This is a genomic window from Pseudomonas sp. SJZ078, assembly GCF_007828255.1.
In the GTDB taxonomy this organism is placed as follows: Bacteria; Pseudomonadota; Gammaproteobacteria; order Pseudomonadales; family Pseudomonadaceae; genus Aquipseudomonas.
This window is the reverse complement of sequence record NZ_VIUG01000012.1, coordinates 56,399-114,069: the sequence shown is the minus strand read 5'-3', so window position 1 is coordinate 114,069 and position 57,671 is coordinate 56,399. Positions and strand designations below refer to the sequence as shown.

The following is a 57,671-nucleotide window of genomic DNA, read 5'->3' as shown; positions in this document are numbered from 1 at the left end:
AATCTCAACACCTCTTGTCAGCAACACCCTCTGTACGAAAGGCCTCGGGTATACTGCCGCGTTTTGTGATGCCCTGCGATGCCCCAGCGGTTCGAAACGCGCACTTACGATTTACCCGGTGCAGCATGTTCGGTTCTGAACCAGCCTTGCAGGGATGTTTCGGTGATTTTTGGAGTTTCTATGCTCGAACAGGCTCAACGCGTCCTCAAGGACATCTTCGGCTACGACAGTTTTCGTGGCCGTCAGGGTGCCATTATTGAGCGCGTGGCCAGCGGTGGCGATGCCCTGGTGTTGATGCCCACCGGCGGCGGCAAGTCCTTGTGCTTCCAGGTCCCGGCGTTGTTGCGCAATGGCCTGGCAGTGGTGGTTTCGCCGCTGATCGCCTTGATGGACGACCAGGTCGCGACGCTCGAGGAACTGGGCATTGCCGCCGCTTCACTGAACTCCACCCTCAGTGCCGAGCAGCAGCGCGACCTGGCGGCGCGGATCCGGCGTGGTGAGCTGAAAATGCTCTACCTGGCTCCGGAAAGGCTGGTGCAGCCGCGCATGCTGGCCTTCCTGCAAAGCCTGGAAATCGCCCTGTTCGCCATCGACGAGGCCCACTGTGTGTCCCAGTGGGGCCACGACTTCCGTCGCGAATACCTGCAACTGGGGCAGCTGGCGGAGCTGTTCCCCGATGTACCGCGCATCGCCCTGACCGCCACCGCCGACAAACGGACCCGGGAAGAAATCGTCGAGCGTCTGCATTTGCAAGACGCCGAGCGGTTCCTTTCCAGCTTTGACCGCCCCAATATCTTCTACCGCATCGTGCCCAAGGAGCAGCCCCGCAAACAGTTGCTGGCGTTCCTCGCCGAGCGGCGCAGCGATGCGGGCATCGTCTATTGCCTGTCACGAAAAAAAGTCGATGAAGTCTCGGCGTTCCTCTGCGACCAGGGGTTTCCGGCGTTGCCCTATCACGCCGGGTTGCCCAACGAGTTGCGGGCCTACCACCAGAAGCGCTTTCTCAATGAAGAAGGCTTGATCATGGTGGCCACCGTGGCGTTCGGCATGGGCATCGACAAGCCCAACGTGCGTTTCGTGGCGCACCTGGACCTGCCCAAATCCCTCGAGGCCTATTACCAGGAAACCGGTCGTGCCGGCCGGGATGGCTTGCCGGCCGATGCCTGGATGGCCTATGGCCTTCAGGACGTGGTGATGCTCAAGCAGATGTTGCAGAACTCCGAAGGTGACGAACGCCACAAGCGCCTGGAGCAGCACAAGCTCGATGCCATGCTCTCGCTGTGTGAAGAAACCCGTTGCCGCCGTCAGACCTTGCTGGCCTATTTCGACGAAGACATGCCCCAGCCGTGCGGGCACTGCGACAACTGTGTCGACGGCGTGGAGACCTGGGACGCCACCGAACCGGCGCGTCAGGCGTTGTCGACCATTTTCCGCACCGGCCAGCGCTATGGCGTGGGGCATCTGGTGGACGTCCTGCTGGGCAAGGACAACGAAAAGGTCCGCAGTTTCGGCCATCAGCACCTGTCGGTGTACGGTGTCGGCAAGGCCCGCTCCGAGAGTGAATGGCGTTCGCTGTTCCGCCAGCTCGTGGCCCGCGGCCTGGTGGACATCGACCTGGAAGGCTATGGCGGCCTGCGCCTGAGTGAGACCTGCCGGCCGCTGCTCAAGGGCGAGGTGAGCCTGGAACTGCGCCGTGATCTCAAGCCGGCGACCGCGGTCAAGAGCAGCAAGAGCCAGGCCAGCCAACTGGTCCGTGGCGAAGAGCGCGATCAGTGGGAAGCCTTGCGTGCCTTGCGACGCAAGTTGGCCGAGGAACACGCCGTGCCGCCGTACGTCATCTTCCCCGACTCGACGCTGTTGGAGATGCTGCGCAGCCAACCCACTTCCCTGGCGGAGATGGCCCGGGTCAGCGGCGTTGGCGCGCGCAAGCTGGAGCGCTATGGCGAGGCCTTCCTCCAGGTGCTGGGCGGCGAGGCCGAGGCGCCGAAGGCGGTGGCCGATGTACGTCATGAGCTGATCACCCTGGCCCGGGCCGGCATGACCCCGTTGCAGATCGCCGGACAGCTCCAGTGCTCGGAGAAAAACGTCTACACGATGCTGGCCGAAGCCATAGGCCAGCAGCAATTGTCGCTGGAGCAGGCCCTGGACCTGCCCGAAGACCTGATGGGCGAGGTGCAGGATGCGTTCCTGGATGGGGAAGGCGAGTTGCCAACGGTGGCGGAAGTGGCGGCGCTGTTCGTCGGCCGGGTACCGGAAGGGGTCCTGTATTGCGTGAGGGCTGCGTTGCAATCGGAATTCGAAGTCTGATCAGTAAGTTGCACGCCTTTAACGATTCAGTGCGGGGCGGGCCTTGCTTGAATCCAATGTGCATGCTTAGCTGACTAATAATTAGTATTTCTCCTATTTCAGATCTAATGAGTTTTCTATGTCGTTAACCGATCAACACCGTTTTGGCATGCAACTGGCGCAGATGTCCCGGGGCTGGCGTGCCGAACTGGACCGCCGCCTGGCCGGACTGGGCCTGTCTCAGGCACGCTGGCTGGTGCTGCTGCATCTGGCCCGCTTCGAACACGCGCCGACCCAGCGCGAACTGGCCCAGAGCGTTGCCGTCGAAGGGCCGACCCTGGCTCGTTTGCTCGACAGCCTGGAAACCCAGGGGCTGGTGCAGCGCCAGGCCGTGGCCGAGGACCGCAGGGCCAAGAAGATCGTGCTCTGCGCCCCGGCCCGGCCGTTGATCGAGCAAATTGAAACCATTGCCACGCAACTGCGTCGGGAGCTGTTCGAAGGCATCGACGAAGAGGACATGCGGGTGTGCATGCGGGTTCACGGCAGGATCCTGGCCAATCTGGAAAAATCCTGAGGCATATCGGCGGTATCCCGACTTTTGAGATTCAGCGATTAGCGAACTATAACCAGTACTAAGCAATCGTATTGGAAGCGTTCGAATCGAAAGGGATACCCATGCTTGAAAGTTTGCAGTCCACGTTGCGCAGTTGGGTCAACGTGTCAGTTGTCTTGGGTGCATTGGGGTATCCGGCTTTGGCCTCTGCGCTGGGGCTGGGAGAGATCACGCTCCATTCCGCCTTGAACCAGCCGTTGCGCGCCGATATCGCCCTGGTCGATGCGGACGGGCTCAGCGAGGCCGATCTGTCAGCCAGCCTGGCCAGCCCGGACGACTTCAAGCGTGCCGGCGTGGAGCGGGTGTTCTTTCTCAGTAACCTGCGCTTTACCCCGGTAATACGTGGCGAGCGCAGTTTCATCCGGGTCACTTCCAACAAACCGGTGGAAGAACCGTTCCTCAATTTCCTGGTGCAGCTCAATCAGCCCAACGGTCGGCTCTTGCATGAATACACCGTGCTGATCGACCCACCGGGTACGCCAGGTATCGTGCCCGCTTCCGACGAACCTGCCGCTGCTCCCCGGTCCCCGTCGGCGCCAGCCATCAAGCCGCCCCCGGCGACCCAGGGCAAGCGTTACACCGTCGTGCAGGGCGACAACCCCTGGCTCATCGCCAAACGTCTGCACGATGCCGGCAGCGGCGCTTCGATACATGAACTGATGCAAGGGATCCAGGCCCTGAACCCGGGCAGCGAGCGACTTTCCATCGGCCAGCGCCTGCTGCTGCCCGATTCGGCGGTGTTGCCGTCCCCGGCAGAAACGGCAGCCACACCAGCCGCTGTCGCTGCGGACGAGCAACTGGCCGCCAGCGCGCTGCAGAACCAGCAACAACAGAAAACCATCGACGAGTTACAGGCCCGACTGCAGGCCCAGGACGAAGAAATTGCTGGTCAGCGCAAGCAGATCAGTGAGTTGCAGGCGAAACTGGCCGAGGTCCCACCGGTCCCGGCTACATCTGCTGCGCCACCCTCTGTGCCTCCGGCAACTGAGGTGGCGAAGGACGCACCAGTGGTTGAGTCGCAGTCAGTGACGCCGTCACAACCTGTGGCAGAGCAGCCCGAGCCCGAGGGTGTCAATTGGCTATGGGTGGCGGGGCTGGTGGCTCTTCTGGGGTTGCTTGCGTTGCTGCTGTTCATCCGTCGTCGACAGGAGCAGGCCGACGTACAGCCGATGCCGGAACGTCCCGAACCGATGCTCGAAGACAACGCTGAAACCTACGCATCGGCGGCCGATACGCAGCAGCCTGAGGTCGCTTCGTCGTTCAACAACGGTGATGCGCCGTTGGGGGACGTGCTGGAGGGTGTCGGGATCTACCTGACCTATGGCCGCTTCATCGAAGCCGCGGGGTTGTTGCGGGCGGCATTGCTGGCAGAGCCGGAGCGCACCGACCTGGGCCTCAAGTTGCTGGAGGTACTGGGTAAGCAGGGCGATGCCATCGGCTTTCAGGCCCAGGAACATCACTTGTCGGCGCAGGGCGTCGATGCCAGGACGCTGGAAGATATTCGTGGGCGTTACCCGAAGGTCGCGATGGTTGCCGCACCCGTGGTGACACCGTCAGCGCCTCAAGCCCCTGAAGCCCTCGCTCCTGTGTCGGCGCCGGTGCACGTGCCCGACGACGAATTCGAGTTGGATCTGGATGCACTGTCCATGGACAGCAATTGGGATCTGACCAATGAACAGGACAACATCGAGGAAAAAAACGCCGGCGCGACGCCTGCCGTTGACGTCTCCCAAGAGTTGTCACTTTCGGGGTTCGACGAGCCGGAGCTGCAATGGAGTGCACCACTGGAAACCGAGTCGCTGGACGACGCCTTTCTCGACGGGTTTGCCAATGAAGAGCAGTCGCTGGAGCTGGAAGCGCTGCCCTTCGAGCCTGAGTCTGAGGCTCTGTCCCTGGAGTCCATGTCCCTTGAACCCGAAGCGCCGGAACACGCTGAAAAACTGGAGCAGGCGCAGAACTGCATCGATGATGGCGACTTGAAGACGGCGATCACCCTGCTTGAAGAATTGCTCCAGGAAGGCGATGAACCCCTCAAAGAGACCGCCCGGGTGCTGCTGGCCGGGATTCGCTGACAGCTGAAATTGATGGGGCCTCAACTGGCCTCTTCGCGAGCAAGCCCGCTCCCACACCAGTTCTGTGGACGCTCAGGAATGTGGGCTTGCTCGCGAAGGCGGCCTGTCAGATAACCAATATTCCTTTGGAAACTGCACAGCCGATCAGAACGTCTGCCCCAGGTTCAGATATACCGCCTGCTCATCATCGTCGTTAAAGCCGTAACTGAAACTCAGCGGCCCCAACGGCGTGTCGAACCCGAGGAAAATACTGGCGGCATTGATATAGCCGCTGTCGAATTCGTTGTCGTTGTTCCAGGCCCGGCCGCGCTCCAGGGAGCCGCCGAGGTACAGCGGAAAGTCCAGGGGCAGGTAGGCTCGCGGCGTCAGTCGACGGTAATACACGGCGCGCATCAGGCTCATGTTCTGCCCGGAAATCCCGTCTTCGCGAAAACCCGACAACTGCCGCGCGCCGCCAAGCACGAAGCTCGACGTCACGATTTGCGCGGTGTCGAGCGTGCGGCCATAGCGTCCACCCAGAATGAAGGTGTCCGGCCCGCTGCTCAGGGCTTTGTCCAGTTTGAACTCCCATTGGCGGTAACGCTGGTCGGACCCCAGCCCGGGTTCGTACTGGCGCCAGGTCAGGCCGATGTCTTCGCCTTCGTGGGGGAAGTACACGTTGTCGAGAGAGTCGAACGAATATTTCAGTTCGTAGAAACCTTCATTGAAATCCTCGCTGGGCTGGCTGTGATCGCCGATCCGCACATCCGCCTTGCCCCAGGCCTGGCCGACGCCGAAACGGATCTCACCGCTGTTGCCGATCTGCCGACCCAGGTTGAGGCCCAGGCCATAGCGTTCAACGCGGTATTGGGCGATCGGATCGTTGTCCAGGATCGCCTCGACGTTGCGGGATTCGAATTGCCCATAGGGCGCGATGAAGTAGCGCGAGCCCACGTCCAGCGGTTGGTAGAACTCGCTGTACAGTTCCTGCCTGTCGCCGATCTGCGCCCGGGTCAGCCACTCTGCGCCGAGGCGGTTGATACCGTTGACCCGATAGCTGGCGCCGAGGTTGAAGGCGCTGTCGCCACGCATGTCGTCCGACAGGCTCAGCCCCAGCCGCAGGTAGTCGGTGCCGGTACGTTTGCCTCGGGCACTGATCACCAGCGTGTTATCCGGGCCCTTGTGCACCACGCGGTATTGCACCTGTTCGAAGTAATCCAGGCCATACAGCGTGCCCATGTCGGTTTGCAGGCGTCCCAGGTCCAGTGGTTCGCCAATGCGCTGGCGAACGTAATAGCGAATCACGTCGTCGCCCACTTTCGAGTCGTTCTCCACGCGAATGGCGGTGATGACCGGCGTACGCTGGCTGGGAGTACGTGCCGCCATGAGTTCGACATCGGTCGGTTCGGCAGGGCGAAGCAGTGCCAGGCGGGCCTTGAGGATCTGTGTGGCACGGTAGCCGGCATCGATCATGTCCCGGGCCCGGCCAAAATCGGTTGGACCGAAGCTCGCCAGGGCCGGCTGGATCAGTACGTCACCTTTGTTCAGCGTTGCCAGTTGTTCTTCGGAGTTGCGTCGGGTCATCAACGTGGTCGACTGGTTCAGGACATCGACCACCGTGACCAGTTGCTTGCGATTGCGCAACGGGGTGCCAATGTCGACCACGATGGCCATGTCCACGCCCATTTCCCGCGCCACGTCCAACGGAATGTTGTCGCTCATGCCTCCATCGACCAGCAACCGACCGTCCAGCTCCACCGGGGCGAACACCGCCGGGATCGACATGCTGGCGCGAATCACCTTGGGCAGGTGGCCTTTGCGAAACACGACCTTTTCACCGCTGGCGATGTCAGTGGCGACGGCGCGGAAAGGAATCGGCAGTTTATCGAAGTCGCGGGTGTCACTGGTGTGGGCCAGCAGGCTCTCGAGCAGCAGGGCCAGGTTCTGTCCCTGGATGACGCCCAGCGGCAGGCCGAGGCTGCCGTCATCGCGAAAGCTCAGTTTCTGTTTGACCAGGAAGTCCCGGTCGTCCTGTTTGCGCCGGAACGGCACGTCCTTGCGAGGCGGGGCGTCGGACAGGGCTTGTTGCCAGTCGATGCCCAGGGCGAGTTTTTCCAGTTCGTCGATCTTGTACCCCGAAGCGTACAACCCGCCGATCACGGCGCCCATGCTGGTGCCGGCAATGGCATCGATCTTGATGCCTTGCTCTTCCAGGGCCTTGAGCACGCCGATGTGGGCCAGGCCTCGCGCCGCGCCGCCGGACAGTACCAGGCCGATCTTCGGCCGCGAGGTTTCGCCGGCGGGCTCGCTGGTATGGCCGAACAAGGGCAATAGCAACAGGAACAGGCAAGGCAGCAGGCGGCGCATCGTCAGTCTCGGGCGGACGGTCAAAGGCGAGTATTATAGCGGCGCCTTCGAAGCCACGAGTCGACCCGCAATGACCGAGCAAAAACCGGAAATCATCATTACCTATTGCACCCAGTGCCAATGGTTGCTGCGCGCTGCCTGGCTGGCCCAGGAACTGCTCAGCACCTTCGGTGACGATCTGGGCAAGGTGTCCCTGGTGCCGGGCACCGGCGGGGTGTTCCACATCGGTTGCGATGGCGAGCAGATCTGGGAGCGCAAGGCTGACGGCGGTTTCCCCGAGGCCAAGGTGCTCAAGCAGCGGGTCCGTGACCGGATCGACCCGGAGCGGGACCTGGGGCACAACGACCGGGTTCAGTGAGAGGGCGCTTCACTGCCAGCCATCGGTTTTTTCGCGCCGCTTAGCTGGCTCGACATCACGATGGCGGCGATGATCAGCGCGCCGCCTGACAGCATGCGCAACGTCGGGGTCTCACCGAACAGCAGCCAGGCCATGCTGATGCCGTAGACCGGCTCCATGGCGAATACCACCGCCGCCGTGCGGGCCTTGATCACCTCCAGGCTGGCGACGAACAGGCTGTGGGCCAGGCCGGTGCAGAACACGCCGAGCAGGCCGATCCACAGCCAGTCGAGGGCACGCACCGCGCTCAGTTGTGGCGCGGCCAGCGGCAACAGGCATACCCCCACCACCAGGTTTTGACACAGGGCCGCCTGCACGGGCGGCACGAAGCCTGCGCCGGCACGGTTGGTCAGCGACAGCAGGGAAAACAGCAGTCCTGATGCCACTGCCCATAGCAGGCCGGTGGTGGTGCCGCTGGCCAGGTCGAAGTCCGGCGTGACCAGCACCAGGCCGATGCTCACCAACACCACCAGCAGGATTTCATTGGCCCGAATCCGTTCACGAAACACCAATCCTTCCAGCAGCACCGTGAAGGCCGGGAAACTGGCAAACCCCAGCGTGGCGATCGCCACCCCGGCGACTTTCACCGCGATGAAAAAACTCACCCAATGCCCAGTCAACAGCAGTCCGCTGAGCAGTAGCCGCCAGCCGTCCCGCGGCCGGAGTTTCTGCCATGGGGAATGGCTGGCGAAGCGGGCGAACACCGTCAGGGCCAGCACGGCAAAAACGGCGCGGCCAAAGACGATGATCGTCGGCGAGGCGGCGGCGAGTTTGCCGAACACACCGGTCAGGCCAAACATCAGTGCGCCGATATGCAGGGCGCCCAGGGCGGTACGGGGAGTCATTGCAGTCCTTAGAGCAGATAAACCAAAGCTGACGGAGGTGAAGAACTGATGTCCCTCGGTTGACACAGTTCCCTTGTGGGAGCGGGCTTGCTCGCGAATGCGGTGTGTCAGCCGCTGCTATGTTGACGGATACACCGCGTTCGCGAGCGAGCCCGCTCCCACAGGTGAATATTTAAACCTTTGAAGAGGTGCGAGTCTGTCGCGATCCTGGCGTTTTTTAGCGCCAGGCTAGCGCCAGCGCCGCAGTTTGCCCGGCGAGGTGCCGAATTCGCGCAGTATCGCCGCGGCGAAGGCGCTCTGGGAGCTGTAGCCGACCCGGTTGGCGATCTCGCCGATGGGCAGGTCCGAGTCGCGCAGCAGCGCTACAGCCTTGTGCAAGCGGCGGCTGCGGATGTAGTCCATCGGCGTCTGCCCGCATTCGGCGACGAAACGGGCATGCAGGCGAGCAGCGGAAAGTCCCGCGATCCGGGCCAGGTCCGCCACTTGCAGGGGATAGGCGGCGTATTGGTCGATGTGCGCGTCGAGGGCTGCGTAGGGCAGGCGCCGCCGACCGGTCGGTTCCTGGTGAGTACCATTCAGGCTGGCCAGCAGCAGTACCGCTCCTTGCTGGGCGATCAGCGGATCGTTGACCGGGCTTCCCGCGAGCCAGCTGACCAACTGGCTTTGTCCAGCATCCAGGGGCCGGCGGGCGGTGCTGTCCAGCAAGCGCCGGCTGGCGTCGGCGTGATCCCCCAGGCACTGAGCGACCCACTCAGCGTCCGGGACGTCCAACACCAGGCACCGGCTGCCGCGCGGGCTGCCGCAAGCATGATGAGCGCCGGCCGGCACCACCACGAAGCTCTGCTGCACCACCTGGCTGCCACGACCCTCCACCTCGAAATCCAGCGCGCCCGACAAGCCGAAGACCAGTTGGGAGTGGTCGTGGCTGTGGACAATCAGGTCATGGCTGTAGTGGCGCAGCGTGAGGATCGGTCTCATCGCGGTCTCCCGGGCAGGCCGCCAGCATAACCGAAGGTGTGTCGCGTTGCCTTGTCATGTAATCGACATGTGCCTGTCACGGACCATTAACCGCTGCTGTGCACAGTGGTGAAAACGATCAGAGGGGGTGCTCATGACCAGCGCCGAGCTCGCCAGACCCAGCCGCAAGCAACGTGTCCGCACCCTGTGGATTTCCGATGTGCACCTCGGTACCCGGGATTGCCAGGCCGAACATTTGTCGCAATTCCTCAAGGGCTATCACGCCGACAAGATCTATCTGGTCGGTGACATCATCGATGGCTGGAAACTGCGCGGCGGCATGTACTGGCCCCAGGCCCACACCAACGTCATCCGCCGTTTGCTGACCATGAGCAAGCGTGGCACCGAGGTGATCTACGTCACCGGCAATCACGACGAATTCCTGCGCCGCTATTCGAAGCTGATCCTGGGCAATATCCAATTGGTAGACGAGGCGGTGCACGTCACCGCCGATGGCCGGCACCTGCTGGTGATTCACGGCGACCAGTTCGATGTCATTACCCGCTATCACCGTTGGTTGGCGTTTCTCGGGGATTGGGCCTACGAATTCACCCTTACGCTCAACCGCTGGCTCAACCATTGGCGGGCTCGCTATGGCTACGGCTACTGGTCGTTATCGGCGTACCTCAAGCACAAGGTCAAGACCGCCGTCAGCTTCATCAGCGACTTCGAAGAAGCCATCGCCCATGAGTGCGTGAAGCGCGAATTGCATGGCGTGGTCTGCGGGCACATTCACCACGCCGAGATCCGCCAGGTGGGGGAGGTCGAATACCTCAACTGCGGCGACTGGGTCGAATCCTGTACGGCGTTGATCGAACACTGGGACGGCTCGATCGAGTTGTACCGGCTGGCCGATGCCCAGGCGCGCGAAGCCCGGCTCAAGGCCCTCAAACTCGCCGAACCGGCCTGAGCCCTGCCACAGGGAATGGCTCTTTCCTAAAACGGAACCTTGCCCCGTAGCATGTCGCGGTACATGACGAAATCGCCCAACAGGCTGTAGAGCGGGTGCTTGAAGGTGGCTGGCCGGTTCTTTTCGAAGAAGAAGTGCCCGACCCAGGCAAAGCCGTAGCCGGCCACCGGCAAGGCGATCAACCACCACCAGGCCGTTGCGACAACGGCCAGGATGAGAATCAGAATGACCAGCGAGGTGCCGATGAAGTGCAGCCGTCGGCAGGTGCTGTTGCTGTGCTCGCCCAGGTAGTACGGATAGAAGTCGGCAAAACTCTTGAATTCTCTGATGTTTTCCAAGACTGCTGGCTCTTTGGTGAGGGTTCTGTTTTCAAGTCTAGAGCGATCATCTGCAACGGCCAGTGACAATGAGCGCCACTTTAGTATCCTTCGCAAATCCGGCCGTACTCTGCGGCTTGTCAGGCAAGCGATACGTCATGAGCGAACGAACGACTTCTTCAAGCTGGGCGATGGGGATTGTCAAGGCGCTGGAAATGGACGGCCTGGATTGTCGTGTGCTGTTCAATCAATTGGGGCTGGACTTTGACGCGTTGGAAGATCCGGACGCGCGTTTCCCCCAGGATTCGATGACGCGGCTCTGGCAACGGGCGGTGGAGCTGTCGGGCAACCCGGCCATTGGCCTGAACATGGGCAAGGTGGTACGCCCGGCGTCGTTCCATGTGGTCGGTTACGCCCTGATGTCAAGCCGGACGCTGATCGAAGGTTTCCAGAGACTGGTGCGTTACCAGCGGATCATTGCCGAAAGTGCCGATGTGAGCATCCGCCAGATGGAAGGCAACTACGCGCTGATTCTGACGGTGCACGGCGATCATCTCCCCACCACCCGGCAAAGTACCGAGGCGTCTCTGGCCTGTGCGCTGAGCCTGTGCAACTGGTTGACCGGACGTACCCTGCATCCGGTCAAGGTGCTGTTCCAGGGGGCCGAACCGGTCGACCGGACACCTTATCAACAGGTGTTCTGCGCGCCGCTGGTGTTCGGTGCGCCCTTTGATGCGCTGGTCTTCAAGCAGGCCGACATGGAGGCACCGTTGCCCACGGCCAACGAGGCCATGGCGCAGCTCCACGACCGGTTTGCCGGTGAGTACCTGGCGCGCTTCTCGGAAAGCCGGGTGACCCACAAGGCGCGCCAGGTGTTGTGTCGGTTGTTGCCCCAGGGCGAACCCAAGCGCGACGTGGTGGCGCAGGCGCTGCATTTGTCCCAGCGCACCCTGCAACGGCGCTTGCAGGAGGAGGGCACCAGTTTCCAGGCCCTGCTCGACGATACCCGTCGCGAACTGGCCGAGCAGTACCTAGCGCAGCCGGCCATGACCTTGCTGCAGATCGCCTATCTGTTGGGGTTTGCCGACCCGAGCAATTTCTTTCGCGCCTTCCGCCGCTGGTTCGATGCCACGCCCGGCGAATACCGGGCGGCGAGATTCGCCAAAGCGGTCAGTGACGCCAGAACGCCGGGATGCACAACACGAACACCGTGATGATTTCCAGTCTGCCCAGCAGCATGCCACCGGACAGAATCCACTTGGCGGCGTCCGGTAACGGTGCGAAGTTGCCGGCCGGGCCAATGGTCTCCCCCAACCCGGGGCCGACACCGGACACGGTGCTGGCCGCGCCGGTCAGCGCCGTCATCCACTCCACCCCCAGCAGCGACAGCAGCAGGGCGATCACGCAGATGGTGATGGCGAAAAAGAACGAAAACGTCAGGATCGAACGCACGATTTCTTCGTCGAGGCGGTGACCGTTGTATTTCTGCTTGATCACCGCACGGGGGTGAATCAGTTGCATGAGGTTGGCCCGCAGCAGTATGTAGGCGACCTGGAAGCGGAAGATCTTGATCCCGCCGGCCGTCGACCCCGAACAGCCGCCGACGAACCCCAGGTAGAAGAACAGCATCAGCGAGAAATTGCCCCAGAGGCTGTAGTCCCCCAAGGCGAAACCAGTGGTGGTGATAATCGATGTCACGTTCAGAGCCACGTGCCGTAGCGCGTCCAGCCAATGCAGGTCGGTGGTGGCCCAGTACCAGGTGCCGAGCACCAGCCAGGTCACCAGCAGCACGCCGATCAGGCCCTGGACCTGCTGGTCCTTGATCAGCGCCCGGCGATGGCCGCGCAGCATCGAAACGTACAGGGCGAACGGCAGGCTGCCGAGGATCATGATAACGATGGCGACCCAGTGCACCGCCGGCTCGGTCCATTTGGCCAGGGACAGGTCCGAGGTGGAGAAGCCGCCGGTCGAGATCGCCGACATCGAATGGTTGACGGCATCGAATGGGCTCATCCCGGCCCACCAGAGTGCCAGGGTGCCGAGAATGGTAATGCCGACGTAGGACGCCACGATCAGCCGCGCCACCATGTGGGAGCGGGGCATGACTTTTTCCGAACGGTCCGAGGATTCGGTCTGGAACAGGCGCATGCCACCGATGCGCAACAGCGGCAGGATCGCCACCGCCATGCCGATGAAGCCGATCCCGCCGAGCCAGTGCAGCAGCGAGCGCCACATCAGAATACCCGGGGACATGGTGTCGAGGCCGCTCAGGACTGTGGCGCCGGTGGCGGTGATCCCCGACATGCTTTCAAAGAACGAGTCCGTGTAGCTGATGTGCTGGGTCAGCAGGAATGGCAGCGCGGCAAAGATGCACACCACCAGCCAGCTGCTGACCGTCAGCAGGTACATGTCCCGCGGGCGCAGGTGCACATGCTCGGGGCGTCCGGGAAGCACCAGGGCCAGGCCGGCGACGAAGGTGATCATGCTGGACCAGAGGAACGATGGCAGGTCGCCGGTGCGCTCGAAAATCAACAGGGTGGCCATGGGCACGACCATGAAGATCGCCAGGGTGATCAGGAATATGCCGATGATGAAGCCAATGATCCGCAGGGTCGGCAACGCCATGAAGTCCGCTCGGGTGAAAGGAGAGGGCGCCATTCTACCCACGCTAAGCGGCATGTAAACCGCACCCGGCGCGACTGGCGTGTGCGTCGACGGCCAATTTGCGCTAACGGACTCGCCGTACAGGACACTAGAATAGCCAAACATTTTTTCAGGGAGATGGCCGATGCAGGCTCTCGATGCTTTGCTCAACCGTGTTTCCGTTCCACGCCTGGTGGAACCGGCACCCACGCCTGAACAGCGGGAGATCATGTTCGCCGCAGCGATGCGCGCTCCCGATCATGGCCAGTTGCGGCCATGGCGTTTCCTGACGGTCGAAGGGCAGGCGCGCTATCGCATGGGCGAACTGTTGGCCGACGCAGCGCGATTCAATGATCCGCTGGTCTCCGAGGCGGTTGTGGAAAAAGCCCTCAATGGCCCGCTGCGGGCACCGTTGGTCGTGGTGGTGATCGCTCGTTTGCAGGACCATTTCAAAGTCCCGAAATCCGAGCAATTGCTGGCCGCCGGCTGTGCTGCCCACGGGATCCTGCTGGCAGCCTATGCCCAAGGCGTTGGGGGCGTGTGGCGTACGGGCGAACTGGCCTACTCGCCGCACGTGGCCAAGGGGCTGGGTCTTGATGTGGGGGAAGAGGTGATTGGCTTCCTTTACCTGGGCACACCGCAGAAAGAAGCGCGGACGGCGCCGAAGGAAGATACCGCGGAGTTCGTCAGCGAGTGGACTGGGTTGCAGTGATGGAATGACTAGCTTTTGTGGTGAGGGGATAAATCCCCTCGCCACAGATAAAAATCCCCCCGCCACAGATAAAGCCTTTCCCCACAGGGTTGGGCAGGTACAGCAGTTACTTGCAAACGTCCGCAATCGCCTCGGCCAGCCGGTCCAGGCGCGTCGCATCGATACCGGCCACGTTTGCCCGGCCCGTGCCAACCATGTACACGCTGTGGCGCTCGCGTAGTTGCTTGACCTGCTCGGGCGACAGGCCGGTGTAGGAAAACATTCCGCGTTGCACGCCGATATGGGCGAAGCGCTCCCGCAGGCCGTAGGGTTCGAGGGCGTCCAGCAGGCCACTGCGTAGCTGGGCGATGCGCAAGCGCATGGCTTGCACTTCGTCGGCCCACAGCCGCTTGAGTTCCGGGTTGCCCAGGATTGTCGCCACCACCGCGGCGCCATGATCCGGCGGTGTCGACCACAGGTTGCGGGCGATGTTGGCCAGCTGGCTGCGGATGTCCACCAGCTTGTCGGCATCGCGGGCGCAGACGATCAACGCACCGGTGCGGTCGCAGTACAAGCCGAAGTTCTTCGAGCAGGAACTGGTGATCAACACCTCGGGCAACGCCTGGGCGAACAACCGGACTGCCCAGGCATCCTGTTCCAGTCCGTCGCCGAAGCCCTGATAGGCGAAGTCGATCAGCGGCAACAGCTCACGGCTGCGCACCACCTCCAGCACCTGGCGCCATTGATCCTGGGACAGGTCGAAACCGGTGGGGTTGTGGCAGCACGCGTGCAGCAGGACCACGTCACCCTTCGGTGCCTGGCTGAGGGTCGCCAGCATCGCCTCGAAATCCAGGCGATTGTCGCTGCCCACGTAGGGATAGTGGCTCGCCTTGACGCCAGCGGTGGCGAAGATGGTTTCGTGGATCGGCCAGGTCGGGTTGCTCAGCCATACGCCACGGCCCGGCAGGCATTGGGCGATGAAGTCGGCGCTCAGGCGCAGGGCACCGGTACCCCCCGGGGTCTGGGTGGCGCCGGCGCGTTTTTCGGCGATCTGCGAGGCGTCGGCACCCAGGACGAGCGCAGTGATCATCTGGCCGAAAGCAGCGTCGCCATGACCGCCGATGTAAGTCTTGGTGGTCTGCTGATCCACCAGCCGTCGCTCGGCCTGTTTCACCGATTCGAGAATCGGCGTCAGGCCCTGGGCGTCTTTATAGACGCCCACGCCCAGGTCGAACTTGTTCGGGTTGTTGTCCGCGCTGTAGGCCTCCATCAGGCCGAGGATCGGGTCGCCGGGCACCCGGCCGATGGCGTCGAAATGCATTACTTGCGGCCCTCGGCGGTCTTGGCCACGTCATCGGTGCGCGCGGCCATGATGAAGTCATTGCGGTGCAGGCCCTTGATCGAGTGGCTCCACCAGGTCACGGTGACTTTGCCCCACTCGGTGAGCAGGCCCGGGTGATGACCTTCGGCTTCGGAAATTTCACCGACGGCGTTGGTAAATGCCAGGGCGTGCTTGAAATTCTTGAACAGGAAAACCTTTTCCAGCTGCATCACGCCGTCGCGAACTTCGATGTTCCAGTCCGGGATCTGCTTGATCAGTACCGGCAGTTCTTCGTCGCTGACCTGTGGGGCGTCGGCACGGCAGGCTTCGCAATGGGCTTGGTTCAGAGTGTTCATGGTGTGTTCCTGGATCGAATTGGAAAGAACGTCGATGCACCCACGCTAAAGCAAAGCTGCGCAGTGCAACAGACTCACTTGGAATCAAAAAACGCCATTCAGGCGGCTTTCGGCGGAAATTTCGGTGCATGCAGGCCCAGTTCCCGACCGCGCTTGACCATGCCCATGATGTCTTCATGAGCCAGGTCGAACAGACGCTTGAGCTCTGGCAAGACGAAATACACCGGTTGCAGGATGTCGATGCGATACGGCGTGCGCATGGCTTCCAGCGGATCGAAGGCCTGGTGCTCCGGCTCGTCCGACAGGCAGTACACGGTTTCCTTGGGTGAAGACAGGATGCCGCCCCCGTAGATGCGCCGGCCCTGTGCTGTTTCCACCAGCCCGAACTCGATGGTCATCCAGTACAGGCGCGCCAGGTAGACACGCTCTTCCTTGGACGCCTGCAGGCCGAGCTTGCCGTAGGTGTGGGTGAATTCGGCGAACCAGGGGTTGGTCAGCAGCGGGCAGTGGCCGAAGATCTCGTGGAAAATGTCCGGTTCTTGCAGGTAGTCCAGTTCTTCCCGGGTGCGAATGAAGGTCGCCACTGGAAACTGTTTACTGGCGAGCAATTCAAAAAAGGTCTGGAAGGGGATCAGCGCCGGTACCCGGGCAACTTGCCAGCCCGTGGTCGCACCCAGCACCTTGTTGATTTCCCCCAACTGCGGGATGCGGTCGTGGGGCAGGTCAAGCTTGTCGATGCCATCCAGGTATTCCTGGCACGCACGGCCTTCGATGACTGTCAGCTGGCGGGTAATCAGCGTGTGCCACACCGCATGTTCTTCGGCGGGGTAGTGGATAAAACCTTGCGCATCGGGCTCGCGAGCCACGTACTGCGTCTGCTTCATGCTGCTCTCCTGCTGATTTCCCTCGAGGGGAAGACTGTTTTGTTGTTATGTCCAGCGATGCATTAGAGATAGCGCGAAGCAGGCGAATGTGCAGCGGGGCAGCGGCGAGATGTTCGAGTTGCATGGGGAGATTTCGTAAAGTTTTCGTTACGTATGAGGCGGTGATCCGGTGCTGGTTGGATGCTCAGCTAGGAAATGGCCTACAGCTGTCACATAATCTTGACGGTTATTTGCACTCAGTCTCAGAAAAACGCCTCTCAACGAGCTCCAGGTCTCCCCTATGCGTATCAAAGTCCATTGCCAAAACCGCATCGGCATCCTGCGGGACATTCTCAACCTGCTGGTGGAATACGGCATCAACGTCGCCCGGGGCGAAGTCGGTGGCGAGCATGGCAATGCGATCTACCTGCACTGCCCGAACCTGATCAATATTCAATTCCAGGCGTTGCGCCCGAAATTCGAGGGCATTGCCGGCGTGTTCGGCGTCAAGCGGGTAGGGCTGATGCCCAGCGAGCGTCGGCACATGGAGCTCAATGCGTTGCTCGGCGCCCTGGAGTTTCCGGTGTTGTCCATCGACATGGGCGGCTCCATCGTCGCGGCGAACCGGGCGGCGGCACAGTTGCTCGGGGTGCGGGTGGACGAGGTGCCGGGGATCCCGCTGTCGCGTTATGCCGAGGATTTCGACCTGCCGGAGTTGGTACGCGCCAACCAGTCGCGCATCAATGGGCTGCGGGTCAAGGTCAAGGGCGATGTATTTCTGGCCGACATTGCCCCGCTGCAATCGGAGCATGACGACAGCGAGGCCATGGCCGGTGCGGTATTGACGCTGCATCGGGCCGACCGGGTCGGTGAGCGCATCTACAACGTGCGCAAGCAGGAACTGCGTGGCTTCGACAGTATTTTCCAGAGCTCGAAAGTGATGGCCGCGGTAGTCCGCGAAGCCCGGCGCATGGCCCCGCTGGACGCGCCGCTATTGATCGAAGGCGAAACCGGCACCGGCAAGGAGCTGCTGGCCCGTGCCTGCCACCTGGCGAGCCCGCGTGGGCAGTCGCCGCTGATGGCGCTCAACTGCGCCGGGCTGCCGGAGTCCATGGCCGAGACCGAACTGTTCGGCTACGGCCCGGGTGCCTTCGAAGGCGCCCGCGCCGAAGGCAAGCTCGGTCTGCTGGAGTTGACGGCTGGCGGCACCTTGTTTCTTGACGGGGTGGGGGAAATGAGCCCACGCCTGCAGGTGAAACTGCTGCGCTTTTTGCAGGACGGTTGCTTCCGTCGGGTTGGCAGCGATGAGGAGGTGTATCTGGACGTCCGGGTAATCTGCGCGACCCAGGTGGATTTGTCCGAGCTCTGTGCCCGAGGGGAGTTTCGCCAGGACCTGTATCACCGCTTGAATGTCCTGTCCCTGCACATCCCGCCGTTGCGCGAATGCCTCGATGGCCTGGCGCCGCTGGTGGAACACTTTCTTGACCAGGCCAGCCGCCAGATCGGCTGTGCACTGCCGAAACTGGCCCCGGCGGCGATGGATCGCCTCAGTCATTACCATTGGCCGGGCAATGTCCGGCAGTTGGAAAACGTGCTGTTCCAGGCGGTTTCCCTGTGTGACGGGGGGACGGTGAAGGCCGAGCATATCCGCCTGCCGGACTATGGCGTGCGCCAGCCCCTGGGCGACTTTTCCCTGGACGGTGGGTTGGACGAGATTGTCGGGCGATTCGAGAAGGCGGTACTGGAACGACTCTACTCCGAACATCCCAGCAGCCGGCAGTTGGGCAAGCGACTGGGGGTTTCCCATACCACCATTGCCAATAAGTTGCGGGAGTATGAGGTGGGCAAGGAGCCTGGGATGTAATCCGTTGGCTGTGGCGAGTCTGCTGCACGGTAATCCTTTGCCTTTCAGCGGCATGTCACCGCCGGTTTTTCGTCTTCGCTACATTTCCTTCTTCACCGCAAAACCCTGCAAGTCCTTTGTTTGCCGGGCCCCAAGCCGCCAGAAAAAAGTTGGTCTGCAAATTGCTTATGGCTGAGCAGTACAGCAGTGGGCGGCAAACGTCCGGCATGCAGAGGAACGACAGTGGACAAGTACCTTTATGTGGCAATGACTGGCGCCAGTCAGAACGCGCTGGCGCAGCGGGCCCATGCCAACAACCTGGCGAACATCTCCACCAATGGCTTTCAGAAAGACCTGGAGCAGGCACGTTCGATGCCGGTGTTCGGCGACAGCTTTCCGGCGCGGGCGTTTGCCATGTCCGAGCGGCCTGCCACCGACTTCACTCCTGGCGCTCTGGTGCAAACCGGTCGCGACCTCGACGTGGCGGTCAGCGGGCCGGGCTGGATGGCCGTGCAGAACCCTGATGGCGGTGAAAGCTATGTGCGCACCGGCAGCCTCAACGTCGACGCCCTGGGCGTGCTCCGGGCCGGCAACGGCATGCCGGTGATGGGCAACGGCGGTCCTATCGCCGTGCCGCCGGAGCAGAAGATCGAAATCGGTCAGGACGGGACCATCAGCATCCGCGCCATGGGCGAAGGCCCACGCGTGATGGCTGAAGTGGACCGCATCAAGCTGGTCAACCCGGACCTCAAGAACATGACCAAGGGCCTGGACGGTTCCATCCGTACCAAGGACGGCCAGCCGGCACCGATCGACGCCAACGTGCAACTGGTGTCGGGGTTCCAGGAAGCGAGCAACGTCAATGCTGTGGACGAGATGACTTCGGTGCTGGCCCTGGCCAAGCAATTCGAGCTTCACGTGAAAATGATGAACACCGCCAAAGAAGGCGACGAGGCCATGGCTCGGGTCTTGCAGATCTAACCATTAATTAAAGCGTCGCGCCGAAAATCAGGCGTACGAGGAGAATCGAATGCTTCCGGCTCTGTGGGTTGCCAAAACAGGCCTGTCCGCCCAGGACACCAACCTGACCACCATTTCCAACAACCTGGCGAACGTCTCGACCACGGGTTTCAAACGTGACCGCGCCGAATTCCAGGACTTGCTGTACCAGGTCAAGCGTCAACCAGGTGCCCAGTCGACCCAGGACAGCGAACTGCCGTCGGGCCTGCAAGTCGGTACCGGTGTGCGCATTGTCGGCACCCAGAAAAACTTCACCGCCGGCAGCCTGCAAACCACCGAGCAGCCGCTGGACATGGCCATCGACGGTCGCGGTTTCTTCCAGATCCTGCAGCCGGACGGCACCACGTCCTATACACGTGACGGTACGTTCCACCTGGATTCCAATGGCCAGATCGTCAACGCCAGCGGCTTCGCCCTGGAGCCGGCCATCATCATCCCGAACGATGCCCAGACCTTCACCGTGGGCCGTGACGGGACGGTGTCCATCACCGTGGCGGGCAACCCGGCCGCCCAGGTGATCGGCAACCTGCAGACCGCCGACTTCATCAACCCGGCCGGGCTGCAAGCGGTAGGCAACAACCTGTTCCTGGAAACCGCTGCCAGCGGTGCGCCGCAAATCGGCACCCCAGGCTTGAACGGTTTCGGCACCACGCTGCAGAACACCCTGGAAACCTCCAACGTGAGCACCGTTGAAGAGATGGTCAACATGATCACCACCCAGCGCGCCTACGAAATGAACTCCAAGGTGATCTCCACCGCCGACCAGATGCTTTCGTTCGTTACGCAGAATCTGTAATCACTTCTATAGGGCGGCCTCAAGGTCGCCTGCAACACCGAGAGGTAGGGTCATGAAACGCTTTGTATCTGTACTGGCACTGGGTGGGATCACCGCGCTTGCGGGATGTGTCGCGCCAACGCCCAGGCCCAATGACCCATACTACGCTCCGGTGTTGCCGCGCACGCCGTTGCCGGCCGCCGCCAACAACGGCTCGATCTACCAGGCCGGTTTCGAACAGAATCTGTACAGCGACCGCAAGGCATTCCGGGTCGGTGACATCATCACCATCACCCTGAACGAGCGGACCCAGGCGAGCAAGAACGCCAACTCCCAGGTGGACAAGACCAGCAACACCAGTGTCGGCCTCACCTCGTTGTTCGGCTCCAGCCTGACCACCAACAACCCGATCGGCAGCAACGACCTGAGCCTCAACGCCGGTTACGGCTCCGACCGGGCTACCAAGGGCGACAGCAAGTCCGGCCAGAGCAACAGCCTGACCGGTTCCATCACCGTGACCGTCGCTGATGTATTGCCCAACGGCATCATCGTTGTGCGCGGCGAGAAGTGGTTGACGCTCAACACTGGTGACGAACTGGTGCGCATCGCCGGCATGGTTCGTGCGGATGACATTGCGACCGACAATACCGTTTCCTCGACTCGTGTAGCGGATGCGCGCATCACGTACTCGGGTACCGGTGCCTTTGCCGATGCGAGTCAGCCGGGCTGGTTCGACCGTTTCTTCCTCAGCCCGAAGTTCCCTTTCTAGGTGGCCCAGTTGAATCTTAAGCGGTTGAATCTCAAACAGCTGTTGATGGGTGCGTTGTTGATGTCCACAGCCTTCGGCGCTCATGCCGAGCGCCTGAAGGATATCGCCAGCATTTCCGGCGTGCGTTCCAACCAGTTGATCGGCTACGGCCTGGTCGTAGGCCTGAACGGCACCGGCGACCAGACCACCCAGACCCCGTTCACCCTGCAGACCTTCAACAACATGTTGTCGCAGTTCGGCATCAAGGTGCCGCCAGGTTCCGGCAACGTCCAGTTGAAGAACGTCGCGGCGGTGTCGATCAGTGCCGATCTGCCGGCGTTCGCCAAGCCTGGTCAGCAGGTTGACGTCACCGTGTCGTCCATCGGTAACTCCAAGAGCCTGCGGGGCGGCACCTTGCTGTTGACGCCGCTCAAGGGTATCGACGGCAACGTCTACGCCATCGCCCAGGGCAACCTGGTGGTCGGCGGTTTCGACGCCGAGGGCCGCGACGGTTCGAAGATCACCGTCAACGTTCCGTCGGCCGGTCGCATCCCTGGCGGTGCGTCGGTGGAGCGTGCAGTGCCGAGCGGCTTCAACCAGGGCAACAGCCTGACGCTGAACCTCAACCGTTCCGACTTCACCACCGCCAAGCGCATCGTCGACAAGATCAACGACATGCTCGGTCCAGGTGTGGCCCAGGCTATCGACGGTGGCTCGATCCGCGTCACCGCGCCCCTGGACCCGAGCCAGCGCGTCGACTATCTGTCGATCCTGGAAAACCTCGAGGTCGACCCGGGCCAGGCCGTGGCGAAGGTCATCATCAACTCGCGCACCGGCACCATCGTGATCGGCCAGAACGTCAAGGTTTCGCCGGCCGCTGTGACCCATGGCAGCCTGACCGTGACCATCACCGAAGACCCGATCGTGAGCCAGCCTGGCCCGCTGTCCAATGGCCAGACTGCTGTCGTGCCCCGGTCGCGGGTCAATGCCGAACAGGAAGCCAAGCCGATGTTCAAGTTCGGCCCGGGCACTACCCTGGATGAAATCGTCCGGGCGGTGAACCAGGTCGGCGCGGCACCGGGCGACCTGATGGCGATTCTCGAAGCCTTGAAGCAGGCTGGCGCGTTGCAAGCCGACCTGATCGTGATTTGAGGAACGGACCATGGATATGCGCAAGGGCGCTTTGATCAGTGGAGATTCGGGCTCTTACTCGGACCTGAACCGTCTGAACCAGCTCAAGGTTGGCGACAAGAACAGCGATGGCAACCTGCGCAAAGTGGCCCAGGAATTCGAATCGCTGTTCCTCGGCGAAATGCTCAAGTCCATGCGTTCTGCCACCGAGGCGTTGGGCAAGGACAATCCCATGAATACGCCTGAAGCCAAGCAGTATCAGGAAATGTACGACCAGCAGTTGGCCGTTTCCATGTCTCGCGAGGGGGGCGGTATCGGCCTGGCCGATGTCCTGCTGCGCCAGATGTCCAAGAACAAACCTTTGGCGCCGGGCGAAGCCGCTGCGGCGTCGGCTGCCAAGCAGCAAGAGGCGCTGGACAAGATCAAGGCGGTGCCTACCCCGGTGGCCGCCGGAACATTGCCCACCGACGGGCCTTTGTCCCGCCACAGTGGCCAGCGTCCGCTCTGGGCTTCGCGGGCCGTCAGCGCACCGCAAGGGGCGGGCGAGGGCAGTCATCGCAACGACATGGAACTGCTCAACCAGCGTCGCCTGGCTTTGCCGCCGAAACTGGCCGACCGCCTGCTGGCCGGCCTGGTGCCTTCGGCATCGACCAATGCCGCTACCGATGTGCCGGCGCAGAACATTCGCTCGGATCGCGCCGTCGCCGCCACCCGGTCCGCCTCCGGCGAAATGGCCAACGGCGACTGGCTGGCCGCGCTCAAGGCTTCCGAGTCGAGCGGGGACATGCAGGTCTATGGGCGTGCCGTGGCGCAGCCACCGCTGGCGCCGGCCCGCAAAGCCTTCCGCGATGCCGACGAGTTCGTCAACGCCATGTTGCCGATGGCCAAGGAAGCGGCGGACCGCATCGGTGTCGACCCGCGTTACCTGGTGGCCCAGGCTGCCCTGGAAACCGGTTGGGGCAAATCGGTCATGCGTCAACCCGACGGCAGCAGCAGTCACAACCTGTTCGGCATCAAGGCCAGCCAGAACTGGAAAGGCGATTCGGCGCGGGCAATCACCAGTGAGTTTCGCAATGGCGAGATGGTCAAGGAGACGGCCGAGTTCCGTTCCTACGCCTCGTACCGTGACAGCTTCCATGACCTGGTCAATCTGCTGCAAAGCAACAGTCGCTATCAAGCTGTGCTGAAGTCGGCCGATAACCCGGAACAGTTTGTACGCGAGTTGCAGAAGGCCGGTTACGCCACCGACCCGCACTACGCCAGCAAGATTTCGCATATAGCCCGGCAGATGACCAGTTCCCAGAACTACGCATCCGCAGGCGCCACCACGACTTTATAAGGTCTGAACCATGAGTTTGCTCAATATAGGGATGTCGGGTCTGTCAGCCAGCCAGACCGCATTGGTGACCACGGGTAACAACATTGCCAACGTCGATACCGCCGGGTATTCGCGTCAGCAGACCGTGCAGACCACCAAGGCCTCCAATCAATACGGCAACGTGTTCATTGGCTCCGGTACGACCCTGGCCGACGTGCGTCGGGTCTACAACTCCTACCTTGAAGCACAGCTGAAAACCACCACCTCGCTCAACAGCGATGCGGCGGCCTACCAGGGGCAGATCACTCCGCTGGACTCCCTGCTGTCGGACAGCGGTACCGGCCTCAACGGTGCGCTGACCAAGTTCTTCGCCTCGGTGCAGAACGTCAATGCCAAGCCGGGGGACGATGCGTCCCGCCAGTTGCTGCTCAGCGATGCCCAGGCCTTGAGCAACCGGTTCAACTCGATTTCCAGCCAGTTGACCGAGCAGAGCCAGAACATCAACGGCAACTTGTCGAACATGGTCAACCAGGTCAACGACCTGGCTGTCACCATTGCCCAACTGAACAAGAAAATCGCCGAAGTCTCCAACGCCGGCGGCGCGCCCAATGATCTGCTGGACTCCCGTGGCGAAGCCATTCGCCAACTGTCGACCTTCACCGGTACCCAGGTCGTGGAGAACGGCAGCAGCCTGGACATCTACCTGGGTTCCGGCCAGCCGCTGGTGATGGGCACCATCGTCAATACCCTTGAAGCCGTACCGGACAAGAACGATCCGGGACGCATGGGTATCCAGCTCAACAGTGGCTCCAGCTCCATGGATCTCACCTCGGTGCTTACCGGTGGCGAGATCGGTGGCCTGATGCGCTATCGCAACACCGTACTCGACCCGGCCATGAATGAACTGGGCCGCGTTGCCCTGGTGGTCGCTGACCAGATGAACACCGTGCAGGCGTCGGGTATCGACATGAACGGTGCCTTTGGTTCCAACCTGTTCAACGACATCAACAGTGCCACGCAGGTCAGTCAGCGCAGCGTTGCCGCGCTCAATAACAGCGCAGGTTCCGGCAACTTCAACGTGGCCATCACCGACGCTGGCCGACTGACCACCAACGACTACAAGGTGACCTTCACCAGCGGTACCAACTACACCGTCCAGCGCTTGCCCGATGGCTCGTCGATGGGCGCGTTCAGCACCGCGACCACACCGCCACCGGTAATCGACGGCTTCTCAATGACCTTCGCCAACGGCACCGCAGCCGCCGGCGACTCGTTCAAGATCACGCCGACCCGCAACGCGGCGGGCAACATCAAGACCGAGATGACCGACTCCAAGCGGTTGGCGATCGCCGCGCCGCTGGGTGCCGCCATTGCGCCGGGCGGCAGCGGCACGCTGACCATCCCGGCCAGCGGCCAGCCGACCCTGACGACCAATCTGGACATCTACGACGCGGCCACGACGACCGTCATCCAGAACGGCATCAAGACCTCCATGCCGGTCAAGGTGTTGTTCGGGGCGACCTCCGCCGATGGCACCAGCCAGGCTTATCAACTGCTCGATGCCCAGGGCAACACACTCAGCGCTGGCACGATCACTCCCGGCCAAAGCAACACGTTGAACCTGAGCGTCCCGCTCAAGGACGCCAGCGGCAACCCGATCATGGATTCGTCGGTGCCTCCGGTACAGCGTACCGTCAGCTTCGCCATGTCCATCGCTGGAGCACCGTCCAACGGTGCCGCGATCAACGTCAGCGTCAGCAAGGCGGGCAGCCTGGACAACCGTAACGGCACCATCCTGGCCGGTTTGCAGACCGCCAAGACCGTCGACACCGGTTCCTCCAGTGGCGGTATTTCCCTGAGCGATGCCTACGGCAAGCTGGTGGAGGGCGTAGGTTCCAAGGCTGCCCAGGGCAAGCTCGACAGCGCTGCCACTGGCGCGATCCTGAACAACGCCAAGAACGCCCGCGACTCACTGTCTGGTGTGGACCTGGACGAGGAAACCGGCAACCTGGTCAAGTTCCAGCAGTACTACACCGCGTCTTCGCAGATCATCAAGGCGGCGCAGCAAATCTTCAGCACATTGATCAACAGTCTTTAAGGAGCCGTAGCCCATGCGCATTTCTACTTCTCAGTTCTACGAAAGCACGGCTGCGAACTACCAGAAAAACTTCGCCAACGTGGTCAAGAGCAGCGAAGAAGCCAGCAGTCTGGTGCGTATCAACACCGCCGCCGACGATCCGGTAGGTGCTTCGCGTCTGCTGCAACTGGGTAACCAGGCCTCCATGCTGTCCCAGTACGAAACCAACGTCAGCACGATCAAGGCGACCCTGGGCACGACTGAAGCGGTGATGACCAGTATCAATAACGTGCTGCAGCGGGCGAAGGAACTGGCTGTGAGCGCCGGTAACGCCGGTTACACCGACTCAGACCGTAAATCCGTCGCTTCGGAGCTGGGGTCGATAGAAGACCAGTTGTTGAGCCTGATGAACACCAAGGATGAAAACGGCAAGTACATTTTCGCCGGCTCCAAGGGCGATGTCGTGCCGTTCACCCGCAACGGCGATGGCAGCTACAGCTACAACGGCGACCAGATGACCCTGGATCTTCCAGTGGGTGACACCATGTCGATGGCCACCAACAGCACCGGCTGGGAAGTGTTCCAGCAGGCCATCAACACCAGCCGCACCCAGGTCACCATGACCGCTCCGGCGGTAGATGATGGCCGCGTGGTACTGACCAACGGCCAGGTGTCGTCCGCCGTTACCTACAACAGCCAGTTCCGCAGCGGTGAACCCTACACCGTTGAGTTCACCAGCGGCACCCAGCTGAAGATCACTGATTCAAGCGGCAACGACGTGACCGCTGAAGCCAGCCAGGGCGGCGTCATCACTCCCAACACCCAGGCCGGGCAGAACGTGAACTTTCGCGGTGTCGACCTGACCCTGAACGTCAACCTCAAGTCCGGTGACGTCGCTGGCGCCGTATTGCCCGGTCGCACGTTCACCCTGGCTGCCAAACCCGACACATTTACCGTGGCGCGCAGCCCGGGCAACTCCACCGCAACGCAGATCACCGACAGTCAGATCACCGATCCGGTTGCCTATCACGCCAGTTTCCCGACGGGTTCGGCGGTGCTGAAATTCACCAGTGCCACGGATTTCGAACTGTACGCCGCGCCGCTGACCAGCAGCAGCCAGGTGATTTCCAGCGGAACCCTGGCAGGCAACGTCGCCACTGCGTCCGGGGTGAGTTTTACGCTCAATGGCGCACCGGCGGCCAACGATCAATTCAGCATTGCAGTCAATACCCACGAAACCCAGAACATCCTGGATACCGTGAACCAGTTGAAGGCTGCCTTGAGTACGCCAATCGAGGGCGATGCGATCGCCGGTCAGAAAATGCTCGCGGCGCTGGCTTCCGGTATCGGTAATCTGGCCAGCGGTACGGACCAGTTGACCAGTGGGTTGAGTTCGGTCGGTGGTCGTGGACAAGCGCTCGATACCCAGGCCGACACCAATCACAGCTTTGTTCTGGCCAACTCTCAGACCCAGTCGGCGATCCGCGATTCCGATCCGGCCGAGGTGATGACGCGCCTGACGTTGCAACAGACTATGCTGCAGGCATCGCAACTGGCGTTCAGCAAGATCACCCAACTGGGGTTGTTCAACAAGATCTGATGGTGGGTAATGTTGTCAATTGATTGAAATGAGACTGTGGCGAGGGAGCTTGCTCCCGCTTGAGTGCGAAGCGCTCGCAAGAAGGTCTGCTACGCCCGAGGCGTCGGACCGATCCAACGGGAGCAAGCTCCCTCGCCACGGCATATCCCGTCACCACGGCAAGCGCCTCGCCACAAGGGTCGGAGCACCGGCCGGCCGAGAGTCTTTCGCGTGAAACCAACACCTCTTGTCAGCATTGTCATTCCCGCATTCAACCCGCGCTTTTTTCGCGAGTCACTCAAGAGCGCTCTGGACCAGGACTACGAAAACCTCGAAATCATCGTGTGCGACGATTGCCCCGGTGATGACATCCGCCAGATCGTCGACGCATTGCAGGAATCTTCCCGCGTCGCGGTGCGCTATCTGCGCAATCCCCAGCGGCTGGGGTTCCAGCAGAACCTGTTGCGGTGCCTGGAAGAGGCGGGCGGCGCGTACATCAAGTTTCTCTGCGATGACGATAAGTTGCTTGGCTCCTGCGTGCGTCAACAGGCGCAGGCCCTCGACACGCATGCCGACGCCCGGTTGGTCATCAGTAAGCGCCACTACATCGATGCCGACGGCTACGTCTTGCCGATTCGCCTGGAGAACGTCGGCATCGCCCTGTTTGAAGGGCTGTACAAGGGCGACGATCTGTTGGCCTATATCGAGTCCACGCCACGCAATATCTTCGGTGGTTTCTCTGGCGCCATGATGCGCCTGGCCGATATCGAGTCCCTGTTGCCAGCGCTGGCCCAGGCCGGCCAGGGATTTGTCGCATTGCTCGATCTGGCGTTGTTCATCTGCCTGCTGCGGCGCGGCAACCTGGTGGAGCTGTGCAGTCTCGACAGCCTCGAACGGTTGTATCCACAACGCCTGTCCCATCGTCCTGACATTGTCGATGCCACCGTCGTCGAGTGGACGTGGCTGTCCCGGATGTTGGCGGAGCGCAGTGGCGAATCCGCGCCAGCGGCGGGCTGGATCCGCTATCAGACCCTCGATCAGGTCAAGCCAGGCCAGCCGCACGGCTGGGAAGAATTGAACCTTAATTCGTTGATGGCCAGTCGACAAGCCGTCGTCGGTTATCAGGTCGGTACCGACACGGAGAGTTACGACGAACTTTACGCCCAGTGGCTGGACTGTCGACGCTTTGACGCGGCGCGCCAACGGGTGGTTCTCCATCAGGTTGAACTCTGGCCCCGGCGCCCGGGTATCGTGCCGGTGGTGTTCGATTTCGAGGAAGACGCCGAGGCAGTATCGCTGACCCTCGACAGCATCGCTGGACAACTCTATGCCAGTGAGCCGGTGCTGTTGTTTTCCAACGGTCGCGGTGCACTCGAAGGCAATGTGCTGCGCATGGCGTTGCCAACGGATTGGGTGAGTGGCCTCAACGACATGCTGCCTCGGCTGGACGGTGCCGACTGGTTCTATCTGTTGCGCGCCGGTGACCGATTGCGGGAGTCGGCCTTGCTGGTGCTGGCCGAGCGGATCAACGCCATGCCTGGCATCGCTTGTGTCTACAGTGACGAAGGCGCGCTGGAGGATGGCAAGTCTTCGGAGCCGATCTTCAAGCCGGATTTCAATCTCGACCTGATGCGGGCCTATCCCTATGTGGGCAGGACCCTGGCCTTCGCTCGCGAGCGGGTACAGGCACTGGGTGGCTTCGATGCGGGCCTGGGTGAATTGGCGCCCCATGACCTGCTCTGGCGCCTGGTGGAGACTCAGGGGCCGCAGACCATCGAACACCTGGCGGAAATCCAGGTGGAGTCGACCCTGGACTTTGCCCAATGGCTTTCGCAGTCGCAGGTAATCGAGCAGAGCCCCAGACTGGTGACGGCACATCTGCAGCGTCTGGGTGTCGAGCATCGGTTGCATCCCGGGCCGTTGCCGTTGATTCCGCGGATCGAATACCTGCACCCCCAGCGTCCGCTGGTGTCGATCATTATCAGCGTCAAGGATCAACTGGCGGCGTTGGAAAATTGCATCAGCAATCTGTTGACGACCACTGCCTACGAGCATTACGAAGTCATCGTCGTCGACAACGGCAGCGAAACCGCCGAGATGCGTAACTGGCTGACGGCCATGGCAGAACTGGGCAGCGACAAGTTGCGGATTTTTTTCTCGGAAGAGTTGGGCAACGAAGCGCAGGTGCGCAATTTTGCTGTCGGGCAAGCTCAAGGCGATTACCTGCTGTTGCTCAGTCCGTTCTGTGTGACCCATGACGCGGCCTGGCTGGACGAATTGCTGAACCATGCCCAGCGCCCTGAAGTGGGGATCGTCGGCCCGCGGACTCTGAACATGCAAGGGCAGGTCATTGACTCGGGCCTGGTGTTGGGGCTCGATGGCTTGGCCGGCCGGCCGTTTGCGAACGAGCAGGTCACCGCCGGGGGCTACATGCAGCGCTTGCAGGTGGTGCAGAACTGGAGCGCCGTGAGCGGTCATTGCCTATTGGTGCGCAGGACGGTATTCGATACCGTCGGGGGGCTGTCGCCTGCCATTGAAACACCGGGCATCAACTTTCTCGAGTTGTGCCTTGAGGTCGGCAGGCAAGGTTACCTGGTGGTGACCACGCCTTATGCCAACGTAGTCCTGACCCCCTCTGCCGGGGCGGCACGCGAAGCGTCCTGGAAGCAACGCGTGGAACAAGAGCAGGAGTCGTTCTACCAGCGCTGGTTGCCCTGGATCGCCAACGATCCGGCCTACAACCGGAACCTGAGCCTGGCCGGCAACAGTTTTGGCCTGGCGCCGGGCCAACGCACCGGTTGGAATCCTTTATACAGTCGTCCGCTGCCTTCGGTCCTGGGCCTGGCCCTCAACAGTTCCGCCATCGGCCATTACCGCGTGAGCCAGCCGCTGATCGAACTGCGAGCCACCGGGCGGATCGTCGGACGGGTGTCCTATGAGATGCCGTCGATCATTGAGATCGAGCGCCAGTCACCGGATGTGATCGTGCTCCAGGGACGCTACAACAGCGGCAAGTTCAACGACATCGTCCAGGTGAAAACCTATTCCAACGCCATGCGCATCTACGAACTCGATGACTATGTGGCGAAGATCCCTGAAAAGAACGATCACACCCGCAACATGCCCGACGACATCGTTAACCTGTTGGAGCGCGGCATTGCTCTGTGTGATCGGGTGGTGGTGTCGACGTTCGCCCTGGCGGATGCATTGTCCGGTCTTCATCACGATATCCGCGTAGTGCCGAACATGCTGGCGCCGCATCTGTGGCATCGGCTGACCAGCCAGCGCCGTACGTCGATCAAGCCCCGGGTGGGTTGGGGCGGCGGTACCAGCCATCGGGGAGACCTGGAAATCATTGCCGAGGTGGTACGCGAGCTGGCGGATGAAGTCGAATGGGTCTTCTTCGGCATGTGTCCGGATTCCCTCAGACCCTATGTGCATGAATACCATGCCGGCGTCCCGCTGTCGGAATATCCGGCCAAGCTGGCGAGCCTGAACCTGGACCTGGCCCTGGCTCCGCTGGAACAGCACATTTTCAACGACTGCAAGAGCAACCTCAGGCTGCTGGAGTATGGGGTTTGTGGGTACCCGGTCATCTGTACCGATACCGAAGCCTATCGGGGTCATCTACCCTGTACCAAGGTGAAGACCAACAGCACGCAGGAATGGCTGGATGCGATCCGCATGCACCTGTCCGACCCACAGGCCAGTTATCGGATGGGTGACCAACTGCGCGAAGTGGTGCTGCGCGATTTCATGTTGCGCGGCGACAACCTGCGCTATTGGGCCGATGGCTGGTTGCCGGATTGATGGTCCGGCCAATGCCGCAACATGCCATGAACATAATGCCGCCAATTGGGCGACTCGCTCGTTAAGGAATTCATATGCAACGCAGTATTGCCAATGATTCATCCGCTCCGTTGAACGAGCGCTTTACCCTGGTCCTGTTGTCCCATGAGCAACCGCAAGCGTTGCGCCGGGCGTTGCGTTACTACGCCGATTATCCCTGTGCCCAACTCGTTCTCGATTCGTCCGCCGAGCCGGATGCCGACAGTGTGGCGGCATTGTCCGGCGTGCGTTATGTGCATCGAGCCGAGGCCGGTCACTTCGCCAACAAGCTGCGTCAAGGGCTTGAGCATGTGAAGACGCCTTACCTGGCATTGATCGACGTAGACGCTTTCCTGCTGCCGGAGGCCCTCGACCAATCACTGGAATTCCTGGCCGGTCATGACGATTATTCGGCGTGCCAGGGTTATGCACTGACATTCGAAGCCCATGCTTCCCGCGTGGACTATTACCGCAGGGATCGCAAGGGCGTCGAGGACTTCGCCGATGCGTCCGCCCAGGAGCGCTTGGCCGCTTATGCCGGGCATTGCCCTTCATTGATCAACGCCGTCAGCCGGACCGAAGTGGTCCAGCGCTGGTATGCCGCGTTGCCGGCGGATTTCGATCCGGCCTGGCAGGAACTGGGTCATGGCTGTGCGCTGATGGCGGCGGCCAAGGTCCGTGTCCTGCCGATCCCTTATGGGGTCCACGCCCTGGAAAGTCCTTCGACCCTGGAAGCCAGTCAGTTGGCCGCGGTGCTGAGCTATCGTGATGGGGGCACCGTAGCGTTACGTGAACGCTTGGTGACGGCCCTGGATTCGACGTTCGGATTGGGCCGGGGGGCGCCGTCGCAAGCGGTGGAAAGCCTGGAGGAAATTGGCAATTACCTGAGCCAGCGTGCAGCTTTTGCCCTGGCCAAGTTGTTCGAGGCGGCCTGGCACTCCCAGTTGCAAGGGCCCATTTGTCGTTTCGAGCCGACGCAGTTCGTCGAGCTTCCGTTCTACAACCAGCCGTTTTTCGAATCCCTGTCCAGGCTTGAATTCCTCATGCACGCGATACCGGCCGGGCGGGTCCAGTTGAATGAGCTGGAAGCGGCGCTGCTCAAGCAGAAAGAACTGGCGCGGCCACAGCGCAACGCCAGTGCCGAGCCGCTCAATGAGCGGCTGCTCAAAGCCTTTATGCTCAATGCTTTCAATCGCGACGTGGTGCAGCAGTTGGCTGCCTTGCTCGAGGAAGGCGGTGCCCAAGTCGAGGCCGAGCGGTTGAGCGAGTGGGCACAGCGGCTGGAGGACGTGATGCTGCAGGACCACTCCAGTCTTTTCGAAACCATGCGGTCGGGCCGCTTGTTGCGTTGGCTCGATGGGCGTGAGCCGAACGCGGCACAGGTCCAGCAGATCAGTCGGTACCTGGCGGGCCACAAGGGTGGACCGACCTTCGGCATCCTGCTCCTGGACCTGGAAGCGGATTTCACCCGCTTGCAGGCCACCTTCGACAGCGTGATCAATGGGGCCTGTCGGGCATTCAAAATCATTGTGTTCACCACCGGCGACCTGCCGGCCGAAACCACTGTCCAGAACACCCTGCATTTCGTCAAAGTCACCGAAAGCAACTATGTCGACAAAATCAATCTGGTGGTCGGCCAGATCGATTGCGACTGGGTGGTCCTGGCCGAAGCGGGGGATGAGCTGACGCCGTCCGGTCTGATGCATGCGAGCCTGGAACTGCTCGACGCGCCGCAATGCCGGGCGGTGGCGATGGACGAATTCCAGCGCCAGCCCGACGAAACCCTGGTCGATGTGTTCCGCCCCGGCTTCAATCTGGATCTGTTGTTGAGCGTACCGTCGTTGATGGCGCGGCACTGGCTGGTTCGTCGTGAGGTGCTGGTGCAGGCCGGTGGCTACTCGCGCGATTTCAAGGAGGCACTGGAGTTCGAACTGCTCCTGCGCTTGATCGAACAGGGCGGCATGAGTGGCCTGGCGCACCTGGACGAAGCGTTGCTGGTCTGCAAGGCAGGGCAGGAGGGCGACAATGCCGACGAGCGCAAGGCCTTGCTCCGCCATCTCGCGGCACGGGGCTACAAGGCTGATGTCGGTTCGCTGGTGCCGGGTGTCTACAAAATCGACTATCGCTTTATCGAGCGTCCGCTGGTATCGATCATTCTCCATGGCGAGGGCGAACTGGTGACGTTGCAACGTTGCATTGTCAACGTCCTGCAACGTACCCGTTACCAACGTTTCGAGCTGCTGGTGGCCGAGCATCCGATCCATGGCGCAGCGTTGAAAGACTGGCTCCGCAGCCAGGGGCACCAGGCCAGTCGCGTACGCTTCATCGAGGTGGAGCCTGGGCTTGGCACGGCGACGCTGATCAACCAGGCCAGCCAACAGGCCAAGGGCGAATACCTGCTCACCCTGGCAGTGGACAGCGAAGTCGTGAACGTCAACTGGATCGAGCTGTTACTCAACCATGCCCAGCGTCCGGAGGTCGGTGTGGTCGGTGCCAGGCTGATCGACCGGCAGGGGAAAATTACGCAGGCTGGCCTGATCCTTGGCCTCAACGGTGTGGTGGGTTCGGCTTTCGTCGGCGAACCTGCGGATGCCCGGGGTTACATGAACCGCCTGGCGGCGGAGCAGAATTGCTCGGCGGTGTCCTTCGCCTGCCTGATGATCTCCACGCAGCTGTTCCAGGCACTCGACGGGGTAGACGATACGTTGTTCGCCGAGGGGCTGGGGGATGTGGATCTGTGCCTGCGAGCCGCACAAGCCGGTTACCTCACGGTGTGGACGCCTTACGTCCAGGTCGTCAACCCGGGCAGCTTGTCGTCCTCGCCCGAGGCTCGCCAGGCACTGCTCGGCAAGTGGCAGGAAGCCTTGGCGCATGACGCCAACTACAACGGCAACCTGGACTTGACCGGTTCCGGCTACACCCTCGGTCCGGTGACCCAGGTGCCGTGGTCGGCGCTCATCGGCCAGGCCGGCGTGTAAGGCTTCGGTTCTTCGGTCGGCTGAATCACCGCTAGCGCGAGCAGGCTCGCTCCCACAGGGTTCTACTGTGCCTCTGGGGGAGCGAGGCCGCTCGTGAAAGCAGTCAATCTTCTTTTTTCCTTCCCTCCCTGAATTCCCTTTCTTGCCTCAAGGCCCCGTAATATTGGGCCTCCAATCAGTGGCACCATAATTGCTTTCTCAGTTATCAGCGCCTGTATTACCGGCAGCGACGCCGAATAATTGGCGTCTCTTGTGAGCAGTGGAGCGTCTTTGACGCTGATGAGAGAGAGGCATATGAAGGCAGTAATTCTGGCTGGAGGACTGGGCACTCGCATTAGCGAGGAGTCGCATCTCAAGCCCAAGCCGATGATTGAGATTGGTGGCAAGCCAATCATCTGGCACATCATGAAAATCTACTCTCACTACGGCATCAACGACTTCGTGGTCTGCCTGGGCTACAAGGGTTACGTCATCAAGGAGTATTTCGCCAACTACTTCCTGCACATGTCGGACGTGACGTTCGACATGGCCAAGAACAGCATGCACATCCATCAGGGCAAGGCCGAACCTTGGCGTGTCACCCTGGTGGATACCGGCGAGGTTACGGGTACTGGCGGTCGTCTCAAGCGCGTGCGCGAATATCTGGGCGACGAGACGTTCTGCTTCACCTATGGCGACGGCGTTTCCGACGTCAACATCCGCGAGCTGATCGAGTTCCATCAACAGCACGGCAAACTGGCTACGGTCACCACCGTCCAGCCACCCGGCCGTTTTGGCGCGATGGAGCTCGAAGGTGCATGCGTCAGGGGATTCCAGGAAAAGCCCCAGGGCGATGGTGGCTGGATCAATGGCGGCTTTTTCGTGCTGGAGCCTGCTGCGCTCGATGGCATTGAAGACGACACCACCACCTGGGAATACGAGCCAATGCGCAACCTCGCGCGACAGGGGCAGTTGATGAGTCATCTGCACCGTGGTTTCTGGCAGCCGATGGATACGTTGCGCGACCGCGTCTTCCTTGAGGAACGCTGGAACAGCGGCCAGGCCGAATGGAAACTCTGGACTTGAACGCATTCTGGATGGGTAAAAAGGTCTTCCTGACCGGCCATACGGGCTTCAAGGGTGGCTGGTTGGCACTGTGGCTGCGTCAGTTGGGGGCCGAGGTCCGCGGCTTTGCGTTGCCCGCTGAAACCACACCCGCTTTATGGTCCGTCGCAGGCGTGGATGCGCTGATCCCCGGTGATCTGGCGGACATCTGCGACGGCGCCGCGCTGTCCTCGGCACTTGGGGCATTCCAGCCGGACGTGGTCATGCATCTCGCTGCGCAACCCCTGGTTCGCGAGGCCTATCGCAATCCCGTCCAGACTTATGCCACCAACGTCATGGGCACGGTCAATCTGCTCGAAGCCGTTCGTCATTGCCCAAGCGTACGGGCGGTGGTCGTGGTCACCACTGATAAATGCTACGAAAACCGCGAGTGGGTCTTGCCCTATCGTGAATACGACGCCTTGGGCGGCTTCGACCCCTACAGCAACAGCAAGGCGTGCGTTGAATTGCTATGTGCCTCTTATCGCAATTCGTTCCTGCAGGATGCCGGCATCGCGCTGGCGACGGCTCGGGCCGGCAATGTCATCGGCGGTGGTGACTGGTCGCCGGAGCGGCTGGTGCCGGATATTTTTCGCGCCTGGCAGAACGATGAGGAAGTGGTGCTGCGTTATCCACAGGCAACTCGTCCCTGGCAACACGCCCTTGAGCCGCTGATGGGTTACCTGATGCTGGCCAGGGCGCTGGTGGAGGACGCTGAGCGTCACGTCGGCGCCTGGAACTTCGGTCCGCAGAGCGACAACGTCGCCACGGTCGAAACCATCGTCGGCCTGCTCGCCGGGCAATGGCCGACGCCGGTGCGCTGGACAGTCGATCCATTGGCTCAACCCCACGAGGCCGGTTTGCTGGCACTCGATTCCAGCAAGGCACGCGAAGAGCTCGGCTGGATGCCGCGCTGGTCCCTCGCGACCAGTCTCGAGCGCACGCTGGCCTGGCACCTGGCCTGGCAGAACGGCCAGGACATGCACTCCTTTACCCGCAAGCAGATCGCGGACTACCAAGGCGATACCCATGAGTGAAAGTACTACGCAACTGCGCCAACAAATTGTCGAGCTGGTGGGGCGCTATGCGCAGTCGGCGCTCGCTCCGCAGGTGTTCGTGGCCGGGCAGAGCAGTGTGCCGCCGGCCGGTAAGGTCATTGGCGCCGCGGAATTGCAATCGATGACCGAGGCGGTGCTGGATGGTTGGTTGACCACCGGCCGGTTCAACGAGGCTTTCGAAAAACGCCTGGCCCAATACCTGGGGCGTCGTTGCGTGTTGACCACCAATTCGGGCTCATCGGCCAACCTGCTGGCGTTTTCCGCCTTGACCTCCCCGCGCCTGGGGGATCGCGCGATCAAGCCCGGCGATGAAGTGATTGGTGTCGCCGCCGGCTTCCCGACCACCGTCAACCCGATCCTGCAGTTTGGCGCGGTACCGGTGTTTGTCGATGTCGAACTGGGTACATACAACATCGACCCGGCCAAGATCGAAGCGGCCATCGGACCGAAGACCAAGGCCATCATGCTCGCTCATACCTTGGGCAACCCCTATGACCTGGGTGTGGTGCGGGCGCTGTGCGACAAATACAAACTGTGGCTGATCGAAGACTGCTGCGATGCCCTGGGCTCGACCTATAAGGGCCGCATGGTCGGTACCTTCGGCGACATCGGTACCTTGAGCTTCTACCCGGCGCACCACATCACCATGGGCGAGGGCGGCGCGGTGTTCACCGACAGCCCGTTGCTCAAGCGCATCATGGAATCTTTCCGCGACTGGGGCCGTGATTGCTATTGCGAGCCCGGCCAGGACAACACCTGCAAGCAGCGCTTCTGCAAGCAGATGGGCGAGCTGCCGGAAGGCTATGACCACAAGTACACCTATTCGCACCTGGGTTATAACCTGAAGATCACTGACATGCAGGCCGCCTGTGCCTTGGCGCAGATGGACCGTGTGGAGGATTTCACGGCTGCGCGCAAGCGTAACTTCCGCTGGCTCAGCGAGCGGTTGGCCAATTGCAGCGACTTCCTCATCCTGCCCGAGGCGACCCCGGACAGTGACCCTTCGTGGTTCGGCTTCCCTGTGACTCTGCGCGACGGCTGCGGCATCAAGCGCGTCGAGCTGTTGCGCTATCTGGACAGCCAGAACGTCGGCACGCGGTTGTTGTTCGCCGGCAACCTGGTGCGCCAGCCTTACATGCTGGGCCGTAACTTCCGCATCAGCGGCGAGTTGACGGTGACCGACAAAATCATGAACGACACCTTCTGGATCGGCGTCTGGCCGGGACTGGGCGAGGAGCATCTGGGTCATGCGGCCCGCTGCCTGGAACATTTCTTCGGGCTGGATCGCTGATGCGTGCCTACGTCCTGTGTGGTGGTTTCGGCACTCGCCTGAGTGCCGTGCTCCAGGGTTCGCAGAAAGCCGTGGTGGATATCCACGGCCGGCCGTTCCTAGCGTTGGTGCTGGCGGAGCTGAAGCAGGCCGGCATGACCCAGGCCGTATTGTGCGCGCACTACCGGGCCGATCAATTGGCCGAACTGCTGCCGTCCCTGATGGCCGAAACCGGCCTGGATCTGCAGATAGTGGTCGAGGAACAGCCCATGGGCACCGGCGGGGCCATTCTGCATGCCTTGCGGCAGATGCCACCCGAAGGGCGCTTCCTGGTGCTCAATGCCGACACCTGGCTCGACCGTCGGGCCTATCGGTTGGCCATGACCGCCCCCGGCAATGTGCTGGTGGGTGTTGAGGTCGACGACCGCTCTCGCTACGGCAGCCTGGAATGTGCCGAAGATCTGCAACTGCTGGCGCTCAAGGAAAAGGGCTTGTCCGGACCGGGTGTGGTCAATGCCGGCGTCTATGCATTCACGGCCGACGCCTTGCAACACTGCGTCGTCCAGCCCTGCTCGATGGAACAGGACATCCTGCCGATGCTGATTCGGCGCCGCTCGCTCAAGGTCTGCGCCTATAGCGGACCCTTCATCGATATCGGAACGCCCGACGCCTTGAGTGCCTTCAAGTCGGGATTCGAGGAGGCCATCCAGCCATGAACCAACTGGCCAGAACACAAACCGTCTACATGAACCAGACCATTCTCGACGCCGTAGAGTGCATCGAGACAGGCGATCTGCAAATCGTCTTCGTGGTCAACGAGCATTGGCACCTGGAAGGCGTATTGACCAACGGTGACCTGCGTCGTTATCTGCTCCAGGGCGGTGAAACGAGCGTGCCAGTCACCGAGTGCATGAACACCGCATACCGTTCGGTCAAGGTCGGTGCTTCGCGCGAAGAAATGCTCAAGATCTTCGACCTGAGCTACAACGCGATTCCGGTGGTGGACGAGGCCGGTTGCCTGGTGGACGTCGTCACCCCGGCACGACTGGCCGCCAACCAGGAAGTGCCGGTGCTGGCCCGGGCAAGGGCGCCAGTGCGGATGAGTTTCAGCGGTGGCGGTTCGGACCTGACCTATTATTTCGTGGAAAATCCGGCGGCGGTGCTCAGTTGCACCGTCGGGCTGTACTCCCATGCCACGTTGATTCCGCGGACCGACAGCGTGATTCGGATCTTCTCCGAGGACCTGGGAACCCGCGAATCCTATGATTCCCTGGATGAGTTGCTGGAGCATGCCGACAAGGGCCTGCTGGCAACCATCGTGTCGGTGATCCAACCCAACTATGGGCTGGACCTGTACATGCGTTCCGATTTTCCGGTGGGCTCGGGCCTGGGCGGCTCGTCGGCGGTCGCCACGGCGGTGATCGCAGCGTTCAACGAGTTGCGTCGCGATCGTTGGACTACCTATGAAGTGGCAGAACTGGCATTCCAGGCCGAGCGCCTGTGCTTCGGCATCGCCGGTGGCTGGCAGGACCAGTACGCTTCGGCGTTCGGTGGCTTCAACCTGATCGAGTTTCGCGAGGGGCGCAACCTGGTTCACCCGATCCGTCTCGAGGATTCGATCTGCAACGAGCTGGAAGAATGCCTGGTGCTTTGCGATACCCGCATTTCCCACGATTCCGGCAAGCTCCATGTGCAACAACGCGCGGAAATGAGCAGCAAGGGTGAGCAAAGCCTTTTGCTGACCGAAAGCGTGTCGCTGTGCCGACGCATGCACCATCACCTGATTCGTGGTGAGCTGCATGATTTCGGCCGTTGCCTGCATGAGGGCTGGATGCTCAAGAAACAGTTCTCCCAGGCGGTCAGCGACAGTGTGCTTGACCAGATCTACGAGTGCGCCGTGGAAGCGGGCGCCTTGGGGGGCAAGTTGCTGGGCGCCGGTGGCGGCGGTTTCTTCCTGTTCTTCGTACAACCCCAGCACCGCCAGGCCGTGACCGAGAAGGTCAGAGCGCTTGGCTGCCGAACCACCGATTTCCGTTTTGAATCCAACGGTGTCACTTCCTGGCGGACCAAAATTCAATGAGCAAGCCGATCTTCAGCATCGATGGCGTGACCATCGGTGAGCAACATACATTTGTCATCGCGGAAGTGGGCAACAACCACAACGGCTCGGTGGAACTGGCCCGGCAACTGGTGGACGCGTCCATCGAGGCGGGGGCCGACTGCGTGAAGTTCCAGCTGCGTAATCGCGAGGCGCTGTACCGTACCAAGGCCGACGGCTCCCGGGCCGAAGACCTGGGCGTGGAATATATCCAGGACCTGCTGGATAAAGTCGAGCTGAGTGTGGATGAGCACCGACTGATCCGCGAGTACTGCGCGCAGAAGGGCATCAGCTACATCTGCACGCCCTGGGACGAGCCGAGTGTCGATGTGCTGGCCGGCTTTGACGTTCCGGCGCTGAAAATCGCCTCCGCCGACCTGTGCAACCCGTACCTGATCGCCAAAGCCGCTTCGCTGGGCAAACCGTTGGTCCTGTCCACCGGCATGTCGCTGGAACACGAGATTATTCGGGCCATCGAACAACTCAAGGGCCTGGGTGTTCCTTTCGCGCTGCTGCACTGCAACAGCACCTACCCGGCTCCGGAAACCGATATCCAGCTCGGTTACCTGGCGCGTTTGCGCCAGTTGCATGACCTGGTGGGGTATTCGGGCCATGAGCGTGGCACGGCCATCAGCATCGCCGCAGTGGCATTGGGCGCCAAGCTGATCGAGCGTCACATCACCCTGGATCGTAGTATGGAAGGACCTGACCATCTGGCGAGCCTTGAACCCGAAGAGTTTCGGCAACTGGTAGAGGGTATCCGCCAAGTCGAGAAAGCCTTGCCGTGGACCGGGCCGGGGCGCCATGCCAGCCAGGGTGAATTGCTCAATCGCGAGAACCTGGGCAAAAGCGTGATCGCGGCGCGGGCTATCGAATCTGGCGAAACGTTCTCCCAAGACATGCTGCGCGTTGCGAGCCCCGGCCAGGGCCTGCCGCCGTATCGGTTGGCTGACTTATTGGGTAAGCAGGCCGGGCGTGCCATTGCCCAGGGCGATTTCCTGTTCGACAGCGACCTGGTCGCACAGCAGGAGGTTCGCCGTGAATACGCCATGCCGATTCTCTGGGGCGTGCCGGTGCGTTACCACGACTTCCTGCAATACGACCAGTGGATCAAACCTGACCTGTTCGAATTCCATCTGTCCTACCGCGACCTGAGCGTGGCGCCACAGGCCTACCTGCGTACCGTCGAATGCTCGCGTCTGGTGGTGCACGCGCCTGAGCTGTTCGAGAACAGCGAACTGCTGGACCTGGCGGCGGATGACCTGGACTACCGCCAGCGCTCCATCGTCAACCTGCAACGGGTGGTGGATGCGACGTTGCAGATCGCCGAGTTCTTCCCCAAGGCCGATTCGTTGCTGATCGTGGCAAACGTCGGCGGCTTCTCGGCCGACGAGCCTTTCCCTCTCAGCCACCGGGCCGAGCTGTATCAGCGTTTCCGTGAGTCCTGCGCCCAGATCGACTTCGGTCGTACCGAGTTGATCCCGCAGAACATGGCACCGTTCCCCTGGCATTTCGGCGGTCAGCGTCACCAGAACATATTCATGATGCCCCAGGAGCTGGCCGAGCAGGCCAAGGCGATGAACATGCGCCTGTGCCTGGACCTCTCGCACCTGCAAATGGCCTGCTTCCATTTCGGCCTCGATTTCCAGGCTGCCTTGGCCTTGCTGCTGCCGCATTCGGCGCACCTGCATGTGGCCGATGCCAAGGGCAGCAACGGCGAAGGCGTACTGATGGGCACCGGGGACGTTGACTGGCCGGCGACCTGGGCGCAGCTCAAGCAGTATCCGCAGCTGAGTTTTATTCCCGAAGTGTGGCAGGGCCACAAGGATCATGGTGCCGGGTTCTGGTCGGCGCTTGAGTTTCTGAACGAATTGAATTGAGCCGAGCGCTCGGCGAATTGGGGTTTTGAGAGATGAGTACCAAAATGCGTGTAGCTGACTACATCATGAACCGACTGGCGGAACTGGGCATCAAGCAGGTGTACTTCCTGCCAGGTGGCGGCGCCATGCATTTGAACGACGCCTTGGGACGTCATCCCGACCTCGAGCCGATCCTGTGCCTGCATGAACAAGCGGCCGGCATTGCTGCCGAAGCGGCCGGTAAGCTCACCGGCGGGCCAAGTGCTTGCATGACCACCTGCGGGCCGGGCGCCACCAACGCCGTGACGGCGACCCTGGGCGCCTGGCTTGATTCCACTCCGGTGTTCTTTATTTCCGGGCAGGTGAAGACGGCTGACCTCAAGGCAGGGACCGGCTTGCGGATGCTCGGCGTGCAAGAGGCCGACATCGTCTCCATCGTGTCGTCGATCACCAAGAAAGCGGTGACCCTGACCGATCCGCTGGCAGTCGCCGAGGTGTTCGATGAGCTGGAGCATGCCGCTCTGACCGGACGTCGTGGCCCGGTGTGGCTGGACGTACCGCTGGATGTCCAAGCGGTGCAGATCGATCCAACGCAGCTGCGCCGTGCCCAGTTGCCGCCGGTGGCCGCAGCCGTCGATGTCAGCGAGTCGGTGAGCCGCACCCTGGAATTGCTCAAGGCCGCCAAGCGTCCGGGCATTATTGCCGGTAGCGGTATTCGCATGGCCGGTGCTGTCGAAGCTTTCAATGCACTGATGGAATCGGCGGGCGTCCCCGTCATGCCGACGTGGCTGTCCATGGACCTGATCGAAGACGAGCATCCGCTGTTTGGCGGTCGCCCAGGTTCGATCGCGCCGCGTTGGGCCAACTTCACCCTGCAGAATTGTGACCTGCTGATTGTGTTGGGCTCACGCCTGGACATGGCGCTCACGGCCTACAACCATGCGCATTTCGCACCGTATGCCAAGAAAGTCGTGGTCGACATCGATCCGGCGGAAATCGCCAAGCTGCAGATGCCGGTCGAGGTCAAGGTCGTGGCTGACGTCAAGCCGTTCATCGAAGGCCTCGCTACGGCGGTCAAGGCCGCCGGGCTGCCTGATTACTCCGCCTGGCGGGCGCAGATCGCGGCCTGGCGCGAGCGCTATCCCCTGCTGCAACCCGAGCACGCCGACGACAGCGAAGGCGTGAGCATGTATCACTTTACCGATCGCCTGTCGGACCTGTTGAGCGAAGGCGATGTGATCGCTCCTGGCAGCTCCGGGTTCGCGTCCGAACTGTTCCTGCTCAACCTGCGCCTGAAGAAGGATCAACGTTGCTTCCATAACCGCGGCACCGGCTCGATGGGCTTCGGCGTGCCGTCGGCCATTGGTGCTTGCCTGGCATCCGGACGCAAACAGACGATCTGCGTCGAAGGCGACGGCGGCGTGCAACTGAACATCCAGGAGCTGGCCACGCTGGCCGCGCAGAACCTGCCGATCAAATGCTTTGTGATCAACAACCAGGGCTACGCCTCGATCCGCACCTCACAGAACATGCACTTCAAATTGCTGGTAGGGGCCGACGACACCAGTGGCCTGAAGCTCCCTGATTTGCAGCAATTGTCCGCAGCCTATGGCGTCGGCTACGCGCGCATCGAGGCCCACGAGGGGCTGGACGCGGCGCTGACCGAGGTGCTCGAGCGCAGCGGTCCGGTGATCTGCGAGGTGCTGGTGCAAATCGAGGAGGCGCGGGTACCACGGGTCATGACCCGCATCAATGAACAAGGCAAGCCGGAAACCGGCGCGCTGGAGGACCTCTATCCGTTCCTGCCGCGTGACGAATTCCACGCACAGATGGCGATCTCGGAGCGCAACTGACATGGCCTGGTTGAAGAGAAAATTGACCGGCCTGAGCTACCGCTATTTGCGCGGCACGGTTTCCTGGGCTCATGCCAAGTCGCCGGAAATCCGCCATGAGCGGCTGTTGCCGTATTCGAGCTATGCGCCGTGGTGCCAGGACCAGGCGTTCGAGCAGGCTCTGGGTTTGGTCGAGCGCAACACCCTGGTGGACAAGTACCGGTTGTTCGAACTCTGGTCCCTGGCCCGCCAACTCGATGACCTGGAAGGTGACTTCCTGGAAGTGGGGGTCTGGCGAGGCGGTTCGGGTTGTTTGTTGGCGTTGGCAAGCCAGCGGCCGGGTCGCAAGGTGTTTCTGGCCGATACGTTCACCGGTGTGGTGAAGGCCAGTCACCTGGATACCGGCTACAGCGGGGGGGAACACAGTGACACCGATATCCAGCGTGTCCAGGCACTGGCGGCACGCTGTGGTGTGACCGAGTGTGTACAGATCCTCGAAGGCATGTTCCCGGAGCACAATGCCGAGCATGTCAGCCAGCGGCTGGCCTTCCTGCACATCGACGTGGATGTCTATGAGTCGGCTCGCAGTGTCCTGGAATGGGCATTGCCGCGCCTGGCTCCCGGTGCTGTGGTGGTGTTCGACGATTACGGTTTCTATGGCTGTGAAGGCGTGACCCGGCTGGTCAACGAGTTCATGCAAGGCAATCGCGATTTCCGTTTTATCCACAACCTCAACGGTCATGCGGTGCTGGTCCGGGTGGCGTCGGGAGAGCACGATGTTTGAAGGTCAACGCTTTGAACATCTACTGGTCTATGGTGCCCGGCTGGCTGGACAGCGGGTCCAGGCTTATCTGGCAGAGCAGGGCATCGGCATCAGCGCGTTTCTGGATCGTGATGAATCCCTGGAACAAGTCGATGGAATCCCTGTAGCCAATGCCCGGGATTGGGCTCTCGGGCATGACCCAGCCAGTGCCTGTGTGATTATCGGCCTGTTCAATAATTACGTGGATGTCGGCGAAGTGGTCAGCCAACTGCAAGCGCTGGGCTATGGCCGGGTGATCAGTCTTGTGGAGTTCGTGCGGCACTTCCCCGAAGGACAGCCGTTTCGTTACTGGTTGGTAGACCCGCGTTATTACGAAACTCACGCTGAGCGGATCGCCAACCTGCGCGTGCATCTGGCTGATGAGACCAGTCGGCAATTGCTGGACCGGATCGTCGAGTTCCGCATTTCGGGTGACTATTCGCGGTTACCTTCGCCTTCGCCCCGGCAGTATTTCCCCGAGGATCTTCCGAGCTGGCCACAGCCGCTGCGTTTTGTCGATTGCGGGGCTTACACCGGCGACACCGTTCAGGAGATGCGCAGTGCGGGGCTGGTCTTCGAAGCCGTTGCCAGTTTCGAGCCGAACCTTGAGAACTACGCAGTGCTGGTGCCGAATCTGAATGACCTGCACGCGGTGAATTTTCCTTGTGGCGTTTCTGACGGCAACCGGCGTATTGGCTTCGACGGCGCCCTGGGAGCAGGTGGGCATCTGGTTGAGTCGGGTGGGGAAACAGTGACATGTGTACGCCTGGACGATGCGTTGCCAGGCTTTGCTCCGAACCTGATCAAAATGGACATCGAAGGCGAAGAGCCCGCGGCGTTGGAAGGCGCCAGGAACATGCTGAACCAATACCGGCCGAATCTGGCCATCAGCATTTATCACCGGGCGGAACATCTGTGGAGCATCTTCGAGCAATTGCAGGGCTATGGCTTGCCATACCGTTATTATCTGCGTTGCCATGCCCACAGCAGCTTTGACACCGTGTTGTACGCCGTAAACAGTCGTGAGGTTGGGCAATGAGCCAGGCAGAAAAATCGAGCTATTGGGATTCGTTCTACAGTAGTCGCAAAAGAGGTGCGCCGGCCTACCCGTCGCAATTCGCGGCGTTCGCCGTCAATGAATTGGCCGATGTCGACGGTGTGATCGAGTTCGGTTGCGGTAATGGCCGCGACAGCGAATTTTTCGCCGCCTGTGGCTTCGATCTGCTTGGGCTCGATGCGTCGGTGGAGGCCATTGAGCTGTGTCGTTCGCGCAGCGCTCACGAACATACACGCTATGTGCAATGCCTGGCCGGCGCCGCCAGGGACGAGATCAAGGGGTTTCTGGAGAACAAGCGCAAGGTGGCGGTGTATGCGCGGTTTTTCCTTCATGCGATCGATGAGAACGAGGCCGGCGCATTCCTGGATCTGCTCAGCGTGCTACTGCCTGCGCAAAGCCAGGTGTTTTTCGAATACCGCACGACCGACGATGCCGAACAGGAAAAGATCTTTGGCACCGACCACTACCGGCGTTATGTGGATCATCGGGCGATGGTGGCGGACATCGAGCGCGCCGGCTTCCATGTGACGTACCAGATCGAAGGCCGCGGCCTGGCGAAGTTTCGTGACGAAGATGCCAAGGTCGGCCGCTGCGTCGCACTGAAAAAATAGCATCGTTGAGGCGCATGGGCGCATCCGGGGAAGGCATCATGGATCTGCAAGGTAAGAAACTCATTTTGTTCGGTGCGGGCAAGAGTGGCGGGCTGTTCATCGAACAGAACCGAGATCTGGATATTCTGGCAATTGTCGACAATGATCCTCAGAAACAGGGGCAGGCATTTTTCGGTTATCCGGTAATTGCCGCCGATCAGATTGCCGCCAGTGGTTGCGATGCGATCGTCATCACCAGTGTCTGGTCGCAAAGCATCCTGGCCCAGCTCGAAACCCTGGGGCTGGGTGACATACCCACGATCATCCCCGGCAAGCGCGAGATGAAGGGCATGCGCGATGTGCATCCGTTCTCTCATCCGCCGACCAAATCCATCGCCGAAGCGTTGGTGGTGACCCTCGGCGCATTGACGGACGCCGCCGGTATCGATTTGTATCTGGATTTCGGCACGCTGTTGGGGGCGCTGCGCGAGGGTGACTTCATCGCCTGGGACGACGACATCGATTTTTCGGTCAACGATGTGCAGTTCGAGGCGCTGGTGGCGCTGGTGCGTAGCAATAAACAGCATCTGCCGCAGCGTGATGGGGTAGTGTGGAATATCGAATTGATCGCCACCCACGGTTTTGATTTCGCCATTCGGATCACCTGTGACAATGCCGTAGGGGCCGACGAGATTATCCCGTTCGAAACCGACATTGCCCGGCGCGTGCGCCGCGACGGTTCGGCGGTAGTGATCGGTGCCATGCCCGAATGGTTCTGCCCGCAAGTGCATTTCGACGGCTTCGATGCCATTCAGCTGTTCGGTGCTTCGTTGAAAGCTCCCAACGACGCCTTCGGCTACCTGGATTTTGTCTATGGCGACTGGCGCGTGCCGAAAAAGGACATGTCGTTTGCCGATTACAACCATTCCGGTGAAGTGGTGTTCGAGCATTACGATAATTCGATCAGACAGCTCTGATCGGATCCCTCGCCACTGGGAGGGGACACATCGGGTTTCAGGTTATGACTTGTGGTTTTCATGTGGCTTCAGAACGTCAGGAGCGTTTGATGCATCGTTCGTTATTTGCCGGAAGGCCGAGCCCTTATTACATCATGTCGCCGGATTACCGGCGTAACTCGGCTGGCATTCGTGTCCTGCACATGCTCTGCGACGCATTGATTCGTTCCGGGTATGAGGCCTACATTTCTTCGGCGGTCCTGAACCCTCGCCTAATGACGCCGCGTCTGACCAACGATGTCACTGCTCTGCACAAGGCGCAGAAAGTCGAGCCGATCGTCATCTATCCCGAAGTCGTGGATGGCAACCCCATGGGCGGTAACGTGGTCGTACGTTACCTGCTCAATCAGCCCGGTTTTCTTCGGGCCGTCAGCCCCTACGATGAAAGCGATATCCTGTTTTCCTATACCCGTGAGTTGCTGCAGCCGGGTATGGCACAAGATCGCGTGTTGTACATGCCGGCTGTCGACGTCAGCATCTTCTGTCCACCGGCGGACCAGGCCCAGCGTATTCCAGGCAAGATCTGTTATTACCAGGGCCGGCAGGGCACGGCGCTTATCGACCCTGCGTTGCTGGGCCCGGATTCGATAGAGATTACCCCGGCGAGCCCGGGCTCCTGGGAGGAGTTGGCGGCGGTTTTCCAGCAGTGTGAATTTTTCTATTGTTCGGAACCCTCGGGACTGGCCGCCGAGGCGGCGCTGTGCGGCTGTGTGGCGGTGGTGATCCCCAGCCAGTATGCCCCCCGACCGCTGTCCAATCATGAAAACAACAGCTACGGCGTAGCCTGGGGCAACACACCGCAGGCCATCGAAACGGCGCGCCAGACACTGCCGCTGTTGCGACAGAGTCTGTTGCGACACCAGGAAAACTTTTGGGCTTCGCTCGATCATTTCATCGAGGTTACCCAGGACGCCGTGGTGGCCTACGCCCAGCGTCCCGACAAAAGCCAGGACGCTCATTGGTTGTCTTCCCGCCAGCCAAACGCGGTGCAGCGACTGTTGATCGATGATCACCTGAAGCGCAGCCAGGTGCCGGTTCTCGGAGTGGTCATCCTGGATCCGGATGGTGCGCTCCAGCGTTTGAACGATACCCTCGAAAGCCTGGCGCAACATGAAGGCCTCCCCGCAACATTGCAGCCGGTAGTATTGACCGCTGCCGACATTCCCTGCGACGACAAGCGGGTTTTCCGGCTCGACTCGCTCGACACGGTCGCCACCTTGAACCGAGTGATCAACGAACAGGTCTTTGATGTGTTCATCATTGTCCGGGCCGGTGAAACTCTCACTGCCGGTGGCCTGCTCAGTGCGGTGCTGGAGCTGACCGCCACGCCCGATTGCCGGGCGATCTGCGCCGACGAGGTCATGCGCTTCGAGGATGGCAACCTGAAGCTGGCGCTGCGTCCGGATATCAACCTTGACTTGCTGCTCAGTTTCCCAGCCTCGATGGCGAGGCATTGGCTGTTGCGTCGCGATGTCTGGCAGGCAATGGGAGGCTTTGCGACCGAGTTTCCTGCGGCCTTCGAGCTCGAATACATTCTGCGAATGATCGAAACGGCCGGGTTTGAAGGCTTGGGACACATGAGCGAGCCGCTGGTCGTCGGCGACGTACTGTTGCTTGAGGACAATCCTCAGGAGAGGGCAGTCATCGAGCGCCATTTACGCACTCGTGGATTTACGGCGCCGCAGGTCAACTCCAGGCTACCAGGGCGCTATGAGGTGGATTACGGTCATGCGGTCGCGCCTGCGGTCAGCATTCTGATCCTGGTGGACGGGCAACTGACGTATGTACAGCGTTGCGTGGATAGCCTGCTGGAGAACACCGGCTACGGAAATTACGAGTTGTTGTTGTTGGATCGCGGCAATGAAGACATGGCGATGTGCAGCTGGTTGTCAGGCATCGAACAGTTGGGTGTCGGCCATCTGCGGGTGCTGCGATTCCCCGCCGGGCTTTCCCCCGAAGTGATTCGAAACCAGGCCGTGGATGAAGCGCGCGGTGAGTTCCTGCTGTTCCTGGATGGCGGCATCGGCGTGCTGACCGATGGTTGGCTGGAGCAGTTGCTCAACCATGCCATGCGTCCTGAAGTGGGGGGCGTCGGCGCCAAGCTGATTGCCGGCGATGGCACGGTTCGCCATGCCGGGCTGGTGCTGGGTTCAGGCGGGACGGTAGCCAGTCCTTTTGCGCGGATGCCCGGTGATGCGGATGGCTATATGCAACGCTTGCAAGTCGACCAGAACTACTCGGCGCTAAGCGGACAATGCCTGATGGTACGACAGGAATTGTTTGCCGCCGTGGGCGGTTTCGATGAGGAACTGGCACCCTGGGCGGATGTGGATCTGTGCCTGAAACTTCAGCAGGCCGGTTATCTGAACGTGTGGACGCCGCGAGTGAAGCTGTTGATCGGCGAATCCACGGCGGTCGAGGCGATGTCGGCACAACTGGACCGTCTCTATCAGCGCTGGCTGCCGACGTTGGCCCTGGATCGTGCCTACAACCCGAATTTCTCACTGGCGCCCGAGCGCGCGTTCCATGTCGGCGAGTCGTCGTTGTCCTGGCGTCCGTTGTCGACCTTTGCTTCGCTGCCTACGGTGCTGGCCCATGCGGCAGGAGAGCCCGACAGCGCACGGCATCGAATTGTCCAGCCGTTCAATGCCTTGTGTAAGGCGGGTATGTTGGACGGAGCACTGTCCAGCCAGACGCTATCAGTGATGGATATTGCGCGATACAAGCCTGACGTGGTCCTGTTCCAACAGTATGTGCGTACCGAGCAGTTGGAAACCCTTCGTCAGGTGAAGGCATTTACCCGTTGCTTCAAGGTCTTTGACCTGGATCTGTACCTGCCCAACCTGTCGGCCAAGAGTCCGCACTATCGACTTCTGCCGGCGGATGTACTCGGGGCTTTGCGCCGGGGGCTTTCGTACATGGATCGATTGGTGGTTTCCACCGATTTCATGGCCCAGGTTTTTGACGGTTTCAACGCAGACATCAGGATCGTGCCGACCCGGCTCGATCCCCGCGATTGGGAAGGTTTGCAAGGGGAGCGCCGTTGCGCGGATAAGCCACGAGTCGGCTGGGTCGGTGGTCTGCACAATGTCGGTGAGCTGGAAATGCTTGCCAATGTCATCAAGGAACTGGCCAACGAAGTCGACTGGGTGATATTGGGAACCTGTCCGGCACATCTGCGTCCTTTCATTCGTGAGCATCACGATGCGGTCGCGGTGGATGCATACCCGGCCAAACTGGCTTCGCTGAACCTCGATCTGGCCTTGGCGCCGCTTGAAGACAACCTGTTCAACCGTTGCAAGGGCAACGGCCGGCTGCTGGAGTTCGGGGCATGTGGCGTGCCTGTCATCTGTTCCGACATCGAAGCCTATCGCGGTGATTTGCCCGCTAAACGCGTGGAGAACCGCTTCGAGACGTGGGTCGATGCCATCCGTGCCCACGTTGAGGACCTTGATGCCGCGGCGGCGCTCGGCGATGTGTTGCAAGCGCGTATACGCCAGGACTGGATGCTCAATGGCATCGCATTGGCGGCGTGGCGCGACAGCTGGCTGGCCCATTGAACATGCGGGTGAGCCTCGGGTCGTCTGTCGTCGCTGCCGATATCCAGCGAGTCGCCTGCTATCTGGATCCTCGGGATCTGGTGGGCCAGCGCATTTTACTGACCGGCTGCACGGGGTACTTCGGTAAATGGTTGCTCGCCACGCTTGCCCATCTGAATCAGGGCGGCGCGGGCATTGAAGTAACAGCGGTGTCCCGCTCGCCGCAGGCGTTTCTATCCGAATATCCCGAGTATGTCGGTTCGGGTTGGATCGATTGGTTGCAGCATGATGTCCAGTCACCTCTGGATATTGCGCCGGGGGCACGGTTCGATCTGGTGATACATGCCGCTACCGACACCCTGGCAGGTGCCCAGGCCGACCCTCTGCGTCTCTACGACACCATCCTGGGCGGAGCCCGTCATATTCTTGATCTGGCGGTACGAACGGGGACCCGGCGCATTCTTTTTACCGGGACCGGGGCGCAGTACGGACCTCTTGAGTTTGGTCATCCGGTGACGGAAAGCAGCTCGTCGTCCTGCCCCAGCCATCTGGTTGGCAGCGCCTATGCCGAGGCCAAGCGTGCCCAGGAGACCCTGGCCGCCATTTACGCTCAAAAACACGGGCTGGAGATCGTCCTGGCCCGTTGTTTTGCTTTTTCCGGACCGGGAATAGCGCTGGATGCGCATTTCGCCATCGGTAACTTCGTGAGGGATGCCCTATGGAAGGACGAGCTGCTGCTTCACTCCAGTGGGCGCGCCGTGCGAAGTTACCTTCATGGTGCTGATCTGGCTGTCTGGTTGCTGACGTTGCTGGTCCGGGGTACCGCCTCCAATGTCTATAACGTCGGGTCTGACAAGGGGCTGACGATTGCTGAGCTGGCCTGCAAGGTCGTCGGCCGTATCGCACCAGGCAAACAGGTGAAGATTCTGGGGGGCGACGAGGCGACGCAGACACGTTCCTACTACGTACCCGACATTGAAAAAGCCCGGGGGCTGGGTCTTGATGATTGGACCTCACTGGACCAGTCCATTGACAGCATGGCCAGATGGATTCGGGAACATCACTGAAATTCCAGGTTTTCTCCCGTCTAAATCCGGGCTCATGAGGCCAGATAAATCATTTCATGAGTAAAACGGCGTGACGCATAGGTCATAAAGTGCATCTTCAATGTATTGTGTTCCCCGGACTGAAGGCGCGTTCAGCTCATCGAATGTCGTGTTCAGCTCCGCGGTTCAATCGTTATGACGCACCCCCGCCGCGTTTTGGGGTACATATTCAGTAGCTATTTATGATCGGGAAGCCATGATGATTGGCATAAAAAGCATAGCGAGTTACGTGCCGACCGCTGGTGTGGATAACTACGCTCAGGGTGCCAAGTTCGAGAAGGATGAAGAATTCATCCTCGGAAAGATCGGTTCGGCGTTCCTGCCGCGCAAAAGCGCCGACCAGGAAACCTCGGACCTGTGTGTTGAAGCGGTGAATGCGTTGTTCGCCAGCAATCCCGAGCTCAAGCGCGAATCGATCGATGCGCTGATCGTCGTCACTCAGAACGGTGACGAGGAAGGGTTGCCTCATACCGCCGCCATCGTGCAGGACAAGCTGGGCCTGCCGACCCATGTCGCGGCGTTCGACATCTCCTTGGGGTGCTCGGGATATGTATATGGCATTTATGCTCTGAAAGGCTTCATGGAAGCCGCAGGACTGAAGAATGGCCTGTTGGTCACGGCCGATCCCTATTCGAAAATCGTCGACCCGGAAGATCGCAACACCACCATGTTGTTTGGTGATGCCGCCACTGCAACCTGGATGGGCGAGGGGGCAATCTGGCAATTGGGCAAGGCCAAGTTCGGCACTGACGGTTCCGGTGCGCCGCACCTGAAGGTCAGTGATGGTGTGTTTTTCATGAACGGACGCCAGGTGTTCAACTTTGCCTTGTTGAAAGTGCCGGCCCACTTGCACGAATTGCTGAGCGAATCGTCACTGCAGCCCGATGACATCGACGCGTTCTGCATCCACCAGGGCAGCGCGGCGATTGTCGATGCCGTGGCGCGACGTTTTGAAGACAAACCTGAGAAATTCATCAAGGACATGGTGGAGACCGGAAATACTGTGTCCTCGAGTATTCCTCTACTGCTGGAAAAACATGCCCTGGATGCCAGCTGGAAGCGTGTGGCTATCAGCGGTTTCGGTGTTGGCCTGTCGTGGGGCTCAGCGATTCTCTATCGCGACTGAATTACCTGAGATGTGATGTGGGAGCGGGCTTGCCCGCGAAGGCGTTGGTACATTCAGCACATATACAAGCTGATCCACCGCTTTCGTGAGCAAGCCCGCTCCCACTTTTTTTGCCTGAAATTTACCAGCGCAGATTTCAGGCGCCATTTTTTGGGCCTTTTCCCTGGGCTAAGCCCTTGTTTTTCAAGGGGTGGCCACCTGCTAGTAAATTTTTTGAAAAAAGCCCTCAAGCAAGTTCCCAAGCCGACGATAACTATTACGAAGGTTCTCTAGGCCAACCCGGCGGTTGCCAAGGCCGGAAGCCGCAGTACCCAACCAACGAGGAATTCGTCATGGCTTTAACAGTAAACACCAACGTCACATCCTTGGGCGTACAGAAGAACCTGAACAAGGCTTCCGATGCGCTGTCCACCTCGATGACCCGTCTGTCTTCCGGCCTGAAAATCAACAGCGCCAAAGACGACGCCGCCGGCCTGCAGATCGCTACCCGCATCAACTCGCAGATCCGTGGTCAGACCATGGCGATCAAAAACGCCAACGACGGTATCTCCATCGCTCAGACCGCTGAAGGCGCGATGCAGGAACAAACCAACATCCTGCAACGTATGCGTGAACTGGCCGTCCAGTCCCGCAACGACAGCAACAGCTCGACTGACCGTGACGCTCTGAACAAAGAGTTCACCCAGATGAGCGCCGAGCTGACTCGTATCGCCAACAGCACCAACCTGAACGGCAAGAACCTGCTCGACGGTACCGCCAGCACCATGACCTTCCAGGTCGGCTCCAACACTGGCACCTCGAACCAGATCACCTTGACCCTGAGCGCCAGCTTCGACGCTGACACCCTGGGCGTCGGTTCGGCAATCACCATCGCCGGTTCGACCAGTGCCATTGCTGAAACCAACTTCTCGGCTGCTGTTGTTGCAATCGACGCTGCACTGGCAACGATCAACTCCTCGCGTGCTGACCTCGGTGCTGCACAAAACCGTTTCACCAGCACCATCGCCAACTTGAACAACATCAACGAAAACGCCAGTGCTGCACTGGGTCGTGTACAAGACACCGACTTCGCTGCTGAAACTGCCCAGCTGACCAAGCAGCAGACTCTGCAACAGGCTTCCACTTCGGTTCTGGCCCAGGCCAACCAACTGCCATCCGCTGTACTGAAGCTGCTTCAGTAATAGCCGGATGAGTTTTAGCGGGGGAGTGCGCTTGCGTACTCTCTCGCTTTTTCCGTTCAAGAGGTGATGGACATGGATATGAGCGTGAAGCTGAACTTGTCTTATCCAGCGGCGAAGCCGGCACCCACCGTGGTCGACAAGCCAGTGGAGAAGCCTCGAGCCGACGCGTTGGTTGTGGCGCCGGTAAAGGAAGCCCCTAAAGACGCTGCTGCCGAGCAGGAAAAACTCAAGAAAGCTGTCCAGGAGATCGAGAAGTTCGTTCAATCGGTCAAGCGCAACCTGGAGTTTTCCATTGATGAGCCTTCAGGCAAAGTAGTAGTCAAAGTGATTGCCAGCGATTCAGGTGAAGTGATTCGCCAGATCCCGAACGAAGAAGTTCTGAAACTGGCCAACAGTTTGAATGATGCAAACAGCCTGTTGTTCAGCGCAGAAGCCTGACAACTGGCACGAATTTTGTTGCTATGTTCTTTTGGGCGTTGTAGTGGTCAAAAGGCCGGCGACATACTGAAGGGAGTTTCACATGGCAAGTCCAATTCTACCTGGCTTGGGTCTCGGCTCCGGCCTGGATACAACAGCCATCGTCAAAGTCCTCGTGGACTCTGACAAGGCGGCCAAGCAAGGCCAGATTACTCGCGCGACGACGGCCAACACCAACAGCATTTCCGGGGTAGGCACCCTGAAGTCCCTGCTGGCATCCTTCAAGGCCGCCATGACGTCTCTGTCCAGCACAACCACGCCGCAATTTGCCGGTTTTGCTGCGACATCTTCCGCAACCAGCTATGTTACCGCCACTGCCAGCAATACGGCTGTCGCCGGCAACTACACCGTCAAAGTCGATAACATCGCCACGTCGTCCAAGGTCACCAGCGCGGCTTTCGCCGACGGTACCACCAGTGCCATTCCCACTGGCACGTTGACCATCGCGCAGAACGGGGTCAACTACAATCTCAATGTGGCAAGCGGGGCTACCCTGCAATCGGTTCGCGACTCGATCAACGCCGATACATCGCTGAAGACCGCGGGCATCAGCGCCAACATCGTGACCGACTCTTTCGGTTCGCGCCTGGTGCTGGGTTCAAGCACGACCGGTGCGGGCTCCGATATTTCGGTCAGCGGTATTGCCGGGCTGGAGATCGACGGGACCAATGTCGTGGGGGCGGGCGGTGCTGCCTTGACGGCGACTTCGGCCGGAGCCATCGGTGCCATCGCGACCGATGCCAAGTTCTCCATTGACGGCATGGCGCTGACCAGCAAGAGCAACACAGTCGACAAGGCAATTTCGGGATTGACCTTGAACCTGGTTGCCGGTGGAACGAATGCCACTTCAACCGTGACCGTCGCGCCCAATAACGACGGTCTGAAAGCTTCGATCCAGAAATTCGTCGACGCCTATAACGCAATCGCGACCAACATCACTGCGCTGACCAAGCCGTCGCTCGACGCTGATGGCAACCCTACCGTTGCGGCAAAAATGACCGGCGACGCGCTGCCTCGTTCTATCCTGGCAACGATTCGGGGTCCGTTGTCTGAAACCGGGGCAGGTGACAAGCTTACGGTACTGGCCCAGTTGGGTATCACCACCAATCAGACGACCGGTGCCTTGGACTTCAACACCACCAAGTTCAACACGGCGATGAACGACAAGAAGCTCAGTGGTGAAGTCCAGACGATGTTTACCGGCACCAATGGTTTGCTGGAGCGCATGACCAATGCCATCGACCCCTATACGAAGACCGGCGGGATCCTTGATCAGCGGACCACGGCGCTGAACAAGACCCAGACCCGCTTGACGAACGATCAGGCCGCGCTTGACCGCCGGGTAGAAACCCTGACCGCCGTATTGACCAAGAAGTACAACGACATGGATGCCTTGGTGGGCAAGCTGAAAGCCACCGCCAGCAATATTACCTCCATGTTTGAGGCCATCTCGGCGCAGCAGAAGAACAGCTGATTCCGAGTGACACAAGAAAGCCCGGTTGCGTCCATGACGCTCCGGGCTTTCGGCTTTTTCGACCTAAAGTTTTTTGACGCGGCGTCGATAAACTGTTTATACGAACCGAAGATTTTTTGATGAGGTAGAACATGAATCCGATGTTAGCCCTTCGCCAATACCAGAAAATTGGCGCCCAGGCGCAAACCTCTGAAGCAAGTCCCCATCGTCTGGTACAAATGTTGATGGAAGGCGGGCTGGATCGTATCGCCCAGGCAAGGGGCGCGATGGAGCGCAAGGACATCGCCAACAAGGGTATTCTGATCAGCAAGGCCATCGGCATCATTGGTGGCCTGCGCGAGGGGCTGGACATGGAGAACCAGGCGGAGTCGGTGGCCGAGCTGGATAACCTGTATGCCTACATGATCAAGCGTTTGACCGATGCGAATATCCAGACCGACCCGAAGATCCTTGACGAAGTCGCCGGTCTGCTGCGCACGGTCAAAGAAGGCTGGGATGGCATCGCCGCGCCTGGTCCGCAATTCTAAGGAGTACTCCCCATGAGTCTTGTCTTGCAGCGAATAGAACAAACCCGTGATGCGTTGGTCGATGCCCTGGCAGAGCGTAACTGGGAGGCGATCGGTCAATTGGACATGACGTGCCGTTCCTGCATGGAAGACGTCCTGAGGGAGTCAGAGCTGGACGAGGCGGCGTTGCGCAATAATCTTGAGGAGCTGCTGGGGGTCTACAAGCAGTTGCTGGAAGCGGCGACTGGGGAGCGCCAGGCGATAGTCGACGAGATGTCGCAAGTCCATCAAGCGCAAAACGCCGCAAAGGTATACCATCTGTTCGGTTAATGCTCAGTTAATCCGAACAAAGTGCGCCATAAATTTGACTGTGCACCGTTTTTTGACTTAACTAGTAGCTGTTTACAGATTTCAGGCGTCTACAGGCATGACAAGTCTGCAAGCGTCTAGCTTGCCCCCTAATTTCGGGCACTGAGTTGACTAGGGAAGTTGCTATTGCATGTGGCGTGAAACCAAAATTCTCCTGATCGATGACGACAGCGTCCGCCGCCGTGACCTGGCGGTGATTTTAAATTTTCTTGGCGAAGAAAATTTACCTTGCGGAAGCCATGACTGGCAGCAGGCTGTCGGCTCGCTGGCTTCCAGTCGTGAAGTCATTTGTGTCCTTATCGGGACCGTAAATGCCCCCGCAACTCTTTTGGGCTTGCTAAAGACACTCTCAACCTGGGATGAGTTCCTTCCGGTTTTGTTAATGGGCGAAAATTCTTCCCTTGACTTGCCTGAAGACCAGCGTCGCCGAGTGCTTTCCACGCTCGAAATGCCGCCCAGCTACAGCAAATTGCTCGATTCGCTGCATCGCGCCCAGGTTTACCGCGAAATGTACGATCAGGCCCGTGAGCGCGGCAGGCATCGCGAACCCAACCTTTTCCGTAGCCTCGTCGGCACCAGCCGGGCGATCCAGCACGTACGCCAGATGATGCAGCAGGTCGCCGATACGGACGCCAGTGTGCTGATCCTGGGTGAGTCGGGCACCGGCAAGGAAGTGGTTGCGCGCAACCTGCACTATCACTCCAAGCGTCGCGAAGCGCCATTCGTGCCGGTGAACTGCGGTGCGATTCCGGCCGAGTTGCTGGAAAGCGAGCTGTTCGGCCATGAGAAGGGCGCCTTTACCGGCGCGATCACCAGCCGGGCCGGGCGTTTCGAGCTGGCCAACGGTGGCACGCTGTTTCTTGACGAAATCGGTGACATGCCGTTGCCGATGCAGGTCAAGCTGCTGCGGGTCCTGCAGGAACGTACCTTCGAACGCGTGGGCAGCAACAAGACCCAGAGCGTCGACGTGCGGATCATCGCCGCGACCCACAAGAACCTCGAGAGCATGATCGAGGTCGGCAGTTTCCGCGAAGACCTCTACTACCGCCTCAACGTGTTCCCGATCGAGATGGCTCCGCTGCGTGAGCGCGTCGAGGACATTCCGCTGCTGATGAACGAGCTGATTTCGCGCATGGAGCACGAAAAGCGCGGTTCGATCCGCTTCAATTCGGCGGCGATCATGTCCCTGTGCCGTCATGGCTGGCCGGGCAACGTCCGTGAATTGGCCAACCTGGTGGAGCGCATGGCGATCAT

At 60.7% G+C, this 57,671-nt stretch carries 45 protein-coding genes (1 of these 45 cut by a window edge); 37 read left to right on the top strand and 8 right to left on the bottom strand.

Annotated features, from left to right (window positions below; all coding sequences use genetic code 11):
• The first annotated feature begins 180 nt into the window (after window positions 1-180).
• The 3 genes from recQ (at window position 181) to FBY02_RS13555 (ending at window position 4,971) form a co-directional block, all read left to right on the top strand.
• Complete coding sequence (recQ, locus tag FBY02_RS13565) at window positions 181-2,307, top strand: DNA helicase RecQ (RefSeq protein WP_144928332.1); 2,127 nt, start codon at window positions 181-183, stop codon at window positions 2,305-2,307.
• Between the two features lie 118 nt (window positions 2,308-2,425).
• A complete protein-coding gene (locus tag FBY02_RS13560; protein ID WP_041023344.1) occupies window positions 2,426-2,860 on the top strand; it encodes a MarR family transcriptional regulator in 435 nt (144 codons plus the stop codon).
• A gap of 101 nt (window positions 2,861-2,961) precedes the next feature.
• Window positions 2,962-4,971 carry a FimV/HubP family polar landmark protein gene (locus FBY02_RS13555; protein WP_144928330.1) on the top strand — a complete coding sequence of 670 codons (2,010 nt, stop codon included), beginning with the start codon at window positions 2,962-2,964 and terminating at the stop codon, window positions 4,969-4,971.
• Window positions 4,972-5,115: 144 nt separating this feature from the next.
• On the opposite strand, the gene FBY02_RS13550 is transcribed toward FBY02_RS13555, so the two are convergent.
• The gene (locus tag FBY02_RS13550) at window positions 5,116-7,317 is read right to left on the bottom strand and encodes a patatin-like phospholipase family protein (protein ID WP_144928328.1); all 2,202 of its coding nucleotides are present in this window, start codon (window positions 7,315-7,317) and stop codon (window positions 5,116-5,118) included.
• A 70-nt stretch (window positions 7,318-7,387) separates the two neighbouring features.
• Between FBY02_RS13550 and FBY02_RS13545 the strand changes: the two genes are divergently transcribed.
• The gene (locus FBY02_RS13545; protein WP_144928326.1) at window positions 7,388-7,675 is read left to right on the top strand and encodes a SelT/SelW/SelH family protein; all 288 of its coding nucleotides are present in this window, start codon (window positions 7,388-7,390) and stop codon (window positions 7,673-7,675) included.
• Here FBY02_RS13545 and FBY02_RS13540 read toward each other — a convergent pair.
• Both FBY02_RS13540 and FBY02_RS13535 read right to left on the bottom strand, forming a co-directional pair.
• Window positions 7,669-8,559 (bottom strand): DMT family transporter, encoded by an 891-nt coding sequence (locus FBY02_RS13540; protein ID WP_144928324.1) that lies wholly within the window; start codon window positions 8,557-8,559, stop codon window positions 7,669-7,671. The two genes, FBY02_RS13545 and FBY02_RS13540, sit on opposite strands and share 7 nt — an antisense overlap.
• 228 nt (window positions 8,560-8,787) lie before the next feature.
• Window positions 8,788-9,537: an AraC family transcriptional regulator gene (locus FBY02_RS13535; RefSeq protein WP_144928322.1), complete on the bottom strand. Its 750-nt coding sequence runs from the start codon at window positions 9,535-9,537 to the stop codon at window positions 8,788-8,790.
• A 133-nt stretch (window positions 9,538-9,670) separates the two neighbouring features.
• Here FBY02_RS13535 and FBY02_RS13530 point away from each other — a divergent pair, with 133 nt between their 5' ends.
• A complete protein-coding gene (locus tag FBY02_RS13530; RefSeq protein WP_144928320.1) occupies window positions 9,671-10,486 on the top strand; it encodes a UDP-2,3-diacylglucosamine diphosphatase in 816 nt (271 codons plus the stop codon).
• A 26-nt stretch (window positions 10,487-10,512) separates the two neighbouring features.
• On the opposite strand, the gene FBY02_RS13525 is transcribed toward FBY02_RS13530, so the two are convergent.
• The gene (locus tag FBY02_RS13525) at window positions 10,513-10,824 is read right to left on the bottom strand and encodes an Mpo1-like protein (protein ID WP_144928318.1); all 312 of its coding nucleotides are present in this window, start codon (window positions 10,822-10,824) and stop codon (window positions 10,513-10,515) included.
• Window positions 10,825-10,961: 137 nt separating this feature from the next.
• On the opposite strand from FBY02_RS13525, the gene FBY02_RS13520 reads away from it, so the two are divergent.
• Window positions 10,962-12,017, top strand: a complete 1,056-nt coding sequence (locus FBY02_RS13520; RefSeq protein WP_144928315.1) for an AraC family transcriptional regulator — start codon at window positions 10,962-10,964, stop codon at window positions 12,015-12,017.
• On the opposite strand, the gene FBY02_RS13515 is transcribed toward FBY02_RS13520, so the two are convergent.
• The gene (locus tag FBY02_RS13515) at window positions 11,974-13,428 is read right to left on the bottom strand and encodes a TrkH family potassium uptake protein (RefSeq protein WP_144928373.1); all 1,455 of its coding nucleotides are present in this window, start codon (window positions 13,426-13,428) and stop codon (window positions 11,974-11,976) included. The two genes, FBY02_RS13520 and FBY02_RS13515, sit on opposite strands and share 44 nt — an antisense overlap.
• A gap of 163 nt (window positions 13,429-13,591) precedes the next feature.
• Between FBY02_RS13515 and FBY02_RS13510 the strand changes: the two genes are divergently transcribed.
• Window positions 13,592-14,158: an NAD(P)H nitroreductase gene (locus FBY02_RS13510; RefSeq protein ID WP_144928313.1), complete on the top strand. Its 567-nt coding sequence runs from the start codon at window positions 13,592-13,594 to the stop codon at window positions 14,156-14,158.
• A 106-nt stretch (window positions 14,159-14,264) separates the two neighbouring features.
• Here the strand turns inward: FBY02_RS13510 and FBY02_RS13505 are convergent, their stop codons facing one another.
• The 3 genes from FBY02_RS13505 to phhA form a co-directional block, all read right to left on the bottom strand.
• Window positions 14,265-15,458, bottom strand: coding sequence for an amino acid aminotransferase (locus FBY02_RS13505; protein WP_144928311.1), 1,194 nt, complete (start codon window positions 15,456-15,458; stop codon window positions 14,265-14,267).
• A complete protein-coding gene (locus FBY02_RS13500; RefSeq protein ID WP_003184087.1) occupies window positions 15,458-15,814 on the bottom strand; it encodes a 4a-hydroxytetrahydrobiopterin dehydratase in 357 nt (118 codons plus the stop codon). Before FBY02_RS13500 ends, FBY02_RS13505 begins: the two co-directional genes overlap by 1 nt.
• A 98-nt stretch (window positions 15,815-15,912) precedes the next feature.
• Entirely contained in the window at window positions 15,913-16,698 is a 786-nt protein-coding gene (phhA, locus tag FBY02_RS13495; RefSeq protein ID WP_144928309.1) for a phenylalanine 4-monooxygenase, read from the bottom strand.
• 280 nt (window positions 16,699-16,978) lie between these two features.
• On the opposite strand from phhA, the gene FBY02_RS13490 reads away from it, so the two are divergent.
• The 30 genes from FBY02_RS13490 to FBY02_RS13340 form a co-directional block, all read left to right on the top strand.
• Complete coding sequence (locus tag FBY02_RS13490; protein WP_139647281.1) at window positions 16,979-18,541, top strand: sigma-54-dependent transcriptional regulator; 1,563 nt, start codon at window positions 16,979-16,981, stop codon at window positions 18,539-18,541.
• Between the two features lie 222 nt (window positions 18,542-18,763).
• A complete protein-coding gene (locus tag FBY02_RS13485; RefSeq protein ID WP_144928307.1) occupies window positions 18,764-19,501 on the top strand; it encodes a flagellar basal body rod protein FlgF in 738 nt (245 codons plus the stop codon).
• A 49-nt stretch (window positions 19,502-19,550) separates the two neighbouring features.
• Window positions 19,551-20,336 carry a flagellar basal-body rod protein FlgG gene (gene flgG, locus FBY02_RS13480; protein ID WP_024778628.1) on the top strand — a complete coding sequence of 262 codons (786 nt, stop codon included), beginning with the start codon at window positions 19,551-19,553 and terminating at the stop codon, window positions 20,334-20,336.
• Window positions 20,337-20,388: 52 nt separating this feature from the next.
• Window positions 20,389-21,084: a flagellar basal body L-ring protein FlgH gene (gene flgH, locus FBY02_RS13475; RefSeq protein WP_144928305.1), complete on the top strand. Its 696-nt coding sequence runs from the start codon at window positions 20,389-20,391 to the stop codon at window positions 21,082-21,084.
• Between the two features lie 45 nt (window positions 21,085-21,129).
• Window positions 21,130-22,215 (top strand): flagellar basal body P-ring protein FlgI, encoded by a 1,086-nt coding sequence (locus FBY02_RS13470; protein ID WP_144928371.1) that lies wholly within the window; start codon window positions 21,130-21,132, stop codon window positions 22,213-22,215.
• A gap of 10 nt (window positions 22,216-22,225) precedes the next feature.
• Window positions 22,226-23,533, top strand: a complete 1,308-nt coding sequence (gene flgJ, locus FBY02_RS13465; protein WP_144928303.1) for a flagellar assembly peptidoglycan hydrolase FlgJ — start codon at window positions 22,226-22,228, stop codon at window positions 23,531-23,533.
• 10 nt (window positions 23,534-23,543) lie between these two features.
• Complete coding sequence (gene flgK, locus FBY02_RS13460; RefSeq protein WP_144928301.1) at window positions 23,544-25,610, top strand: flagellar hook-associated protein FlgK; 2,067 nt, start codon at window positions 23,544-23,546, stop codon at window positions 25,608-25,610.
• 13 nt (window positions 25,611-25,623) lie between these two features.
• Window positions 25,624-27,189, top strand: coding sequence for a flagellar hook-associated protein 3 (locus FBY02_RS13455; protein ID WP_144928299.1), 1,566 nt, complete (start codon window positions 25,624-25,626; stop codon window positions 27,187-27,189).
• A 210-nt stretch (window positions 27,190-27,399) separates the two neighbouring features.
• Entirely contained in the window at window positions 27,400-30,978 is a 3,579-nt protein-coding gene (locus FBY02_RS13450) for a glycosyltransferase (protein ID WP_144928297.1), read from the top strand.
• A 74-nt stretch (window positions 30,979-31,052) separates the two neighbouring features.
• The gene (locus FBY02_RS13445; protein WP_144928296.1) at window positions 31,053-33,974 is read left to right on the top strand and encodes a TIGR00180 family glycosyltransferase; all 2,922 of its coding nucleotides are present in this window, start codon (window positions 31,053-31,055) and stop codon (window positions 33,972-33,974) included.
• Window positions 33,975-34,268: 294 nt separating this feature from the next.
• Window positions 34,269-35,039, top strand: coding sequence for a glucose-1-phosphate cytidylyltransferase (gene rfbF / locus FBY02_RS13440; protein WP_041023364.1), 771 nt, complete (start codon window positions 34,269-34,271; stop codon window positions 35,037-35,039).
• Complete coding sequence (gene rfbG / locus FBY02_RS13435) at window positions 35,021-36,094, top strand: CDP-glucose 4,6-dehydratase (RefSeq protein WP_144928294.1); 1,074 nt, start codon at window positions 35,021-35,023, stop codon at window positions 36,092-36,094. Before rfbF ends, rfbG begins: the two co-directional genes overlap by 19 nt.
• Complete coding sequence (gene rfbH / locus FBY02_RS13430) at window positions 36,087-37,406, top strand: lipopolysaccharide biosynthesis protein RfbH (RefSeq protein ID WP_041023366.1); 1,320 nt, start codon at window positions 36,087-36,089, stop codon at window positions 37,404-37,406. Before rfbG ends, rfbH begins: the two co-directional genes overlap by 8 nt.
• On the top strand, window positions 37,406-38,101 hold the full coding sequence (locus tag FBY02_RS13425; protein ID WP_144928292.1) for a sugar phosphate nucleotidyltransferase: 696 nt from the start codon (window positions 37,406-37,408) through the stop codon (window positions 38,099-38,101). The genes rfbH and FBY02_RS13425 overlap by 1 nt, the downstream gene beginning before the upstream one ends.
• Window positions 38,098-39,465 (top strand): CBS domain-containing protein, encoded by a 1,368-nt coding sequence (locus FBY02_RS13420; protein ID WP_144928290.1) that lies wholly within the window; start codon window positions 38,098-38,100, stop codon window positions 39,463-39,465. Before FBY02_RS13425 ends, FBY02_RS13420 begins: the two co-directional genes overlap by 4 nt.
• Window positions 39,462-41,363, top strand: a complete 1,902-nt coding sequence (locus FBY02_RS13415; protein ID WP_144928288.1) for an N-acetylneuraminate synthase family protein — start codon at window positions 39,462-39,464, stop codon at window positions 41,361-41,363. The genes FBY02_RS13420 and FBY02_RS13415 overlap by 4 nt, the downstream gene beginning before the upstream one ends.
• A gap of 44 nt (window positions 41,364-41,407) precedes the next feature.
• Window positions 41,408-43,195, top strand: coding sequence for a thiamine pyrophosphate-binding protein (locus tag FBY02_RS13410; protein WP_144928286.1), 1,788 nt, complete (start codon window positions 41,408-41,410; stop codon window positions 43,193-43,195).
• A 1-nt stretch (window position 43,196) separates the two neighbouring features.
• Window positions 43,197-43,958 (top strand): TylF/MycF/NovP-related O-methyltransferase, encoded by a 762-nt coding sequence (locus tag FBY02_RS13405; RefSeq protein ID WP_144928284.1) that lies wholly within the window; start codon window positions 43,197-43,199, stop codon window positions 43,956-43,958.
• Window positions 43,951-45,015: an FkbM family methyltransferase gene (locus FBY02_RS13400; RefSeq protein WP_144928283.1), complete on the top strand. Its 1,065-nt coding sequence runs from the start codon at window positions 43,951-43,953 to the stop codon at window positions 45,013-45,015. Before FBY02_RS13405 ends, FBY02_RS13400 begins: the two co-directional genes overlap by 8 nt.
• Window positions 45,012-45,644 carry a class I SAM-dependent methyltransferase gene (locus tag FBY02_RS13395; protein WP_144928281.1) on the top strand — a complete coding sequence of 211 codons (633 nt, stop codon included), beginning with the start codon at window positions 45,012-45,014 and terminating at the stop codon, window positions 45,642-45,644. Before FBY02_RS13400 ends, FBY02_RS13395 begins: the two co-directional genes overlap by 4 nt.
• Window positions 45,645-45,682: 38 nt before the next feature.
• Window positions 45,683-46,600 carry a nucleoside-diphosphate sugar epimerase/dehydratase gene (locus FBY02_RS13390; RefSeq protein WP_178115362.1) on the top strand — a complete coding sequence of 306 codons (918 nt, stop codon included), beginning with the start codon at window positions 45,683-45,685 and terminating at the stop codon, window positions 46,598-46,600.
• 89 nt (window positions 46,601-46,689) lie between these two features.
• Window positions 46,690-50,199, top strand: a complete 3,510-nt coding sequence (locus FBY02_RS13385) for a glycosyltransferase (RefSeq protein ID WP_178115363.1) — start codon at window positions 46,690-46,692, stop codon at window positions 50,197-50,199.
• Window positions 50,200-50,201: 2 nt separating this feature from the next.
• Window positions 50,202-51,245, top strand: a complete 1,044-nt coding sequence (locus FBY02_RS13380; protein WP_144928276.1) for an NAD(P)-dependent oxidoreductase — start codon at window positions 50,202-50,204, stop codon at window positions 51,243-51,245.
• A gap of 238 nt (window positions 51,246-51,483) precedes the next feature.
• Complete coding sequence (locus FBY02_RS13375) at window positions 51,484-52,410, top strand: ketoacyl-ACP synthase III (protein ID WP_178115364.1); 927 nt, start codon at window positions 51,484-51,486, stop codon at window positions 52,408-52,410.
• A gap of 332 nt (window positions 52,411-52,742) precedes the next feature.
• The gene (locus FBY02_RS13365) at window positions 52,743-53,591 is read left to right on the top strand and encodes a flagellin domain-containing protein (RefSeq protein ID WP_144928270.1); all 849 of its coding nucleotides are present in this window, start codon (window positions 52,743-52,745) and stop codon (window positions 53,589-53,591) included.
• 72 nt (window positions 53,592-53,663) lie between these two features.
• Window positions 53,664-54,029, top strand: coding sequence for a flagellar protein FlaG (locus FBY02_RS13360; RefSeq protein ID WP_041020336.1), 366 nt, complete (start codon window positions 53,664-53,666; stop codon window positions 54,027-54,029).
• A gap of 82 nt (window positions 54,030-54,111) precedes the next feature.
• Entirely contained in the window at window positions 54,112-55,542 is a 1,431-nt protein-coding gene (fliD, locus tag FBY02_RS13355) for a flagellar filament capping protein FliD (RefSeq protein ID WP_144928268.1), read from the top strand.
• A 131-nt stretch (window positions 55,543-55,673) separates the two neighbouring features.
• Window positions 55,674-56,069, top strand: a complete 396-nt coding sequence (fliS, locus tag FBY02_RS13350; protein ID WP_144928266.1) for a flagellar export chaperone FliS — start codon at window positions 55,674-55,676, stop codon at window positions 56,067-56,069.
• Between the two features lie 12 nt (window positions 56,070-56,081).
• On the top strand, window positions 56,082-56,378 hold the full coding sequence (locus FBY02_RS13345; protein ID WP_144928264.1) for a flagellar protein FliT: 297 nt from the start codon (window positions 56,082-56,084) through the stop codon (window positions 56,376-56,378).
• 169 nt (window positions 56,379-56,547) lie between these two features.
• Window positions 56,548-57,671, top strand: partial view of a sigma-54 dependent transcriptional regulator gene (locus tag FBY02_RS13340; RefSeq protein ID WP_047701651.1) — the 5' portion only. 352 nt of this gene lie beyond the right edge of the window; only the first 1,124 of its 1,476 coding nucleotides appear in the window; the start codon lies at window positions 56,548-56,550; its stop codon lies off the right edge, out of view.

What these genes read in the sequence shown, in the direction of transcription:
- recQ (WP_144928332.1), top strand. Translation starts at nt 181, where the DNA reads ATGCTCGAACAGGCTCAACGCGTCCTCAAGGACATCTTCGGCTACGAC.
- FBY02_RS13560 (WP_041023344.1), top strand. Translation starts at nt 2,426, where the DNA reads ATGTCGTTAACCGATCAACACCGTTTTGGCATGCAACTGGCGCAGATG.
- FBY02_RS13555 (WP_144928330.1), top strand. Translation starts at nt 2,962, where the DNA reads ATGCTTGAAAGTTTGCAGTCCACGTTGCGCAGTTGGGTCAACGTGTCA.
- FBY02_RS13550 (WP_144928328.1), bottom strand. Translation starts at nt 7,317, where the DNA reads ATGCGCCGCCTGCTGCCTTGCCTGTTCCTGTTGCTATTGCCCTTGTTC.
- FBY02_RS13545 (WP_144928326.1), top strand. Translation starts at nt 7,388, where the DNA reads ATGACCGAGCAAAAACCGGAAATCATCATTACCTATTGCACCCAGTGC.
- FBY02_RS13540 (WP_144928324.1), bottom strand. Translation starts at nt 8,559, where the DNA reads ATGACTCCCCGTACCGCCCTGGGCGCCCTGCATATCGGCGCACTGATG.
- FBY02_RS13535 (WP_144928322.1), bottom strand. Translation starts at nt 9,537, where the DNA reads ATGAGACCGATCCTCACGCTGCGCCACTACAGCCATGACCTGATTGTC.
- FBY02_RS13530 (WP_144928320.1), top strand. Translation starts at nt 9,671, where the DNA reads ATGACCAGCGCCGAGCTCGCCAGACCCAGCCGCAAGCAACGTGTCCGC.
- FBY02_RS13520 (WP_144928315.1), top strand. Translation starts at nt 10,962, where the DNA reads ATGAGCGAACGAACGACTTCTTCAAGCTGGGCGATGGGGATTGTCAAG.
- FBY02_RS13515 (WP_144928373.1), bottom strand. Translation starts at nt 13,428, where the DNA reads ATGGCGTTGCCGACCCTGCGGATCATTGGCTTCATCATCGGCATATTC.
- FBY02_RS13510 (WP_144928313.1), top strand. Translation starts at nt 13,592, where the DNA reads ATGCAGGCTCTCGATGCTTTGCTCAACCGTGTTTCCGTTCCACGCCTG.
- FBY02_RS13505 (WP_144928311.1), bottom strand. Translation starts at nt 15,458, where the DNA reads ATGCATTTCGACGCCATCGGCCGGGTGCCCGGCGACCCGATCCTCGGC.
- FBY02_RS13500 (WP_003184087.1), bottom strand. Translation starts at nt 15,814, where the DNA reads ATGAACACTCTGAACCAAGCCCATTGCGAAGCCTGCCGTGCCGACGCC.
- phhA (WP_144928309.1), bottom strand. Translation starts at nt 16,698, where the DNA reads ATGAAGCAGACGCAGTACGTGGCTCGCGAGCCCGATGCGCAAGGTTTT.
- FBY02_RS13490 (WP_139647281.1), top strand. Translation starts at nt 16,979, where the DNA reads ATGCGTATCAAAGTCCATTGCCAAAACCGCATCGGCATCCTGCGGGAC.
- flgG (WP_024778628.1), top strand. Translation starts at nt 19,551, where the DNA reads ATGCTTCCGGCTCTGTGGGTTGCCAAAACAGGCCTGTCCGCCCAGGAC.
- flgH (WP_144928305.1), top strand. Translation starts at nt 20,389, where the DNA reads ATGAAACGCTTTGTATCTGTACTGGCACTGGGTGGGATCACCGCGCTT.
- FBY02_RS13470 (WP_144928371.1), top strand. Translation starts at nt 21,130, where the DNA reads ATGGGTGCGTTGTTGATGTCCACAGCCTTCGGCGCTCATGCCGAGCGC.
- flgJ (WP_144928303.1), top strand. Translation starts at nt 22,226, where the DNA reads ATGGATATGCGCAAGGGCGCTTTGATCAGTGGAGATTCGGGCTCTTAC.
- flgK (WP_144928301.1), top strand. Translation starts at nt 23,544, where the DNA reads ATGAGTTTGCTCAATATAGGGATGTCGGGTCTGTCAGCCAGCCAGACC.
- FBY02_RS13455 (WP_144928299.1), top strand. Translation starts at nt 25,624, where the DNA reads ATGCGCATTTCTACTTCTCAGTTCTACGAAAGCACGGCTGCGAACTAC.
- FBY02_RS13445 (WP_144928296.1), top strand. Translation starts at nt 31,053, where the DNA reads ATGCAACGCAGTATTGCCAATGATTCATCCGCTCCGTTGAACGAGCGC.
- rfbF (WP_041023364.1), top strand. Translation starts at nt 34,269, where the DNA reads ATGAAGGCAGTAATTCTGGCTGGAGGACTGGGCACTCGCATTAGCGAG.
- rfbG (WP_144928294.1), top strand. Translation starts at nt 35,021, where the DNA reads ATGGAAACTCTGGACTTGAACGCATTCTGGATGGGTAAAAAGGTCTTC.
- rfbH (WP_041023366.1), top strand. Translation starts at nt 36,087, where the DNA reads ATGAGTGAAAGTACTACGCAACTGCGCCAACAAATTGTCGAGCTGGTG.
- FBY02_RS13425 (WP_144928292.1), top strand. Translation starts at nt 37,406, where the DNA reads ATGCGTGCCTACGTCCTGTGTGGTGGTTTCGGCACTCGCCTGAGTGCC.
- FBY02_RS13420 (WP_144928290.1), top strand. Translation starts at nt 38,098, where the DNA reads ATGAACCAACTGGCCAGAACACAAACCGTCTACATGAACCAGACCATT.
- FBY02_RS13415 (WP_144928288.1), top strand. Translation starts at nt 39,462, where the DNA reads ATGAGCAAGCCGATCTTCAGCATCGATGGCGTGACCATCGGTGAGCAA.
- FBY02_RS13410 (WP_144928286.1), top strand. Translation starts at nt 41,408, where the DNA reads ATGCGTGTAGCTGACTACATCATGAACCGACTGGCGGAACTGGGCATC.
- FBY02_RS13405 (WP_144928284.1), top strand. Translation starts at nt 43,197, where the DNA reads ATGGCCTGGTTGAAGAGAAAATTGACCGGCCTGAGCTACCGCTATTTG.
- FBY02_RS13400 (WP_144928283.1), top strand. Translation starts at nt 43,951, where the DNA reads ATGTTTGAAGGTCAACGCTTTGAACATCTACTGGTCTATGGTGCCCGG.
- FBY02_RS13395 (WP_144928281.1), top strand. Translation starts at nt 45,012, where the DNA reads ATGAGCCAGGCAGAAAAATCGAGCTATTGGGATTCGTTCTACAGTAGT.
- FBY02_RS13390 (WP_178115362.1), top strand. Translation starts at nt 45,683, where the DNA reads ATGGATCTGCAAGGTAAGAAACTCATTTTGTTCGGTGCGGGCAAGAGT.
- FBY02_RS13385 (WP_178115363.1), top strand. Translation starts at nt 46,690, where the DNA reads ATGCATCGTTCGTTATTTGCCGGAAGGCCGAGCCCTTATTACATCATG.
- FBY02_RS13380 (WP_144928276.1), top strand. Translation starts at nt 50,202, where the DNA reads ATGCGGGTGAGCCTCGGGTCGTCTGTCGTCGCTGCCGATATCCAGCGA.
- FBY02_RS13375 (WP_178115364.1), top strand. Translation starts at nt 51,484, where the DNA reads ATGATTGGCATAAAAAGCATAGCGAGTTACGTGCCGACCGCTGGTGTG.
- FBY02_RS13365 (WP_144928270.1), top strand. Translation starts at nt 52,743, where the DNA reads ATGGCTTTAACAGTAAACACCAACGTCACATCCTTGGGCGTACAGAAG.
- FBY02_RS13360 (WP_041020336.1), top strand. Translation starts at nt 53,664, where the DNA reads ATGGATATGAGCGTGAAGCTGAACTTGTCTTATCCAGCGGCGAAGCCG.
- fliD (WP_144928268.1), top strand. Translation starts at nt 54,112, where the DNA reads ATGGCAAGTCCAATTCTACCTGGCTTGGGTCTCGGCTCCGGCCTGGAT.
- fliS (WP_144928266.1), top strand. Translation starts at nt 55,674, where the DNA reads ATGAATCCGATGTTAGCCCTTCGCCAATACCAGAAAATTGGCGCCCAG.
- FBY02_RS13345 (WP_144928264.1), top strand. Translation starts at nt 56,082, where the DNA reads ATGAGTCTTGTCTTGCAGCGAATAGAACAAACCCGTGATGCGTTGGTC.